The 43,980-nt window shown below is 65.0% G+C and carries 46 protein-coding genes; 28 read left to right on the forward strand and 18 right to left on the reverse strand.

The window, feature by feature from the left end; all coding sequences use genetic code 11:
* The first annotated feature begins 68 nt into the window (after positions 1–68).
* The 5 genes from AB4074_RS05295 (at position 69) to AB4074_RS05315 (ending at position 6,589) form a co-directional block, all read left to right on the forward strand.
* The gene (locus AB4074_RS05295; RefSeq protein ID WP_441412416.1) at positions 69–1,460 is read left to right on the forward strand and encodes a flavin monoamine oxidase family protein; all 1,392 of its coding nucleotides are present in this window, start codon (positions 69–71) and stop codon (positions 1,458–1,460) included.
* A 161-nt stretch (positions 1,461–1,621) separates the two neighbouring features.
* Positions 1,622–2,380, forward strand: coding sequence for a LamB/YcsF family protein (locus tag AB4074_RS05300; protein WP_441412417.1), 759 nt, complete (start codon positions 1,622–1,624; stop codon positions 2,378–2,380).
* A complete protein-coding gene (locus AB4074_RS05305) occupies positions 2,377–4,023 on the forward strand; it encodes a 5-oxoprolinase/urea amidolyase family protein (RefSeq protein WP_441412418.1) in 1,647 nt (548 codons plus the stop codon). The genes AB4074_RS05300 and AB4074_RS05305 overlap by 4 nt, the downstream gene beginning before the upstream one ends.
* Positions 4,020–5,753 carry an acetyl/propionyl/methylcrotonyl-CoA carboxylase subunit alpha gene (locus AB4074_RS05310; RefSeq protein ID WP_441412419.1) on the forward strand — a complete coding sequence of 578 codons (1,734 nt, stop codon included), beginning with the start codon at positions 4,020–4,022 and terminating at the stop codon, positions 5,751–5,753. Before AB4074_RS05305 ends, AB4074_RS05310 begins: the two co-directional genes overlap by 4 nt.
* Positions 5,754–5,902: 149 nt before the next feature.
* Positions 5,903–6,589, forward strand: coding sequence for a GntR family transcriptional regulator (locus AB4074_RS05315; RefSeq protein ID WP_441412420.1), 687 nt, complete (start codon positions 5,903–5,905; stop codon positions 6,587–6,589).
* Positions 6,590–6,623: 34 nt separating this feature from the next.
* Here AB4074_RS05315 and AB4074_RS05320 read toward each other — a convergent pair whose 3' ends face one another.
* Both AB4074_RS05320 and AB4074_RS05325 read right to left on the reverse strand, forming a co-directional pair.
* Positions 6,624–7,241 carry a hypothetical protein gene (locus AB4074_RS05320; protein ID WP_441412421.1) on the reverse strand — a complete coding sequence of 206 codons (618 nt, stop codon included), beginning with the start codon at positions 7,239–7,241 and terminating at the stop codon, positions 6,624–6,626.
* Between the two features lie 150 nt (positions 7,242–7,391).
* Positions 7,392–7,841 (reverse strand): DUF5997 family protein, encoded by a 450-nt coding sequence (locus AB4074_RS05325; RefSeq protein ID WP_441412422.1) that lies wholly within the window; start codon positions 7,839–7,841, stop codon positions 7,392–7,394.
* A 133-nt stretch (positions 7,842–7,974) separates the two neighbouring features.
* Here AB4074_RS05325 and AB4074_RS05330 point away from each other — a divergent pair, with 133 nt between their 5' ends.
* The 4 genes from AB4074_RS05330 to AB4074_RS05345 all read left to right on the forward strand — a co-directional run bounded on the left by AB4074_RS05330 (position 7,975) and on the right by AB4074_RS05345 (position 11,267).
* The gene (locus tag AB4074_RS05330; protein ID WP_441412423.1) at positions 7,975–8,778 is read left to right on the forward strand and encodes an ABC transporter permease; all 804 of its coding nucleotides are present in this window, start codon (positions 7,975–7,977) and stop codon (positions 8,776–8,778) included.
* Positions 8,775–9,839: a sulfate/molybdate ABC transporter ATP-binding protein gene (locus tag AB4074_RS05335; protein ID WP_441412424.1), complete on the forward strand. Its 1,065-nt coding sequence runs from the start codon at positions 8,775–8,777 to the stop codon at positions 9,837–9,839. Before AB4074_RS05330 ends, AB4074_RS05335 begins: the two co-directional genes overlap by 4 nt.
* Before the next feature lie 69 nt (positions 9,840–9,908).
* Positions 9,909–10,643, forward strand: coding sequence for a LysR family transcriptional regulator substrate-binding protein (locus tag AB4074_RS05340; protein WP_441412463.1), 735 nt, complete (start codon positions 9,909–9,911; stop codon positions 10,641–10,643).
* Between the two features lie 3 nt (positions 10,644–10,646).
* A complete protein-coding gene (locus AB4074_RS05345; protein ID WP_441412425.1) occupies positions 10,647–11,267 on the forward strand; it encodes a LacI family DNA-binding transcriptional regulator in 621 nt (206 codons plus the stop codon).
* A 3-nt stretch (positions 11,268–11,270) separates the two neighbouring features.
* Here the strand turns inward: AB4074_RS05345 and AB4074_RS05350 are convergent, their stop codons facing one another.
* The 4 genes from AB4074_RS05350 to AB4074_RS05365 all read right to left on the reverse strand — a co-directional run bounded on the left by AB4074_RS05350 (position 11,271) and on the right by AB4074_RS05365 (position 15,369).
* Positions 11,271–12,257, reverse strand: coding sequence for a bile acid:sodium symporter family protein (locus tag AB4074_RS05350; RefSeq protein ID WP_441412426.1), 987 nt, complete (start codon positions 12,255–12,257; stop codon positions 11,271–11,273).
* A gap of 163 nt (positions 12,258–12,420) precedes the next feature.
* Positions 12,421–13,920 (reverse strand): SulP family inorganic anion transporter, encoded by a 1,500-nt coding sequence (locus tag AB4074_RS05355; protein ID WP_441412427.1) that lies wholly within the window; start codon positions 13,918–13,920, stop codon positions 12,421–12,423.
* 6 nt (positions 13,921–13,926) lie between these two features.
* Entirely contained in the window at positions 13,927–15,030 is a 1,104-nt protein-coding gene (locus AB4074_RS05360; protein ID WP_441412428.1) for a GTP pyrophosphokinase, read from the reverse strand.
* A gap of 54 nt (positions 15,031–15,084) precedes the next feature.
* Entirely contained in the window at positions 15,085–15,369 is a 285-nt protein-coding gene (locus AB4074_RS05365) for a hypothetical protein (protein ID WP_441412429.1), read from the reverse strand.
* A 171-nt stretch (positions 15,370–15,540) separates the two neighbouring features.
* Here AB4074_RS05365 and AB4074_RS05370 point away from each other — a divergent pair, with 171 nt between their 5' ends.
* The 4 genes from AB4074_RS05370 (at position 15,541) to AB4074_RS05385 (ending at position 18,763) form a co-directional block, all read left to right on the forward strand.
* Entirely contained in the window at positions 15,541–16,350 is an 810-nt protein-coding gene (locus tag AB4074_RS05370) for an alpha/beta hydrolase (RefSeq protein WP_284982821.1), read from the forward strand.
* A gap of 68 nt (positions 16,351–16,418) precedes the next feature.
* Positions 16,419–17,387, forward strand: coding sequence for a carbohydrate kinase family protein (locus AB4074_RS05375; RefSeq protein WP_441412430.1), 969 nt, complete (start codon positions 16,419–16,421; stop codon positions 17,385–17,387).
* A complete protein-coding gene (locus AB4074_RS05380; protein ID WP_441412431.1) occupies positions 17,384–17,908 on the forward strand; it encodes a YbhB/YbcL family Raf kinase inhibitor-like protein in 525 nt (174 codons plus the stop codon). Before AB4074_RS05375 ends, AB4074_RS05380 begins: the two co-directional genes overlap by 4 nt.
* A gap of 45 nt (positions 17,909–17,953) precedes the next feature.
* Positions 17,954–18,763 carry an HAD family hydrolase gene (locus AB4074_RS05385; protein ID WP_441412432.1) on the forward strand — a complete coding sequence of 270 codons (810 nt, stop codon included), beginning with the start codon at positions 17,954–17,956 and terminating at the stop codon, positions 18,761–18,763.
* A 48-nt stretch (positions 18,764–18,811) separates the two neighbouring features.
* Here AB4074_RS05385 and AB4074_RS05390 read toward each other — a convergent pair whose 3' ends face one another.
* Complete coding sequence (locus AB4074_RS05390) at positions 18,812–20,086, reverse strand: LuxR C-terminal-related transcriptional regulator (protein WP_441412433.1); 1,275 nt, start codon at positions 20,084–20,086, stop codon at positions 18,812–18,814.
* Positions 20,087–20,225: 139 nt separating this feature from the next.
* On the opposite strand from AB4074_RS05390, the gene hxlB reads away from it, so the two are divergent.
* The 4 genes from hxlB (at position 20,226) to AB4074_RS05410 (ending at position 22,846) form a co-directional block, all read left to right on the forward strand.
* On the forward strand, positions 20,226–20,861 hold the full coding sequence (gene hxlB, locus AB4074_RS05395) for a 6-phospho-3-hexuloisomerase (RefSeq protein WP_441412434.1): 636 nt from the start codon (positions 20,226–20,228) through the stop codon (positions 20,859–20,861).
* Positions 20,862–20,911: 50 nt separating this feature from the next.
* Complete coding sequence (gene hxlA / locus AB4074_RS05400) at positions 20,912–21,535, forward strand: 3-hexulose-6-phosphate synthase (RefSeq protein ID WP_078107016.1); 624 nt, start codon at positions 20,912–20,914, stop codon at positions 21,533–21,535.
* Between the two features lie 217 nt (positions 21,536–21,752).
* Positions 21,753–22,022 carry a hypothetical protein gene (locus AB4074_RS05405; protein WP_441412435.1) on the forward strand — a complete coding sequence of 90 codons (270 nt, stop codon included), beginning with the start codon at positions 21,753–21,755 and terminating at the stop codon, positions 22,020–22,022.
* Positions 22,023–22,060: 38 nt separating this feature from the next.
* The gene (locus AB4074_RS05410) at positions 22,061–22,846 is read left to right on the forward strand and encodes a glycerophosphodiester phosphodiesterase family protein (RefSeq protein ID WP_441412436.1); all 786 of its coding nucleotides are present in this window, start codon (positions 22,061–22,063) and stop codon (positions 22,844–22,846) included.
* Here the strand turns inward: AB4074_RS05410 and AB4074_RS05415 are convergent.
* Positions 22,788–24,077, reverse strand: a complete 1,290-nt coding sequence (locus AB4074_RS05415; RefSeq protein WP_441412437.1) for an RNA polymerase sigma factor — start codon at positions 24,075–24,077, stop codon at positions 22,788–22,790. The genes AB4074_RS05410 and AB4074_RS05415 overlap by 59 nt on opposite strands.
* 7 nt (positions 24,078–24,084) lie before the next feature.
* Positions 24,085–24,435 carry a YciI family protein gene (locus tag AB4074_RS05420; protein WP_441412438.1) on the reverse strand — a complete coding sequence of 117 codons (351 nt, stop codon included), beginning with the start codon at positions 24,433–24,435 and terminating at the stop codon, positions 24,085–24,087.
* Positions 24,436–24,567: 132 nt separating this feature from the next.
* Here AB4074_RS05420 and AB4074_RS05425 point away from each other — a divergent pair, with 132 nt between their 5' ends.
* Together AB4074_RS05425 and AB4074_RS05430 are read left to right on the forward strand one after the other, a co-directional pair.
* Complete coding sequence (locus tag AB4074_RS05425) at positions 24,568–25,710, forward strand: glycerate kinase (RefSeq protein ID WP_437772007.1); 1,143 nt, start codon at positions 24,568–24,570, stop codon at positions 25,708–25,710.
* A 150-nt stretch (positions 25,711–25,860) separates the two neighbouring features.
* Positions 25,861–26,439, forward strand: coding sequence for a GatB/YqeY domain-containing protein (locus AB4074_RS05430; RefSeq protein ID WP_441412439.1), 579 nt, complete (start codon positions 25,861–25,863; stop codon positions 26,437–26,439).
* A 77-nt stretch (positions 26,440–26,516) separates the two neighbouring features.
* Here AB4074_RS05430 and AB4074_RS05435 read toward each other — a convergent pair whose 3' ends face one another.
* Entirely contained in the window at positions 26,517–27,803 is a 1,287-nt protein-coding gene (locus AB4074_RS05435; protein WP_441412440.1) for a uracil-xanthine permease family protein, read from the reverse strand.
* Between the two features lie 188 nt (positions 27,804–27,991).
* Here AB4074_RS05435 and AB4074_RS05440 point away from each other — a divergent pair, with 188 nt between their 5' ends.
* Positions 27,992–28,597 carry a malonic semialdehyde reductase gene (locus AB4074_RS05440; protein WP_236814036.1) on the forward strand — a complete coding sequence of 202 codons (606 nt, stop codon included), beginning with the start codon at positions 27,992–27,994 and terminating at the stop codon, positions 28,595–28,597.
* Between the two features lie 168 nt (positions 28,598–28,765).
* Positions 28,766–29,266 (forward strand): 2'-5' RNA ligase family protein, encoded by a 501-nt coding sequence (locus AB4074_RS05445; protein ID WP_441412441.1) that lies wholly within the window; start codon positions 28,766–28,768, stop codon positions 29,264–29,266.
* A gap of 6 nt (positions 29,267–29,272) precedes the next feature.
* Here AB4074_RS05445 and pgm read toward each other — a convergent pair whose 3' ends face one another.
* Complete coding sequence (gene pgm, locus AB4074_RS05450; RefSeq protein ID WP_441412442.1) at positions 29,273–30,937, reverse strand: phosphoglucomutase (alpha-D-glucose-1,6-bisphosphate-dependent); 1,665 nt, start codon at positions 30,935–30,937, stop codon at positions 29,273–29,275.
* A 205-nt stretch (positions 30,938–31,142) separates the two neighbouring features.
* Here pgm and AB4074_RS05455 point away from each other — a divergent pair, with 205 nt between their 5' ends.
* Positions 31,143–31,763 carry a DUF4190 domain-containing protein gene (locus AB4074_RS05455; protein WP_441412443.1) on the forward strand — a complete coding sequence of 207 codons (621 nt, stop codon included), beginning with the start codon at positions 31,143–31,145 and terminating at the stop codon, positions 31,761–31,763.
* A gap of 82 nt (positions 31,764–31,845) precedes the next feature.
* On the opposite strand, the gene AB4074_RS05460 is transcribed toward AB4074_RS05455, so the two are convergent.
* From AB4074_RS05460 to AB4074_RS05470, 3 genes are read right to left on the reverse strand one after another with little or no spacing between them, the layout of a single operon-like run.
* A complete protein-coding gene (locus tag AB4074_RS05460; RefSeq protein ID WP_441412444.1) occupies positions 31,846–33,315 on the reverse strand; it encodes a peptide MFS transporter in 1,470 nt (489 codons plus the stop codon).
* 58 nt (positions 33,316–33,373) lie between these two features.
* Positions 33,374–34,831: an amidase gene (locus AB4074_RS05465; RefSeq protein ID WP_441412445.1), complete on the reverse strand. Its 1,458-nt coding sequence runs from the start codon at positions 34,829–34,831 to the stop codon at positions 33,374–33,376.
* Complete coding sequence (locus tag AB4074_RS05470) at positions 34,824–35,573, reverse strand: Type 1 glutamine amidotransferase-like domain-containing protein (RefSeq protein ID WP_441412446.1); 750 nt, start codon at positions 35,571–35,573, stop codon at positions 34,824–34,826. Before AB4074_RS05470 ends, AB4074_RS05465 begins: the two co-directional genes overlap by 8 nt.
* Before the next feature lie 235 nt (positions 35,574–35,808).
* Between AB4074_RS05470 and AB4074_RS05475 the strand changes: the two genes are divergently transcribed.
* The 3 genes from AB4074_RS05475 to AB4074_RS05485 all read left to right on the forward strand — a co-directional run bounded on the left by AB4074_RS05475 (position 35,809) and on the right by AB4074_RS05485 (position 37,491).
* Positions 35,809–36,135 carry a rhodanese-like domain-containing protein gene (locus AB4074_RS05475; RefSeq protein WP_441412447.1) on the forward strand — a complete coding sequence of 109 codons (327 nt, stop codon included), beginning with the start codon at positions 35,809–35,811 and terminating at the stop codon, positions 36,133–36,135.
* Between the two features lie 30 nt (positions 36,136–36,165).
* Complete coding sequence (pheA, locus tag AB4074_RS05480) at positions 36,166–37,113, forward strand: prephenate dehydratase (RefSeq protein WP_441412448.1); 948 nt, start codon at positions 36,166–36,168, stop codon at positions 37,111–37,113.
* Between the two features lie 129 nt (positions 37,114–37,242).
* Entirely contained in the window at positions 37,243–37,491 is a 249-nt protein-coding gene (locus tag AB4074_RS05485) for a hypothetical protein (protein ID WP_269998394.1), read from the forward strand.
* 27 nt (positions 37,492–37,518) lie between these two features.
* Here the strand turns inward: AB4074_RS05485 and AB4074_RS05490 are convergent, their stop codons facing one another.
* Positions 37,519–38,565, reverse strand: a complete 1,047-nt coding sequence (locus AB4074_RS05490; RefSeq protein ID WP_441412449.1) for a diacylglycerol/lipid kinase family protein — start codon at positions 38,563–38,565, stop codon at positions 37,519–37,521.
* Positions 38,566–38,676: 111 nt separating this feature from the next.
* Between AB4074_RS05490 and serS the strand changes: the two genes are divergently transcribed.
* From serS to AB4074_RS05505, 3 genes are all read left to right on the forward strand, one after another.
* Positions 38,677–39,957, forward strand: coding sequence for a serine--tRNA ligase (gene serS, locus AB4074_RS05495; protein WP_345448329.1), 1,281 nt, complete (start codon positions 38,677–38,679; stop codon positions 39,955–39,957).
* A 98-nt stretch (positions 39,958–40,055) separates the two neighbouring features.
* Entirely contained in the window at positions 40,056–41,075 is a 1,020-nt protein-coding gene (locus AB4074_RS05500; RefSeq protein WP_441412450.1) for a hypothetical protein, read from the forward strand.
* A 102-nt stretch (positions 41,076–41,177) separates the two neighbouring features.
* A complete protein-coding gene (locus tag AB4074_RS05505) occupies positions 41,178–42,023 on the forward strand; it encodes an HAD family hydrolase (RefSeq protein WP_441412451.1) in 846 nt (281 codons plus the stop codon).
* A 42-nt stretch (positions 42,024–42,065) separates the two neighbouring features.
* Here the strand turns inward: AB4074_RS05505 and AB4074_RS05510 are convergent, their stop codons facing one another.
* The 3 genes from AB4074_RS05510 to AB4074_RS05520 form a co-directional block, all read right to left on the reverse strand.
* Positions 42,066–42,398 carry a hypothetical protein gene (locus AB4074_RS05510; RefSeq protein WP_441412452.1) on the reverse strand — a complete coding sequence of 111 codons (333 nt, stop codon included), beginning with the start codon at positions 42,396–42,398 and terminating at the stop codon, positions 42,066–42,068.
* On the reverse strand, positions 42,377–43,147 hold the full coding sequence (locus AB4074_RS05515) for an FUSC family protein (RefSeq protein WP_441412453.1): 771 nt from the start codon (positions 43,145–43,147) through the stop codon (positions 42,377–42,379). Before AB4074_RS05515 ends, AB4074_RS05510 begins: the two co-directional genes overlap by 22 nt.
* A 67-nt stretch (positions 43,148–43,214) precedes the next feature.
* Positions 43,215–43,814, reverse strand: coding sequence for a hypothetical protein (locus AB4074_RS05520; protein ID WP_441412454.1), 600 nt, complete (start codon positions 43,812–43,814; stop codon positions 43,215–43,217).
* Positions 43,815–43,980 lie beyond the last annotated feature (166 nt).

Here is a 43,980-nt window from a genome sequence, read left to right on the forward strand (position 1 = left end):
ACAGTTGAGATAAATGAACGTCATTCATTTAGTGGTCAGCCAACGGGGACGGCCACAGAAAGGACATCATGTTGAATCTTGATCGCGACGTTGTAATTGTCGGTGCCGGTCCGTCGGGGTTGACGGCCGCCCGCGAATTGAAAAAGGCCGGACTCAGCGTTGCCGTGCTCGAAGCACGCGACCGCGTCGGTGGGCGCACATGGACCGACACCATTGACGGGGCCATGCTGGAAATCGGCGGACAATGGGTGTCCCCGGACCAGACCGCCCTCATGGGGCTCCTGGACGAACTGGGCCTCAAGATGTACTCCCGCTACCGCGACGGCGAATCTGTCTATCTCGCGCCGGACGGCAGCCGCACCCGCTACACCGGGGCTTCCTTCCCGGTCAGCGAAACCACTGCAACCGAGATGGACAGGCTCATTGCCATCCTGGACGGCCTCGCTGCCGAGATCGGCCCGGAGGAGCCCTGGGCCCACCCGAAGGCCCGCGAACTGGACACCATCTCCTTCCACCACTGGCTCCGCCGGAACTCCACGGACGAGGAAGCCTGCAACAACATCGGCCTCTTCATCGCCGGCGGCATGCTGACCAAGCCGGCCCATGCTTTCTCCGCCCTGCAAGCAGTGCTGATGGCAGCTTCGGCAGGTTCCTTCTCCAACCTGACGGATGAAGACTTCATCCTGGACAAGCGGGTTATCGGCGGCATGCAGCAGGTCTCCGTGTTGATCGCCGCGGAACTGGGTGACGACGTCGTACTTAACAGCCCGGTCCGCACCATCAATTGGGAGCCGGCCGGCGAAGGCCGCCGCGTCACCGTCGAGTCCGAGCGTGCAACCGTCAACGCGCGATTCGTCATCATGGCTGTCCCGCCGAACCTGTACTCCCGCGTGTCCTACAACCCGCCGCTGCCGCGCCGCCAGCACCAGATGCACCAGCACCAGTCCCTGGGCCTCGTCATCAAGGTCCACGCTGTCTACAGCACGCCGTTCTGGCGCGAAGACGGACTGTCCGGCACGGGCTTCGGCGCCGACGCCCTGGTCCAGGAGGTCTACGACAACACCAACCACGGGGACACGCGCGGCACCTTGGTGGGCTTCATTTCGGACGAAAAGGCAGACGCCGTCTTCGAGCTCAGCGCCGAGGACCGCAAGAAGAAGGTCCTTGAGTCCATCGCGAGCTTCCTGGGCGAGAAGGCCCTGGATGCCGAGGTCTACTACGAATCCGACTGGGGTTCCGAGGAATGGACCCGCGGAGCCTATGCGGCCAGCTATGACCTGGGTGGTCTGCACCGCTACGGCAAGGACCAGCATGCCAACGTCGGACCCATCTACTGGTCCTCCTCCGATCTGGCTGCGGAAGGCTACCAGCACGTTGACGGAGCAGTCCGGATGGGCCAGGCAACGGCCGCCAGGATCGTCACCGCCAACAACCTCGTCGCTGCGGTACCGGTGGCGTAGTCGATCCAATCCAAACGTGAGGTCTCGGCTCCTTCGCTCGTTGAAAGGGACGAGACCTCACTCTTGGAATCAGGGCAACTGGGCCCCGTGAGCAAGATTGTTGAACAATCTTGACGTTTCAGGCATGATGGTGAGGTATTCAACCTGAGACGGGGATCACAATGCCTTTTATTGACCTCAACAGCGACGTCGGAGAATCGTTCGGCAACTGGACTATGGGCGATGACGCTGCCGTCTTCCGTTACGTGTCGAGTGCCAATGTCGCCTGCGGATTCCACGCCGGAGATCCCAGCACCATCGCCAGCACCTGCCGCGAGGCCGTCGCTGCCGGGGTGACCATCGGTGCCCACGTGGGTTATCGGGACCTCGCGGGTTTCGGCCGCCGATTCCTGGACTGCTCCGCCACGGAACTGGCCGACGACGTTCTGTACCAACTCGGCGCACTCCAAGCTTTGGCCCACGCGGCCGGTTCCGAGATCAAGTACGTCAAACCACACGGCGCCCTCTACAACGCGATCGTCCACCACGAAGTCCATGCCCAGGCAGTGGCCGACGCCGTCCATGCCTTCAGTCCCGGACTCCCGCTGCTTCTCCTGCCGGGCTCCGTCGCACTCGCCAAAGCCGAAGCGAAGGGGCTCCGCGGAGTAGCCGAGGCATTCGCCGACCGCGCCTACAACGCGGACGGCACCCTCGTATCGCGCCGCGAAGAAGGCGCGGTGCTCCACGATCACGCCGCCATCACCGAGAACATGGTCCGCCTGGCAACTCAGGGCAAAATCGTGGCCCGCGACGGTTCTGTGCTTAACGTCCACGCCGAAAGCATCTGCGTACACGGAGACACTTCCGGCGCCGTGGCCATGGCAGCCGCCGTCCGCGAAGGACTCGAAGCAGCGGGCGTCACCGTACGGAGCTTCGCGTGAGCCTCACGGGAATACGATGGGCGGGCCCGCGCGCCCTGCTGGTGGAACTTTCCGACCTCCCTTCCGTGCTGGCGTTTCATTCCAGCTTGCTTGCCGAGCCCCTGCCCGGCCAGCTCGATGCGGTGGCCGCGGCAGCCACCGTACTTCTCAAGTTCGGCACGCATGCCGAGGCACTCGCGGCACGCACCGTCGTCGGGCATGTTGACCTGGGAACTGTGCCACGCGACAGTTCCCGCGACGTCACGATCGAAGTGGTGTACGACGGCAAGGACGTCGCCGAGGTGGGCATCCTCACCGGTCTGGGCCGGGACGGCGTCGTGGCCGCGCACACCGGACAGCTTTGGACCGCGGCTTTCGGCGGTTTCGCCCCGGGCTTCACGTATTTGCTCGGCGAGAACCACACCCTCGACGTTCCGCGCCGGAGCTCGCCACGCACCGCCGTTCCGGCCGGTTCCGTGGCGCTCGGCGGAACGTTTTCCGCCGTTTACCCGCGGCAATCCCCGGGCGGCTGGCAGCTGATCGGACGCACGACGGCGGTCCTCTGGGACCTCGAACGGGAGTCGCCGGCGCTGGTTCGACCGGGAGACAGGGTCCGGTATGTGGCCGTCCGCGAGGCCGTTGCGCTGACTCCCGCCGGGCGCGCGGTCCGCGAAGTGACCGGACCGGCAAGCGAAGTCATCGGTCCCGCCTTGGTAGTGGACTCACCCGGACTGCAATCGCTGGTCCAGGACCTCGGCCGCCCCGGACTGGGAGATCTGGGAGTTTCAGCCGCGGGCGCCGTGGATCAACAATCGACGCGCCAAGCCAACCGCTTGGTGGGCAACGAACCCGGTGCGGCGGTTGTGGAAACGGTGCTGGGCGGACTCTCGGTCCGGGCGGTCGGTGACCAGGTAGTCGCGGTTACCGGAGCGGTGGTGCCCTTGGAAACCCGCGATGCGTCAGGGACTCCGGCCCGCCGCGCCGCGATGTGCGCGCCCTTCGCTCTCCTCGACGGCGAAACCCTCAGCCTGGGAGAGCCGACGCTCGGGGCCCGCAGTTATCTTGCTGTCCGCGGCGGGATTGATGTGCATCCGGTGCTCGGAAGCCGCTCGAGCGACTCGATGTCCGGAATCGGTCCCGCGCCGTTGTCCGCCGGGACCCGCCTCCCCGTGGGAAAGGCGCCGCTCTACCAGATGGTCGGCGCGCCCGAGGAATCCACGCTGCGGCTAGGAGCGGTCTCTTCGGAGCTGCGCATCACCTTGGGCCCGCGGGATGACTGGTTTGATTCCCGGGCCCTGGAGGCGCTCACGGGGGAGGACTGGATCACCACCGAGCAGTCGAACAGGATCGGTGTCCGGCTCAGGCCCGGAAGCAACCGTGCGCTCGAACGAAACCCCGACCGCGGCGCCGGCGAGCTCCCCAGCGAAGGGGCCGTTGCCGGCGCACTCCAAGTGCCACCCAGCGGACACCCGGTCCTGTTCCTGGCCGACCACCCGGTGACCGGCGGGTATCCGGTGATTGCCGTCGTCGTACCCGAAGACCTGCCGACGGCGGCGCAATTGCCGCCCGGCCACAGCGTGCGGTTCACGATCGTGGACCCCGCAACCCTTGAACCACTTGAATCTGCCGCTACCGGCGCTGTCACCGAAGGAAACCAGCCATGAAGAAGGTCCTGATCGCCAACCGCGGCGAGATCGCCGTGCGGATTGCCCGTGCCTGCTCGGACGAGGGCTTGGAGTCTGTCGCCGTGTATTCGGATCCCGACGCCGATTCCCTCCACGTGCGGTTTGCCGACGAGGCCTACGCACTGGGCGGTTCCACCGGCGCGGAGACATACCTGGACATCGCCAAGCTGATCGACGTCGCGCGCCGCTCCGGTGCCGACGCCGTGCACCCCGGATACGGCTTCCTCTCGGAGAACGCGGATTTCGCGCAAGCCGTGATCGACGCCGGCCTCACCTGGATCGGCCCGGCACCGCAGTCCATACGGGAGCTGGGAAACAAGGTGGTCGCCCGCGAGATTGCCGTCCGCGCCGGGGCTCCGCTCGTTCCTGGCAGCGACGGTCCGGTGGCCAACGCCGCTGAAGTACTTGCGTTCGCCTTGGAATACGGCATGCCGGTGGCGATCAAGGCTGCTTTCGGCGGGGGAGGCCGCGGGCTCAAGATTGCGCGGCGCCTGGAGGACATCGAGGACGCGTTCGAATCGGCCGTTCGTGAATCCAAAGCGGCCTTCGGACGCGACGAATGCTTCGTGGAGCGCTTCCTGGACCGGCCTCGGCACGTCGAGGCCCAGATCCTGGCGGATATGCACGGCAACGTGGTGGTCCTGGGAACCCGCGATTGCTCGCTGCAGCGTCGCAACCAGAAGCTTGTGGAGGAGGCCCCCGCACCCTTCCTGAGCCCTGAACAGCGCATGCTCATCCACGAATCGGCCAAGGCCATTTGCCGCGAGGCCGGATACTACGGTGCCGGAACCGTGGAATACCTCGTGGCCGTGGATGGCACCATCTCCTTCCTGGAGGTCAACACGCGCCTGCAGGTAGAGCATCCCGTCACCGAAGAAACGTCCGGGGTGGACCTGGTCCGCGAACAATTCCGGATTGCCGCAGGCGGCAGGCTTTCCCTGACGGAAGACCCTGAGCCCCAAGGACACGCCTTCGAGTTCCGTCTCAACGCCGAGGATCCCGCGCGCGGCTTCCTGCCGGGCCCCGGCACGGTGGACGTCTTCGAAGCGCCCACGGGTCCGGGTATCCGCGTGGACTCCGGGGTTCGCTCCGGCTCGGTGGTTCCCGGAGAATATGATTCCCTCCTGGCCAAGCTGATCGTCCGGGGCGAGGACCGGCAGCAGGCCCTGCGCCGCGCCCGGGCCGCCCTGGACGAGATGCAGATCAAGGGTTTGCCCACCGTGCTTCCCTTCCACCGGGCGGTGGTCCGCCACGAGGCCTTCACCTCGGAGGACAAGCTCGGCGTGTACACCACGTGGATCGAGACCGAGTTCGCCGAGGAGCTGGCCGTGTCTCCCGAGATCGCCCGCGTGGCCCCCGGCTCCGAACGCAGCACGTTCACGGTGGAACTGGACGGCAAGGCGGTGCAGCTTGGGCTCCCCCTTCGCTTGTTCGAAGCGCTGATGAGCGGAGGTGGCGGTTCGGTCGCTGCTGTTTCGGCTCCGGTGGTGGCCGACGACTCCGGTCTGGCATCGCCGATGTCCGGCTCGCTGGTGAAGTGGCTGGTTGAGGACGGTGCGGTCGTCGAAGTCGGACAGCCCGTGGCCGTGTTGGAGGCGATGAAGATGGAAACCACCGTCCCTGCACACCGTTCCGGCACCGTGGCGCGTGGTCCGCACGGGCCGGGCACCGCCGTCGGGCGCGGAGAGGTGCTCGCGAGCATCGGCTGAGGTCCGTGCGCATCGGGGCGCCGGCACATTCTGCTGGATCACTCAAGGGGGCACCGCCTCTTTCCGCGGATTTCCGGGCCGCGTCCGAGGCTTGGACGGAGTGATCCAGCAAAACCCCTCCGGGCATCGCCGTTCGGTAGATTTGGGGCATGCCCATGAACGCTGCGCTTCAAGGAATCGCCGACGCCGGCCACGCAACCCACGCCCACACTGGAGCGTGGGTTGCCGCCCAGCTTCGCCAGCGCATCTCCGATGGCTTGTTGCCGCCCGGCACGAAGCTCTCCGAGCAGGCCTTGTCCGAAGCGCTCGGCGTTTCCCGGAACACCCTGCGGGAGGCCTTTACAGTGCTTGCGGGTGAATCCGTGGTCCAGCGGATTCCCAACCGCGGCGTGTTCGTGGCCGCCCCCGGAGCCGACGATGTCCGCGAAATCTACCGGGTGCGCCGCCTGATCGAGCCGGCTGCGGTGTTGTGGGGCGATGTCCCGGTTGGAGCCCTGGACGCGATGGACGTCATCGTCGACAAAGCCCGGGCTGCCCTCGCCGAGGGATCGGTGGCCGGCATGGCGGATGCCAACCAGGAGCTGCACAAGGCCTTGGTGTCGTTGTCCGGAAGTGCCTCCCTGGACGCATTGATGGAGAAAGTGCTGGCCGAGATGCGATTGGTTTTCCACGCCATGGCCACCACTCCCGACTTCCACAGCCACTACGTGGAACGCAACGCCGCCTTGGTTGCCCAGATCCGTAGCGGACAGCGTGAAGAGGCTGCTGCCGAATTGCGCCGCTACCTCGACGGTGCCGAGCACGAACTCCTGGTGCACATCGGGGCCGTTCCGTAAAGCGGCCTGCGCCACCACCGAGGGCACGAGCCGGCTACGGAGCAGAAATGCCCGCCGCTGCTTCGGCTTCGGCCATCGCAATATCCAACTGCTCGACGGCGCGGTCATAGTCAGCCCCTGCGGTGACGCGGCAGCGCTGGGCTTCCTGCAGAGCGCGGACCAGGGCGGCGGTCTGCGGAACGTTGACGTCGCTCATGCCGGGGAAATCGATGCCCTTGGCGGGATCCAGTTCATACTTTTGCCAGCGGGCCAGGAGGGCGTCGTGACGGGCCGCCACCTCCGTGAAACCACTGCGGCTTTGTCGCTTTTGCTCCAGTTTCCGGCCGACGGCAAATGCGGCAACAGCCGAACCTATGCCAAGGAAAAGCATCAAGAGCCCGACGGCGGGCGAGGCCAAGGCGGGAATGACGACTGCGGGGACAATCACCACGAGTCCAGCGAAGATGTTCCAGAAGGTGGCGTCCGGCTCATTGACCAAGTCCCGATCGCGGTGGCCGGGGGGCCCCTGCAAGGCGAGGCGGCCGCCGTCGGGGGCTCCGTGGATGACCCCTTTGCGGACGGCGTTGACGGTGAAGGCCACCGCGCACATGAGCAAAATTGCCCACAGCCCGATCTCCCAGACCGTCAGCTGGATTCCAGTTGTGGCGGGCAATCGGACCACCTCCACGCGAATGCGCACCCCTTTGAAATCAGTATGCGCCGAGGAAGACGTGGAGGCGAGAGCCCGAATCGCGCTTAAAAGCAGCAAGGCAGGACACCCTGTCCGGGGTGTCCTGCCTTGCTCGGCAAGTCCGGTTGGAGCTTAAGCGTGGTCCCGCTTGGAGGCCTTGGGCGCGTCCCGCTTGGCAGTGGCGTTGGTTTTGGCTTCCTTCGTAGCTTCCTTTTTGGCAGCTTCTTCCTTGATGCGCTTTGCCTCGGAGCGTACGGCTGCGTGCGTGGCGCGCTCGACGACGAGCCACTGCGGAGGAGCTTCCAGCAGTTCGGTGATTTCCGTCGTCGTCAGGGGCTCGGTGATTCCGCCGCGGGCGAGGCCGCTGATGGAGATATTCAGCTTCTGTGCCACCACTGGACGCGGGTGCGGACCCGTCCGGCGGAGCTCGGCGAGCCACTCCGGGGCATTGGCCTGGAGCTCGGCGAAATCGGCGCGGGTGATTTCCGAATCCTGGAACTCCTGGGGTGTTGCGGGCAGGTAGATGCCAAGTTTCTTGGCAACGGTGGCCGGCTTCATGGACTGGGAGTTTGCAGAGGTCATGGTTCAAGGGTATCCGCCACCGCAGCGAAGTGGCACAGCCGCTGTTCTAGGATGAATCCATGCCGCACATAAGAGTCGCCCGGGCCGCCCGGAAAGTCCTGGTGACGCAAGCCTCGGCGTACCGCAGGCGTTGATGAACTTCAGCGGGATTCCACGGTGGGTCTATGGCCTTGCGGTAGTGGGCGGCTTGTTCGTCCTGCTACCGCTGGCTGCCATGGTCGCAAAGGTCAATTGGACGCAATTCATCCCGCTGGTGACCTCCGAGTCCTCGATTACAGCGTTGGGGCTCAGCCTTCGTACCTCTGCCGCTAGTACCGCGCTCTGCGTTGTCCTGGGCATCCCCTTGGCGCTTGTCCTTGCCCGCCGGCCCTTCCGAGGGCAGCGGCTACTCCGCGCCTTCGTCCTCCTGCCCCTGGTGTTGCCGCCGGTGGTGGGCGGCATCGCGCTGCTCTACACGTTCGGGCGGCAGGGGCTTCTGGGTAAGAGCCTTGAACTCGCGGGCATTCAGATCGCCTTTTCGACGACGGCGGTGGTCTTGGCTCAGACGTTCGTCGCCCTGCCGTTCTTGGTGGTCAGCCTCGAAGGTGCCTTGAGGACGGCCGGCAACCGCTACGAAGCTGTTGCCGCGACGCTCGGCGCCCGCCCCACCACCATCCTGCGGCGCGTGACCGTACCTATGGTCCTCCCGGGACTCGCGTCTGGTGCGGTGCTTTCCTTTGCCCGCAGCCTGGGCGAGTTCGGGGCCACGCTGACTTTCGCAGGGAGCTTGCAAGGTGTTACTCGGACCCTGCCGCTGGAAATCTACCTCCAGCGCGAGACCGACGCAGACGCTGCCGTCGCCCTTTCACTCGTGCTCGTCGCCGTGGCCGTGATCGTCGTCGGGCTGTCTTACCGGCGTCCGCACCGCGCGGACATTCCCGCGGAAGCAGCCGCATGAGTTTCCACATCGACGCCACCGTCCGCGCCCGCAACCTGGACGTGTCCTTGAGCCTCGGGCAGGCGGAGACCGTGGCGATCCTCGGACCCAACGGTGCCGGAAAGTCGACGCTTCTTTCCGTTGCGGCGGGGCTCTTGCGGCCCGACGCCGGCGCTGCCCGCCTAGGGGATCAGGTTCTTTTTAACCTCGACGGCGGCAGCCGGGTATGGACCCCTCCGCACCTTCGCGGTACGGCGCTGTTGGCCCAGGAACCGTTGCTTTTCCCGCACCTGAGCGTCCTCGACAACGTGGCTTTCGGCCCGCGCAGCGCAGGCGCCTCCCGGGCGGAATCACGCGAGACTGCGCGGCACTGGCTTGCCGAAGTCGACGTCATGGAGTTTGCCGGGCGGAAGCCCGGGCAGTTGTCCGGGGGACAAGCCCAGCGTGTTGCAGTGGCCCGCGCGCTGGCGGCCAGTCCCGAGTTGTTGCTCCTCGACGAGCCGATGTCCGCGCTGGACATCCACGCCGCTCCGCACTTGCGTCGGCTCCTCAAACGCGTTCTGTCCGGACGTCGCGCCCTGATCATCACCCACGACGTCCTGGATGCCCTCATGCTCGCGGACCGCGTAATCGTCATGGAAAAGGGCAGGATTGTGGAAGAAGGCGCCACCCGTGAGGTGTTGCGGCGTCCGCGTAGCCAGTTCGCGGCCGGCCTGGCCGGGGTGAACCTCATGGCGGGCACCGTCACGGAGGACGGACTCAGTACGTTCGCCACCGACGAGCTTCCCGGACTGCACGTCGCGGGACATCTCGATGACGAAGCGGAACCGGGCCAGCCCGGCGTCGCGGCCTTCCCGCCGTCGGCCGTTTCCATCTTTCTGGACGCCGCCCACGGTAGCCCGCGCAACTCGTTCCCGGTTGCAATCACGGATCTTGAACCGCACGGGGACCACATCAGGGTCCGGGCCGGCGATTTGGCAGCGGACATTACGCCCTCAGCCTCCGCCGAGCTGGGACTCGAACCCGGCTCGCGCATCTACTTCGTGGTCAAGGCCACGGCGGTCCAGGTCTACGCGGCGTAGCCTGGACCGGCGCTGCGTTGGCTACCGCCCGCGCGGTACTGTGAACTGGTGCCATCCGATCAAGAATCCCTGCCCGCCGTCGGTGCCCCCGACGCCTCCGAAGCTGAAACAAGCGCTCCCGAGGGGCTGACTTTCGCTTACGTTGCCGGCGTGACGCCCGGGAAATGGATCCGGCGCTGGGAAGAGCGCATGCCCGATGTTCCGCTGCACTCGTTCATGTCCGACGACGGTGCGCAGCTGGAGGTTCTGCGCGATGGTTCCGCGGATCTCAGCTTTGTGCGCTTGCCCGTTGATCGCGATGGGCTCCACGTCATTCCGCTCTACGAAGAGCAGCCAGTGGTGGTGGCCCCGAAGGGTCACGAAATCTCAGTGTTCGAAGAGGTGGCGCTGGAGGACCTCGTGGAGGAGAACTTCCTGGATGTCGCCGGGATGGGCGGGCCGGAGATGGCCATGCAGGTGGTGGCCTCGGGTGCCGGTCTCGTGATCCTGCCGATGTCCGTGGCCCGGCATTTCAACGTCAAGGACACGGTGGCGCGGCGCCTGACCGGGGCCGAGGGGACGCAGATCGCCCTTGCCTGGCCGAGCGACTCCACCAGCGAGGTCATCGAGGAATTCATTGGCATTGTCCGTGGCCGGACCGCGCAGAGCTCGCGGCAGCCTTCGGCCCAGCAAGAGAAGCCCAAGAAGGCACCGAAGCCGGACCGGCGCGGCACCGGCGCCAAAAAGCCGGCGGTGGCTCAGCGCTATGCGCCGAACCCCGACAAGGGCCGGGGCAAGGGCTCCCGCAAGAAAGGAAAGCGGTAGGCGATGGGACTTGGAGCGAAGCCGACCATCCGGGACGTCGCCAAGAGCGCAGGCGTTTCCCTCACCACGGTGTCCTACGTCTTGTCCGGACGGCTTGGTGGGACCACCCGGATCAGCGAAGCAACACAAGAGCGTGTCCAGGCCGCGGCCAAGGAACTGGGTTACGTACCGAACCAGGCGGCCCGCGGAATGCGCCGCGGCAAGACCGACCTCGTGGCGATTGCCATCGGCGACCTGGAATGGCCGTGGGACCGGGCCTTGGCGACGGCCGCTGCACGCATTTTGCCCCAGCACGGCTACCAGCCCGTGATCCTCATCGGCGAAGGGTGGCGGCGGTTCATGCTCTCCGGCGGTGCCGACGGCGTCATCATCGGGGCTCTTCAGCCCGGGACCGTTCTTGACCTCACGGTGGGCGAGCTGGCCCGGCGCGGAGTAGCTCAAGTCATCATTTCGGACACCATGCAGCCTGCCGGATTCGATGTCCTGGCACCGGGATCCGCGGGTGGGACTCCGGAACCGGAAGCCCTCGAAGGCGCCATCACCCTGCTTCTGGATCGGCTCGCCGGCCGCACCATTGGCGCGGGAACCATCAAGGCCGCGCCTTGGGAGTTCAAGACTCCGTAGCCGTCAGTTCTCCGTGAGCGGCTTCCGGGCCAGCCAGGCAGCGACGATGGCGCCGGAAACGTTGTGCCACAGCGAGAACACGGCCGACGGCAACGCTGCCAGCGGCGTGAAGTGCGCGGTCGCGAGAGTGGCGGCAAGACCGGAATTCTGCATGCCTACCTCGAAGGCAAGGGCCCGGCGTGCCTTGTCATCGAGGCGGCCCAGCTTGCCCGCCAGATACCCGAGGCCAAGGCCGAAGCCATTGTGGAGCACCACGGCGAGGAACACGATGCCGCCTGCGGCAGCGATCTTGCTGGCGCTGCCCGCCACCACCACGGCGACGATCACTGAGATCACGACGGCGGATGCCCAGGGGAGTGCCGGCAGTACCTTGCCGACGAGCTTCTTGAGGAAGAGGCGAGCCGCCAGGCCCCCGATGACCGGGAGGAGGACTGTCTTGAGGATGTCCAGGACCATGGAGCCGGCATCGATGTTCAGGAATGATCCCGCGAGAAAGAACACCAACAGAGGGGTCACGATCGGGGCAATGAGGGTGGAAACCGAGGCGACGGCCACGGACAGGGCAACGTCGCCCTTGGCCAGGAAAGCCATCACGTTGGAGGCCGTGCCTGACGGAGCACAGCCCACCAGGATCAGGCCCACGGCCAGCTGGGGTTCCAGGTTGAGCGCGACGGCGATCAGCCAACCGGCACCCGGCATGATGACGTAGTGGGCCACGATGCCCAAAACTACGGCCCAAGGGCGCTTGGCCACCGAGGCGAAATCCGGAGGCGTCAGGGTGAGGCCCATGCAGAACATGATGATGCCCAGCAGGAATGGCACGCTTGGGGCCAGCGGCTTGAAGGCATCAGGAAGCAGGAAACCGGCCACGCCGGCAAGTACTACGAGGAGGGGAAAGACCGTGACCGCGATCCTGGCGATTTTGGCTTCCGCGGCCAGTGCCGGATTCAGGACAGGGGTTTCGACGGGGTTGGTTGTTGCCTCAAGCATCTGTCTATCGTGGCATCGTGATCGGACATGCGCCCAATCCGTGACCCGGATCGGGCGAATATGTCAGATGACCGTCGTTTCGCGGCCCAACTACCTCGCAGTTGTTGTCGTTTTGGCGGCTCAAAACGACAACAAATGCGAGCCAGTTGGGGGTGCGGGGACGTTAGTTTGCGTTGAGCTTGCCTGCCAGCCGTTCGCGCATCCGGATGCTCGCCGCGTTGAGGCCAATCAGCTCCACCTCCCGGCCGTGCTTGCGGTATTTCTCGGTAACGGAATCAAGTACGGCAACCGTGGAGGCATCCCAAATGTGCGAAGCGTGCAGGTCGATGACCACGTGGTCGATTCCCTCCGAGGAATCCTTCGCGTAGTCGAACTGTGTGTAGAGGTCGTTGGAGGAAGCGAAGAACAACTCGCCATCCACCGCGTAGCTCGCCACGGTCCGGCCGTTGAGCTCGAGTTCGCTCCGCTCGACCGTGGCGAAGTGGGCCACTCGGCGGGCAAACAGCACCATGGCCGTGAGCACGCCGGCCCCAACTCCGATGGCCAGGTTGTGCGTCGCCACCACCACAGCCACGGTCACGAGCATGACGCCGGTCTCGGACTTCGGGAGTCGCTTGAGCGTTGCCGGCCGGATCGAATGCCAGTCAAAGGTGATGAGGGAAACGAAGATCATCACGGCCACCAAAGCGGCCATGGGAATCATGCCCACTACGTCCCCGAGGACTACCACCAGCACCAGAAGGAACGCGCCGGCCAAGAACGTCGACAGCCGGCTGCGGGCACCCGAACCCTTCACGTTGATCATGGTCTGGCCAATCACGGCGCAGCCGCCCAAGCCACCCAGGAAACCGGTGACGATGTTGGCAATGCCTTGGCCCCATGAGACCCGGGTCTTGTTGGAGCGGGTATCCGTGATGTCATCCACGAGCTTGGCCGTCAAGAGAGACTCCAGGAGGCCCACCAGCGCCATGGACAAAGCGAACGGGGCAATGGTCTGGAAGGTTTCCCAGGTCAAAGGCACATTGGGCAGGAAGAATCCGGGAAGGCTGTTGGGGAGTTCGCCCTTGTCCTGGACAGTGGGGACGCGGATTCCGGCCAGCCCCGTGACGATGGTGAGGGCGACGACCGCCACCAATGGCGCGGGCACCGCCGTCGTGATTCTGGGCAAACCGAAGACGATCAGCAACCCCACGGCCACAATCGGGTAGACCATCCAGGGAACGCCGATCAGCTCGGGCAACTGGGCCATAAACACCAGAATGGCCAAGGCATTCACGAATCCGATCATCACCGAACGAGGAATGAAGCGCATGAGTCGAGTGACACCCAGAACCGCCAGGACGATTTGGAAGACCCCGGCCAGGATGACCGTGGCAATCAAGTAGTTGAGCCCGTGATCCTTCATGACCGGGGCAATGACGAGTGCGACGGCGCCGGTGGCCGCGGAAATCATGGCCGGACGGCCACCCACGATCGCGGTGGTGACACCCATCGTGAAGGACGCGAAGAGCCCGATCCGTGGATCCACGCCGGCGATTACGGAGAATGCGATGGCCTCTGGAATGAGCGCGAGCGCCACCACCAAGCCGGCCAATGCTTCCGTCTTGAGCCTGCGGGGCGAGCGCAGGGTGAAACGGAGGGACTGGAGCTGCTCGGGTGTCATGGGTCCTTAGCTGTTGGTCAGGCGGTACCGCTCAATCTGCTTGAGACGCCGCTGGAGGCTGTCCCTCCGGGGGTGGGGGACGACGTCGGTCGCCTCAGCGGTGAGGTCGATGTGTTCAGTGCCGTACTGCCACAGCAGGAGGTCATCCAGGAGGCGGTCCGGTCCGGGGGAGTAACGGTGGTCCAGGGCTTTGCGGACCTCGGTGATCCGGTTGGCGCTGAGGAGCCCGGCGAGTTCCACGGTCTTGTTCAGTCCGTGGGCCGCAAGAAGCTCCGCGGCCCAACCCCAGTCGTCATCAACTTTACGGTCAACATGCGGAAGCAGCGTCCGCCAAACGTCCCGCACACGGTTGGGCGTGAGGGGCATGGAACCTTCACCATCGAGATCCCAATAGCCGCGGACTTCCTCGTAGCGTTCGTGGAGGTCGGCGAAGGCGCTCTCGACGGTTTCCAGCATTGCCGCTGTGGCGGTGAACTGGCGGTCGAAATGCGGCGTCCAAGCGCGCGGATCCTCGGCCTTGAAGCGGATGTCGTGTTCTATTTCGCTCCAGGCGTGCGCAAAGACCGTACGGATCTGACATTCGAAGAAGTAGCTGCCGTTCGGCGGAATGTCCGGATTGAAGACCTGCTGGTACGCCTTCACGGACTCGTTCTGGATGGTACGGAGGATAAGGTGTCGGCTCGAATATCCGTAGGTGCCGGACTCGATGGAGCCGATGTCCTTCTCAAGGTCGCCGCGGCAATCGAAAAGCTGGCGCTGGCGCTTGATCAAGTTGGCAACCGCGGCGTTCTCGGCCGGAAGCTTGGTGATGACGCGCAGCCCCACCATGTCGTTCAGGGTCCGGAACGGGTCCGGGAACTTCAGCACCCGTGGCCCCCCCTCCAGGGGCACCTCGGTGCGGGAAATCTTCTCCCGGAAAGATTCGACCGTCTTGGTGCGTCCCGTGACGAAGAGGGGCACGGACTCACTGTTCTTGAGCATGTCCCGCAGGGTCAACAGGACGTCGCGGGTGACGAGTTTCAGGGCAGGACGGACGCGTTCGTAAAGCTCCACGTTCGCCTGTACTGATTCGCGCAGCTGAGGATCCAAGCTGTCCCAATTGCTAGCCATGCCTCCAGCTTACGGTGGAGGGACGACAGTGAAGCGGAGCCGGACCCGCTGGCGTTACCGGTGCGACACCTGGAAGCAGGCGACGTCGTATTGGGAAGTGGGGGAGTAATGCTGTCCTCCCACGCCGCCGTTGATGCTGTTGATACCCGGCTCGTTGAAGGGCGAGCCGAGGCTATTGGCGGCGTTGCCGGGCGTGTTCGGTTCGAGCGATTGACAGGACTGATTGGGCTTTCCAGTTCCAGGCGGGTTTGCCGCCGAAGCCCGCGAAGCCACAGCCAGCACGCTCAAAATCAATGCCACATGAACCGACGCGGAGATACGACGGATTATTGAAATCACCTCCGGGTAAAGAAGCGTTCCCGAAAGATACGGGAATGGAGCGAGGGTAGCGCTCCACCCCTGAGGGTGCGCTCGGGCAGTGGCTTCAGGAAGGCTCCGCGTTGACCCTCAGACCATTGCTCCCCCTCCGCGGCGCTCCTCCGCGATAGGCTCGGCACAAAGGAGGACACGATGAAGCGGCACAAGTACTACTACGGTCAGCACTCCAGCCAATGGGGCGAGCTGTTCGTACCAGATTCGCTGCAGCCACACCGCACTCGACCCGACGGAGTGGTAGTGGTGATCCACGGAGGCTATTGGCGCTCCCAGTACGGCGCGGAACTCGGTGAGCCGATTGCCAGGGACCTCGCTGCGCATGGAATAGCCGCCTGGAACCTTGAATACCGGAGGGCAGGAAACGGTGGCGGCTGGCCGCATACCTTCGAAGATGTCCTCGACGGGATCGACCATCTGGGCGAGATCGCCGGCAAGCATGAACTCAATCTGAACAAAGTGGTGGCGCTGGGACACTCCGCAGGCGGCCATCTCGCGGTCTGGGCAGCCGGGCGGGAAAAGCTCTCCAAGATCGGCGCCCCGGACGCCGACCGGCAGCTCCACCGGCATGACAACGGCGCGGCAGTGCGGCTGACCGGCGTCGTGAGTCAATCCGGTCTGCTGAACCTTGCCGACGCCGAGCGGCTCAACCTGAGCAACGGCGCCGTCGACAACCTCATGGGTGGCGACTCGGTGAGATACCCCAAACGGCATATCTATGCCGACCCCATGAGGTCGCTGCCTATCGCCGTTCCGGTCTTCGCGGTCCACGCCGCATCGGACGAGGATGTCCCGTGCAGCCAGTCCGAGGCTTATGTTGCCGCAGCCACGGCTTCCGGGGGCGCGGCCCAGTTCCTCAAAGTGCCCGGCGACCATTTCGACCTGATCGACCCCAGGGCCGTTGCGTACAAGAAGTGCCGGGAGTTGGTGCAGCGGCTGCTGGTGTGACCGTTTGCGACAAAGTCACCGGCTGTCATCGCGAGACGCGCACCACATCCGCGTGGCAGAGTTGTCCCATGCTGACAGTCATAGGTGAAGCGCTGGTTGATGTCGTCCAGCGTTCCTCGGGAGTCGACGCCCACGTGGGCGGAAGTCCGCTCAACGTCGCCGTGGGCCTGGCCAGGCTGGACCACGCAGTCCAGTTCATTGGCCGCTTCGGCAAAGACGCCTACGGGGAATCGATCGCGGCCCATCTTCGCTCCAGTTCCGTCATGGTTCCGCTGCCGCCCGACGATAGTCCCACCAGCGTGGCCACCGCCCTGATCGACGACGACGGCGCTGCCAGCTACACCTTCGACCTCGCCTGGGAGCTTCCCGGAATCGCCGCGCGCCTCCCCTTCATGCTTCAAGGGACATCGCTCCTGCACACGGGCTCCATTGCCACCATGTTGGAGCCGGGCGCAGCGGAAGTCCTTGCCGCCGTCGAGCATGCCCATCCGAACGCGACCGTCAGCTTCGATCCCAACTGCCGGCCCAGCATCATCAAGGATCGCGACTATGCGCGGGCCCAAGTGGAGCGTTTCGTGGCGCTTGCAGACGTGGTCAAGGCATCCGACGAGGACCTCGAGTGGCTCTACCCCGGCGTCGACGTCTTGGAATCTGCCCGGCGCTGGCTCCGCCTCGGCGGCAGTGGGGGACCTGCCGTCGTGGTCGTCACGCGAGGCGCAGATGGCCCGTGGGGCGTCACGGCCGCGGGCGAGGCCCAGGTGGACGCCCCGAAGGTAGAGGTCGCGGATACCGTGGGCGCGGGCGATTCCTTCATGGCCGCGCTGCTCTCGGGGATCGTTGACCGCGGACTGGCAGGGGCCCAAAACCGGGAAGAGCTGCACGCCATGCCCGCCGAAGTGCTTGAAGGGATCCTCAACCATGCGGCCCGCGCCGCGGCAATCACGGTTTCCAGGCCGGGCGCGAACCCGCCGACCCGTGCCGAACTCAACGTCCTAGGCGTCCCGGAGCCGAAGGCAAGCGTCGAAAGGCAGCCATGAGCTACGCCGACCTTCCACATGTCCCATCCTTCGATGTCACCAGCGGCTCGCTGAAGGACGGCGACGCACTCAGTCCGGCCCAGACCAGCAAGCGCTTCGGCGTGGCGGGCGGCAAGGACGAATCCCCGCAGTTGAGCTGGAGCGGAGCCCCTGAGGGCACCAAGGGTTACGTCGTCACCGTCTTCGACCCCGACGCCCCCAGGGCGGGCGGCTACTGGCACTGGGCCATGGTCAACATCCCCGCCAGGACGAACTCCTTGCCGGCAGGCGCCGGCGTTCAGGGCAGTTCACACTTGCCCGCGGGCGCGTTTCAACTAAAGAACGATGCCGGGTTCCCCGGTTACCTGGGTGCGGCGCCTCCGCCTGGGCATGGCCCACACCGGTACATCGTGGCCGTGCACGCCGTCGACGTCGAAGGGCTGGGCCTCGACGCCGGTGCCTCCACGGAAGCGCTCGTCCGCAAGCTGGCAGCCCACACGCTGGGCCGGGCCGTCATCACGGGCAACTTCGAGCGGCGCTAGCTTTGGGGCAAACTCGCCGTCGACCGTCCCACGTAGACTGACATAATGCGGCTCGTAGCAAGTGACATTGACGGCACCATCCTCGGCCATGACGGCAAGATCAGCAGCCGCACCATCCGCGCATTCCATGCCTGCCGCGACGCGGGCATCGAGGTGGTGTTCGTGACAGGGCGGCCGCCGCGCTGGCTCTACCCCCTCCGCGAGCAAATCGGGCACAGCGGCATCGTTATCTGTTCGAACGGGGCCGTGGTGTGGGACCTTGAGGCGGACAAGCTGTTATCGGCCAATGCCTTGAGCATCGAGTCCGTGCTGGAGGCCCGCCGGATCATCAAGCAGCTCCGGCCCGACGCACTGTTCGCGGCCGAAACACTCACGGGATTCCATCTCGAGCCCGGGTTCATCGAAAACGAGACCAGCGAGCTCCTGGCCGAGTTCACCCCCGCATGGTTGGACGAAACGCTCTCCGCGGACGACGCGGTGGTCAAGTTCCTTGCCGTGACGCGCAGCGGTACCCCGGATGATTTCCTCGCAAAGGTGCAGCCCGCCGTCGCGCATCTCGTGGAAACCACCCACTCGGCGCCGCGGACCGCGCTCCTGGAAATGTCGGCGCCCGGTATCAACAAAGCCGTCACACTCGCCGAATATGCGGCATCCCGGGGCATCGAGGCCGCTGAAGTGGTGGCTTTCGGTGACATGCCCAACGACGTGGAGATGCTGCGCTGGGCGGGCGACGGTTACGCCATGGCGAGCGGCCATCCTGAGGCGATCAGCGCTGCAGGCCAGCAAGCCCCCCATTTCGACGACGACGGCGTGGCCCAGATCCTCGAAGCAAAGCTCGCTTCCCTCCGGGTATAGTCAGCCCTGTATCGGGCCGCCCTGTATCGGGCCGCCCTGTACCGGCCGTTAGTTCGGCGCCCGTAGCCCGTGGCTGTGCGCCAGGGCAATGGCCTCTGTTCGTGAGCCCACTCCGAGTTTCCTGAAGATATTCCTGGCATGGAATTTAACCGTGTTTTCGCTGATGTGCAGCTTGGCGGAGATGCCCCGGTTGCGCTGTCCGGCCGCCAACAGTTGAAGAACTTCTATTTCGCGCTCGCCCAAGCCCCATCCACCAATATCGCCCACGGGGGCTGATGGTGGGTCCAGGGGCAGGGTCACCTGCATGTCTGCTCCCCAGCCGGCCATGACCTCGATGTTCATGCGGCCGTCCAGTGCTGCCACCCTGTTGTTGAGCCGGGCGATGTTGGGCGAATCCGCAGTCAGTTCACCCAGGCCGTCATCGCGCACATTGATCAGGAGGTTCACGCCGTCGCAGTCCCACTGCACCCGGACACGCCTCACGGCGGGCTGCTCCACGATGGCCAGTACCAGACCCCGCACGACCGCGCGGGCAGCGTGCGCGACTTCGCCGGGCAAGGCGCGGCCGTTGGCCGGCGGCTCGATGAACTGGATGTCGAGCCCGCTGAAGTGCATGAGTGGCCGCAGGTCCTCCCGTAGCCTTTCAAACGCGGTGGCCACAGGCTCTTCCACAAGATCCGATGTGCGGTCGCTCAAGGTCCGCAGATTGACGAGCGAGGTCGCGGCCAGGTCCGTGACGGCCTTGCGGGCCGCGGCGTCGTCGAGGGAGCTTGAGCGTAGCGCCGCCAACATCGTCTCCAGCGTGGTCGAATGCCTGTCCACGAGTTCGGCAGTGACGCGGAGCCGCTCGGCGGACGCCGCCCGGGATTCCAAGAGGTACGAGGGCGGCGCGTCCGCAACCTTCTCCTGGATGCGCCGCGCCGTCAGTTGCCATAGGTAGCCAAGCATCCGCAGCGCCGACTCACGGTCCAAAGGTTCTTCGGGCAGGACGGGCTCAGTCAGGGTCAGCAATGCTTTGGTCTCCGACGTGAGTGCAAGAACTGGCCGCTGGCCTCCCGCGATCGTCGCCTCTCCCTGCCACGCCTCACCTTCCGTGACCCGGGCCCGCAATTGATCCAGCTCCGGAATGGAGACGCGGCTGATGATCCTCTCCGCCCCGGCCTTCTTCTGGGGGCGGCCGGTGCAATCCTCGGTGAAGATGACCAGCGCGCTGCTGCCCACGTACGGAAGTGTTGCTTCACGGAGCCGCTCGGCGATGCTCGTGAGCGGTGCGTTGGCCAGCTCAGCGACCGCCTCCAGGAGCGTCCACGTGCTTGGAGTCATCCCGCCACTGTAGCGCCTCTCGTCTCGCGCCTACTACCCATACGGATAGCTAAGACTGCCCAAGCTCAGCGTTACGCCTATCCGTTCAATCCTGAACGATTGATTCAAACGGAGCATTCACCTGAGCAGGAGGTACCGCATGACCACCACCGCAGAGACGTTCCACGCCGCTTCGGAGCAAGATCGCGTCCCGGCTCGAGGCGCGCAGGACATCGACATGAGCTTGGCCCTCGTGGGCAGCGAGATCGCGGAAACAGCCGCTGAAGTGGACCTGGGGCAGCTGTCCCGCCTCGCCACGGAAGTCCAGGCCGCCGGGAACTCGGCCGCCGGCCGGATCTTTGTTGCAGGGGCCGGCCGCAGCGGCCTTGTCCTACGCATGGCTGCGATGCGTCTGATGCACCTCGGATTCGACGTGCACATCGCGGGGGACACCACGACGCCGGCCATCCGCTCGGGTGACCTCCTCCTGCTCGCGTCGGGCTCCGGGACGACCTCCGGCGTCGTGCGAGCTGCCGAGACGGCCTCGAAAGCCGGCGCCAGGATCGCCGTTTACACCACGAACGCGACGTCCCCGCTCGCGGAAGTGGCCGACGTCGTCGTCATCATTCCGGCGGCGCAGAAGACTGACCACGGCTCCACGCTCTCGCGTCAGTACTCCGGCAGCCTGTTCGAGCAGGTCCTCTTCCTCGTTTCCGAAGCCGTCTTCCAGGCCCTGTGGGACAACGACGCAACCCCGGCCGAGGAACTCTGGCTCCGCCACGCCAACCTCGAATAGACCCTGATTTCCCCCACCGACACCACAACAAACCACGGAAAGAGATCCCCATGAAGCTGCAAGTCGCCATCGACGTCCTCACCACCGAAGCCGCCCTCGAGATCGCGGGCAAAGTGGCCGAATACGTGGACATCATCGAACTCGGCACCCCGCTCGTGAAAAGCGAGGGCCTGTCCGCCGTGACCGCCATCAAGGAAGCCCACCCGGACAAGATCGTGTTCGCCGACCTCAAGACCATGGATGCCGGTGAACTCGAAGCCGACATCGCCTTCAAGGCTGGCGCAGACCTCGTCTCCGTGCTTGGCGGCGCGGACGACTCCACTATCGCGGGTGCAGTCAAGGCCGCCAAGGCCCACAACAAGGGCATCGTGGTGGATCTGATTGGCGTGGCGGACAAAGTAAGCCGTGCCAAGGAAGCCCGGGCACTCGGCGCCAAGTTCATCGAGTTCCACGCCGGCTTGGACGAGCAGGCAAAGCCGGGCTACAACCTGGATGTCCTGCTGAGCGCCGGGGAGGAAGCCCGCGTGCCGTTCTCCGTGGCTGGTGGCGTGAACCTGTCCACCATCGGAGCCGTCCAGCGCGCCGGAGCGGATGTCGCCGTCGTCGGTGGTTCCATCTACGGCGCAGACGACCCCGCGCTGGCCGCGAAGCAACTCCGCGCCGCCATCATCTAAGGCCCACTTTCCGGCCGGGCGCTCCCAACTAGCTAACAGTTAATGTCGTTTTCAGGCCTCTAAACGACAACAAATGCGTGGGCCCACGCCGCCAGGGTTCCCTGGCCGAGCTTGCGAGGCGAGGGCGGCGGTGGGGACTAGTTGGGAGCGCTCACCCATTACACAGCTTCAGTCCAACTGCCGTTCAACTACTCCCCGTAGTCTCTTGTCGTATTCGATGCCGATCACAGGGGACATGATGGCCAAGAGAAAGACGACGGGGTGGCCCGAGGCCCCAGTTCGCCGCGCAGTGCCGGCCGAACATTGGAAGCAGTTGCGCCGCGGAGACCGCGTGAGGGTCAAGCTTGCGCCGGGGTTTGAGAACCCGGGCCAGGTGGACGCCGTGTCGAGCGACCACAGCGTGGTCTGGGTAACCCTCGACGGCGGCCGCGGCCGTACGCTGGTGCACTGCGGCGACGGCGTGGAGATCGTTCCGCAGGAATCCTGACGGGCTCGCGGGAGGCACCGCAGGGTTACGCTACCCGTGTGAGCCCGCATTTGCCCTTCTTCAGCCGCCCGGACGGACTATCCGCTCCGCTTGCCTTCGCGCACCGCGGATTTTCACCGGACGGCCTTGAGAACTCGGGCGCGGCATTCACGACCGCGCTTGAGCTTGGCTTCACGCACCTTGAAACCGATGCCCGCACCACCGCCGACGGTGTGGTGCTCCTTTTCCACGACGACACCTTGGACCGCGTCACAGACTCCCACGGCCCCATCTCCAGTCTTAGCGCTGCGGAGATTGCCAAGGCCCGGATTGGCGGCCGCGAAGCAATTCCCCAATTGGCAGACGTCCTGACGGAATTCCCCGAGGCGCGGCTGAACGTCGACGTCAAGGATTGGCACACCGTCAAACCCCTCGCCGCAGTCATCGACCAACTCAATGCCCATGACCGGGTGCTGATCGCGAGCTTCTCCGATCGACGTCGTCGGACGGTCCTGCGGCTGCTCCGCCGCCGCACGGCGTCTTCAGCTGGAATCGCCTGCAACGCCGCCTTTACTCTTTTGGGACCGCTTCTTCCGGAGCGCTGGCTGCGGAAGATCCTGCACGACGTCGATGCCCTCCAGGTGCCGGTCCGCTACGGCCCCCTGACGGTAGTGACGCCCGGTTTCCTGCGGCGCGCGCATCGGCTTGGCCTGCAGGTTCACGTGTGGACAGTCAACGATTCCGCCGAGATGGCCAGGCTGCTGGAGATGGGCGTGGACGGCCTGGTCACCGACCGTGCGGATCGTCTGAAGTCGGTCCTGCAGCGCCGGGGCCAGTGGTGGTGAGCGCCCGGGCGCGTGCCGCCAGGAAGTCCCGCTCGGCGTCGTTATCGGTGCGCTCCCGCGCTGCCCGGTAGGCGGCGACAGCTTCATCATCACGGCCCAAGCGCCTCAGGAGATCCGCCCGCACGGCGTGGAACAGGTAGTAGTTGCCTAGTTCAAGGACGTCGACGGCGGCAAGCCCCGCGGCGGATCCTTCCACCTCCGCGAGGGCAATGGCCCTGTTCAAGGCGACCACCGGCGTCGGCTCCATGGCCAGGAGTTGTTCGTAGAGCGTGAGGATTTGGCGCCAGTCCGTTTCCGCTGGCTCTGAGGCATCGCTGTGCACCGCGTTGATGGCAGCTTGCAATTGGTACGGTCCGGGCTGGTTCCTCTTCAGGCATTGCCGCACCAACAACAGCCCTTCGGCTATTAAATCGGAGTCCCAGTGGCTGCGGTCCTGGTCCGCGAGGAGCACCAGGCCGCCGTCGGGAGTCGTCCGGGCCGCGCGGCGGGCATTAAGAAGAAGCATGAGGGCCAGGAGCCCTTTGGCTTCGGGCTCATCAGGCATGAGTTCCATGATGAGCCGGCCGAGGCGTATGGCCTCGTGGCAGAGGCCTTCGCGCACCAGCCCCGCGCCCGAGCTCGCGGTGTAACCCTCGTTGAAGACAAGGTAGACCACGGTAAGCACCGACTTCAGCCGTTCCGGGAGCTCGGCGCCACTCGGTACCCGGTAGGGGATATGGGCGTCGCGGATCTTTCCTTTTGCCCGCACCAGCCGCTGGGCCATGGTTGGCTCGGGGACCAGGAAAGCGTGGGCGATTTCGGCGGTGCTGAGCCCGCCCAGGAGCTTGAGCGTCAGGGCCACTTGCGCGGTCCGGTTGATGGCGGGGTGGCAACACGTAAAGATCAGGCGAAGCTGGTCGTCTTGCACGGCGTCCACCTCGATTCCTTCGGGTTCATCGCTGCTTTCATCGCGGGGTTCATCGTCGTGCAGGAGGGCAGCCTGGGCGAGTTTCTCCCTGCCGGAGGCCTCGCGGCGGAGCCGGTCGATGGCGCGGTTGCGGGCGGTGGTGATGATCCAGCCGGCCGGGCTTGGCGGCAGCCCGGCGTCGGGCCAGCGCGCTACGGCCTCGGCGAAGGCGTCCTGGACAGCGTCTTCGGCGGCGTCGATGCTGCCCAAAACGCGGACCAGGACAGCCACGGAGCGTCCATACTCTTCGCGGAATATTTGTCCGATCTCCTGAATATGGACCATGGGGAAACTATTCCCGGTAGCCCGCGAACGGCCGGACCTCGATAGGCAGCGTAGTGGCTTGGGCGGCTTTTCGTCCCCAGCCAAGTGCCACGTCCAGGTCCGGGGCTTCGATCACCCACAGGCCGCCCACGTGTTCCTTGGCCTCTGCGAAGGGGCCGTCCGTGGTGAGTACTTCGCCGTCGTTCACACGCACCACCGTGGAGGTGCTGGCCGGGTGCAGGCCACCCGTGAAAACCCAGGCGCCGGCGTCGCGCATCTCCTGGTTCAGGACGTCAAGATCGGCCATGATTCTGTTGAGGACTTCGGGCTCCGGGGCGGGGCCATCGGGCTGGTAGATGCTGAGCAGATAGCGTGACATGACTGTTCCTCCTTCGGATGTGGCGCCGGCACCTTGCCTGCGTCTCACCCTCTATACGAACGGTGTGGGCCGTTTTCGACATCTCCGCACACGAATCTGCGAAAAGCTTAGCCCCGCTGGCAGGATGGGAGCATGCGCATCCTGATTGCCCCGGACAAGTTCAAAGGTTCCCTCACCGCCGCCGAAGCGGCTTCGGCGATGGCCGAAGGGGCACTGCGCGTCTATCCGGATGCCGTGGTGACGCAGTTTCCCATCGCCGACGGTGGCGAAGGAACGCTGGAGGCAGCCGTGGCGGCAGGCTACGAAGAGCGGATCAATGCCGTCGTCGGCCCCATTCTCAAGCCGGTGGGCGCCGCGTGGGCCATCCGGCAAAATGCATTCGGCGGAGCCACTGCGGTGATCGAAACTGCGCAAGCGTCCGGACTGGCACACATGGAGCCGACGCCGGAAAACGCCTTGCGTGCCCACAGCTACGGTTGCGGCCAGCTCATCGCCGCCGCCCTCGACGCCGGAGCCACCGAGATTGTGCTTGGCGTGGGCGGTTCCGCGATGTCCGACGGCGGCAGCGGCGCGCTGCGTGCGCTCGGACTCAAGCCCCTGGACGCGGCCGGAAACGTGGTTCCGCTCGGCGGTGGCTCGCTCGCCGAGGTCGTGTCCCTCGACGTCTCGGGGCTGGATCCGCGCCTGACCGCGGTGAGGTTCCGGATCGCCGTCGACGTCCAGAATCCCCTCTTTGGCAGCGACGGTGCCGCGCATGTTTTCGGCCCGCAGAAGGGCGCGGACCAGGACGCGGTGGAACTGCTCGACGCCGGCCTGCGCAACTGGGCGTCCCTGCTGCGTGACGCGGGCGGACAGGACGTCAACGTTCCCGGAGCCGGGGCGGCCGGCGGATTCCCGGCGTCGTTCCTGGCCTTCACCCAAGCGACGCTGGAAGGCGGGTTCGCACTCGTGGCGGGACTGACGGGGCTGCCCGAGCAGCTCGACGGCGCGGACCTGGTGATCACCGGCGAAGGATCCATGGACTCGCAGTCGCTGACAGGCAAGGCACCCATCGCTCTCGCGGATTCGGCGCACGGTCAAGGCATTCCGGTGATTGTGGTGGCCGGCAGGATCCTGGTGACCCCAGAGGAACTAGCCGGCCACGGAGTGGTGGCCGCGGCGCAGCTGCTCGACGTCGCGCAGCGTCGGGATGGCGTGCCCGATGCCGCGGACGCCGTAGCGAATGCCGCCAAGTACCTGGCATGGGCTACGAGCCAGGTTCTGGAAGGGGCCTAAGCTCCCCGTCCACCAAGGGACATGCCCCGTTGGATGCGAGGAGTGGACATATTGCGAATATGTCCACTCGTGAGCGCCAAGAGGGGGCATGCTCAGAGTTTGATTGCGGGGCTGCTCGGCGTCGTCGGGCAGATAATTAACGTACAAAGCATGGCTCTGACCTCTGCCATGCACCTACGATGCGACGACCCCGCCCGGGACGCCGTCACCGCCCGCCGGGCTGGCAGCCGGCCAGCGCGGCACCATCGAATCGAGGAGCACACCATGTCCACCTTGAAAGAGCGGCTGCACGCAGACGTCGTCAGCCACATGAAGGATGGCAACCGCATCGCCCTGAACGCCACGCGCAACGTCCTCAGCGAGATTGACACCCGTGAGAAAGCCGGCCAGACGCCGATCCACCTGGACGACGCCCAGATCACCACCATGTTGCAGAAGGAGGCTTCGCAGTATCACGAGGTCGCCCGCCTTTACGAGGAGGCCGGAGAGTCCGAGCGCGCAGCCACGGAGATCGCGGACGCCGAGGTAATCGAGGCCTACCTGCCGGAACCACTGGCCGTAGGGGAAGTTGAGTCCATCGTTGACGAGGTCATCGCCTCGCTCAAGGCCGACGGCGTGGAGTTGTCCCTTATGCACATGGGTTATGTCATGAAGCCGGTCACCGAAAAGGTCGGCGGCCGCTTCGACGGCAAGGCGCTCAGCGAGATTGTCCGCACGCGCCTCTCATAGCCGGCAATGGAGTCTGTACAGATCGTGTCCTCTAAACGTGCGCTTAGGGGACACGATCCGTACACAAACTCGAGAGGCTAGTGTTCCATCTCCGGCTCGGCAACCGTCCCGCGCCAACGGGCGAGACCCTTCATGCCGTGGTAGACCACCAAGGCAGCGGCCGAGCCCAGTGCGATGCCCGTGAACTTGAGTTCGCCGATGGTCCACGTGTAATCCGCGATCCCGATAATCAAAGCAACCGCGGCCGTGGTCAGGTTGATGGGGTTCGAGAAGTTGACCTTGTTCTGCACCCAGATCTTCACGCCCAGGACGCCGATCATGCCGTAGAGCATCGTCGCGGCGCCGCCCAGGACGCCGGGCGGAACGGTGGCAATCAGTTCGCCGAACTTAGGCGAGAAGCTCAGCAGGATGGCAAAGGCACCGGCAACCCAGTAGGCCGCCGTCGAGTAGACCTTCGTGGCTGCCATGACGCCGATGTTCTCGGCATACGTCGTGGTGCCGGAGCCGCCGCCGAATCCGGCGAGGACAGTCGCGACGCCGTCGGCCATCAACGCGCGGCCGGAGACGTCGTCGAGGTTGCGCCCGGTCATCGCCGCCACGGACTTCACGTGCCCCACGTTCTCGGCCACGAGCACCAGGACAACCGGCACGAACAAGCCCACGACGCCGAGGTGGAACTCGGGAGTCTGGAAGTGCGGCAGGTCGATCCACGACGCCGCGTCCATCTTGGAGTAGTCCACCTCGCCGCGCGTCATGGCGGTGAGGTAGCCCACCACCACGCCCACGAGGATGCTCAGACGGCCCAGAATACCGCGGAAGAGGACGCTCACCAGGATGATCGTCACCAGCGTCACGAGGGCGGTGACAGGGGCCTTGTCGAAGTTCGCCTTTGCGGCTGGCGCCAAGTTCAGGCCGATCAGGGCGACGATTGCGCCCGTGACAATAGGAGGCATGGTCCGGTTGATCCACTCAGCGCCGAACTTCTGCACCACCGCGCCGACAAGCGCCAGTACGACGCCGGCAAGCACCACGCCGCCCAGCGCGCCGGGAACGCCGAACTGCTGCTGGGACGCCAGGATGGGGGCGATGAAGGCAAAGCTCGAACCAAGGTAGCTGGGTACGCGGCCCTTCGTGATGACCAGGAACAATAGCGTGCCGATGCCGGAAAAGAGCAGTGTGGTGGCCGGTGGCATGCCCGTGATGATGGGCACCAGGAAGGTGGCTCCGAACATTGCGACGACGTGCTGCATGCCGACGCCGATGGTCAACGGCCACGCCAGCCGCTCCTCGGGTGCCACCACGTGTCCCGGCCGGATCGTCTTGCCGTTGCCGTGCAGCTTCCATTTGGTTCCGAGCATGCTCATCTACGGGAGCCTTCCCTGAAAGTTGTGATTGTCCGGGTGCAACCTTACCGCCCGGACGGCCTGCCGATTCCGCTGTGTGGAACGTCACGTGCCTTCACGGGAAGAGGCGCGGCGAAGTTGAAGTTGCAACCATGGAAAGCATAAGCGCCCGGCCGTCCATGGCTGCGGGCACAGCGAAAGGTACGCGAATGACGATCGCACACGAAGAAGCAGTGATTGACGCCGCAGCAGTAGACGCCATCTTTGCCGAAGCCCGCACCGCCAACTCCTTTGCCGGCGAGGTCTCCGAGGAACAGGCACAGGCCATCTACGAACTGACCAAGTTCGGCCCGACGGCTTTCAACTCCCAGCCGCTGCGCGTCACCTACGTCCGTTCGGACGAGGCCCGCGCCAAGCTCGTCGAGACCCTCTCTCCGGGCAACAAGGCCAAGACGGCCTCCGCTCCGTTGGTCGCCGTGCTTTCCTACGACACCGCCTGGCACGAGCAGTGGGACAAGTTCCTCCCCGTCTACTCCGCCCCGAAGGCCATGTACGACGCCAACCCCGAGTTCACCGCAACCACGGGCAACAACAACGCCCACCTGCAGGCCGGCTACTTCATCCTCGCCGTCCGCTCCCTCGGCTTCGCCGCCGGCCCCATGACCGGGGCCGACTTCGCTGCGATCGACGCCGAGTTCTTCCCGGCCGGCGACCAGAAGAGTTTCCTCGTGGTCAACATCGGCCATCCGGGTCCGGACGCCTTCGGCGAAGCCAAGCCGAAGTTCGCGTACGAGGACGTCGTCCGCACCGTCTAACCCTCGTTCGCGCTTAAGGCGGTATATCTGAGCGAGCGTCGGCGTTTGAGGCGGTATATCCGAGCGAGGGTTTTCCTTGACCAACGCTCGCTCACTTTTAGGGCCTTTTTCACCAACGCCCGCTCACCACTGTGATTGGGAGCGGCGTCACGGTGGCAAAATTTCCTTATGCGGAACCTGATTCTGGTGGCGTTCGTCGAAGCCGTGGCTGACGGGCTGGTCTTCCCGCGCAGTGACTGGCCGTTGCACATCACCTTGTTGAGGTTCGACGTCGAGCCCTCCGATGACAACGACGTCGCCGCGCGCCTCAGTGAGCTGGTTACGGCTCCCGCGATGGGCGCCCTGGGGGCGGATCTCACCGTAGGGCCCGACGCCGGATTCGGTCACCAAGGCTCCACCCCGGTCAGCCTCGTGGAACACCATCCCATCTTGCAGGGCCTCCACGAGGAATTGTTCGACGCCGTGGCACGCGTCGGAGGCCGCGTGGCAACCCCGCACTACGTCATGGAGCATTACCGCCCGCATATTTCGCATCACGACGGCAAGCGCCCCAATCCGGGTGACGCCGTCGTGCTCGACCAGATCGCTCTGGTGGACATGGCGCCGGAAGGCAACCACACGATCCGGCGGATCCTGAAAGTGTGGCGCCTCCCGGCGGAATCAAGCTAGCGAAGGCTAGGAAATCACGCCGTCCACGAGCGCCTTGGCCTCCTCCTGGACCTGCTTGAGGTGGTCGGCACCCTTGAAGGACTCGGCGTAGATCTTGTACACGTCCTCGGTTCCCGACGGGCGGGCCGCGAACCAGGCGTTCTCCGTGACAACCTTGAGGCCGCCGATCGAGGCGCCGTTGCCGGGGGCCTCGGTCAGCTTGGCAGTGATGTCCTCGCCCGCCAGCGTGGTGGCCGTGACATCCGCGGCGGAGAGCTTGCCAAGCTTGGCCTTCTGCTCACGCGTGGCCGCGGCGTCGATCCGGGCATAGACGGGCGCACCGAACTGGTCCGTGAGGCCCTTGTAGAGCTGGGACGGCGACTTGCCGGTGACCGACGTGATCTCCGACGCGAGAAGGGCCAACAAGATGCCGTCCTTGTCGGTGGTCCAGACGCTTCCGTCGCGCTTGTTGAAGGAGGCGCCCGCGGATTCTTCGCCACCGAAGGCACCCTCGCCGGAAAGCAGCCCGGGGACGAACCACTTGAAGCCCACGGGAACTTCCACGAGCTTGCGGCCCAGTCCAGCCGCTACGCGGTCAATGATGGACGAGGAGACGAGGGTCTTGCCGACCACGGAATCCGGGTTCCAGCCTGTGCGGTTGCGGTACAGGTAGTCGATCGCGACGGCGAGGTAGTGGTTGGGGTTCATCAAGCCGCCGTCCGGCGTCACGATGCCGTGGCGGTCGGCGTCGGCGTCGTTCCCGGTAGCGACATCGAACGCACCCGTGCCGGCCGAAGCACTGTCGGACATGCGCTTGATGAGCGAGGCCATGGCCGACGGCGAGGAGCAGTCCATGCGGATCTTCTCATCCCAGTCGAGGGTCATGAATGCCCACTGCGGGTCCACGGTGGGGTTGACCACGGTCAGATCGAGCTGATGACGCTCGCCGATCTCACCCCAGTAGTCCACTGAGGCGCCGCCCATAGGGTCCGCGCCGATGCGCACGCCAGCGGTGCGGATCGCATCGAGGTCCAGGACGGACGGGAGGTCGTCCACGTAGCTGCTCAGGAAATCGAACTTGCCCGTGCCATCCGCCTTGAGGGCGTCGTTCAACGGAATCCGCTTGACGCCGCGCAGCCCGTTTTCCAGAAGCTCGTTGGCGCGGTTGGCGATCCAGCCGGTGGCGTCTGTGTCGGCAGGGCCGCCATGCGGGGGGTTGTACTTGAAACCGCCGTCGGCCGGAGGGTTGTGGCTCGGGGTGACCACGATGCCGTCCGCTTGGGGCTGCCCAGGGCCGGCTTCGTTGTTGTACTTGAGGATCGCATGGCTCAGTGCCGGGGTGGGCGTGTAGCCGTGGCGCGCGTCGATCAGCACATTGACGCCGTTGGCGGCGAGCACTTCGAGGGCGGAGTTCTGCGCTGGTTCACTGAGCCCGTGGGTGTCCTTGGCCAGGAAAAGAGGGCCGGTAATGCCCTGCCCGGCGCGGTATTCCACAATCGCCTGGGTGATCGCGAGGATATGCCCTTCATTAAAGGAGGCCTTGAGGCTCGACCCCCGATGCCCGGAGGTGCCGAAGGCAACGCGCTGGGCGGGATCACTCAGATCCGGCGTCACGTCGTAGTACGCGTCAAGAAGAGCGGTGATGTCTACAAGGTCCTGGGGAAGGGCAACAGTGCCCGCACGGCTAGCCATTGACCCAGCATGCCAGACCGTCCGGTGCGCATGAAGAGAAAACCCACTATTGCGGTGCCTGTGACTTCGTATTTCCGCTTGACCGACGAAGATTCACTGCCCGTTTACCGGAGTGCGGCATGGGCTTGGGGAGCTCGGCGCCGGAGCTTATGTGCGCCTTCGCTCGGCGGTAGGCTGGGCACAAGACTCGCAAGGGGGATTTACCATGACCGACCAGCCAGCCAAACCCGAGAACGCTCCCGAGGGCGACGAGCCGCCCAAGGGCTACGAACCACCGTCGTACATTCCTCCCGCACCCCAACCCGGCGAAAGCCCGTACGGCGAGCAGCCTTTTGCCTCGCCGGCGGCTTCTGGCCCCTACGGCCAGCCCCAGCCGCAAGCGCAGCAGCCGCAGGAACCATACGGCCAGCCCCAGGGCGGTCCGGCTCAATTCGGCCAGCCCGCCTACGGACAGCAGCCGCCCAGCCCCTACGGACAGCCCGCTTCGCCGTATGGGCAACCTCCCCAGGGTCCGCCCGCGTACGGGCAGCCGGCCAGCCCCTACGGCCAGCCCGCCTACTATGGCATGCCCGTCGAGCCCAAGGGCTTGAGCATTGCGAGCATGTGCTGCGGGATCGCGGTCTTCGTGGGCTTGGGCATCTTCGTCCTGCCCCAGATTGCCGCCGTGATCCTCGGCCACATGGCCCTCAAGAAGGAACCGGCCGGCAAAGGCATGGCCATTGCGGGCCTTGTCATGGGGTACCTGGGCATTGTTGGCGTGATCATATTCTGGGTCTTTATCGCGATTTTTGCTGCGACCGCTTCGCGTTACAACTACAACTACTAGCAACAACGACGGCGGCCGGTGCGGCTGGCGGGAAACCCACCAGACGCACCGGCCGCCGTCGCGGTTTAAGCCGGTTACGTGACTAGCGCACGCCGCCCATCAATTTCTTGATGGCGGGCGAGCCGGCTGCCAAGGCCACAGCGATCACCACGGCCGTGCCGCCGACGCCCAGGAAGTACGGCAGTTCGTTGTCAGGGTTGTACAGTCCGGCCAGGATGCCGGCCAACGCGGTGCCGAGGGACACCGAGAGGAAGAACAAGGCCACCATCTGGGTGTGGAAAGCCTTGGGGGCCAGTTTGGTGCTGACGGACAGGCCGATGGGGGACAGGAACAACTCCGCCAGGGTGAAGAGGAACAGGATTCCCACGAGCACCAGCAGCGGGGTCTTTCCGGCCCCGGTCAGCGGGATGAAGGCTAGGAACGCCAGGCCCATGACGAAGAGTCCCGCAGCGAACTTGATGGGGGATCCCGGCTGCTTCGGACCAAGTTTTGTCCACAGGGCAGCCATGACGCCTGCGAAGACGATGATGAATACAGGGTTGATGGACTGCACCCAGGCTGCCGGCATTTCCCAGCCGAACAGGTTGCGGTCCAGTTTTTCCTCCGAGTACACGGCAATGAACGTGAACTGCTGCTGGAAGAGTGCCCAGAACGCTGCCGACGCGATGTACAGCGGAATGAACGCGACAACACGTTTGCGCTCAAACGGCGTGACCTTCTTGCTTCTGAAGATCAGCGTGAAGTAGATGACCGAGGCGACAATGGCGGCGTAAGCCATGCTGCGGGCCAGGTTGCCGGGGTTCACCACACCGGTCATCAGCAGCACTGCGATCACGACGGCGATGCCCAGGAAGATGAGCCCGTAGCGGCTCCGCTGTGCGGAGGGAAGGGGGTTCGGGACGCGGTGGGCTTCTTCCGGGAGCTTGTTTCGGCCGAGTGCGTAGATGGCGAGGCCGATGGCCATGCCGATTGCGGCTGCGCCGAAGCCCCAGTGGAAGCCGTTGCTTTCCTGCAGCCAGCCGGTGACGAGCGGTCCAATAAGGGCGCCGAGGTTGATGCCCATGTAGAAGATGGAGAAGCCGGCGTCACGCCGTTCGTCCTTCTCCCCATAAAGGGTGCCGACCAGTGCGGTCGCGTTCGCCTTGAGGCCACCGGAGCCGATGCCCACCAGCACCAAGCCTGCCACCAGGCCCGGGATCCCGGGCAGGAGGGCAAGGGCGATGTGGCCGGCCATGATCATGATGGCGGAACCGAAAAGTACCCGTTCGGATCCGAAAAGCCGGTCCGCCAACCATGCGCCCAGGATCGTGGAGAGGTATACGCCTCCGCCGTACGCGCCAACCAGTCCGGCGGCGAGCGATTTGTCGATCGAGAGTCCGCCGTGGTCCGCGGTGAAGTACATGTAGTAAAGCAGGATGCCCTGCATGCCGTAGAAGGAGAATCGTTCCCACATTTCTACGGAGAAGAGGCTGGCCAGCATCTTTGGGTGGCCGAAAAATGACGTATCGCCCGCGTTTTTGGCGGGCGTCCGCGTGTCAAGAGTTGTGCTCATCTAATCCATGGTGACATTGACTGAGCGCATTGTCACATCATTTAGATGCCTAAGGCAACTATTCGCCGTGGTGGAGCGTCGGTTTTTGCTGCCCCTCAAGCTGCCTTGCGAGCCGCAGGAGAAGGAGCTCGGATCCCTGTTTTCCGATGAGCTGGATGCCCATCGGAAACCCCGTTCCAGGCGTTGGGCCGCTCCAATGAACTGGTACGGTGATCGCCGGCAGTCCGCACACGTTCACCATGGAGGACCATGGCGCAAACTCGCATTGCTTGCGATAGTCGTCGTCTGCGTCGCCCGGCCAGTCGGGGGCCGGCCATTGTTCGCCTCCGGGAATTGTCCCGGTGAACCAGCCCACGGGCCGTGGCGTCTGTGCCAGTGACGGCGTCAGGACGAGGTCCCACTGCGCGTACTGGGTGACGGTGTCGTGGGTGAACTGCCGCAGGAAGCTGAGCGCCTCGTTGACCTTGCCTGCGCTCCGCTGTTGCGCCCGACGCCGGAAGGTCCGGGTCAGCGGCGTCAGCAGGGCTTCACGCTGGGGCAGGATCCGGGCGCTCCCGACGCCGGCGGTCCAGGCGGTCGTGAACGCTTCCGGATAGCGGTTGTCGTAGCGGATCTCGGCCTCGAGCACTGTATGGCCCGCTTCCGTCAGTAATTCGATGCCCTTGGCGAGGGCATCCAGGGCCTCCCGCTCTGGGGCGAAGGGAAAGGCGGTGGACCACGGGCTGTCGAGGCTCACGCCGATGCGCAAGGCCGTGGGCGCTTCCTCGAGGCCCGCGAGGTAGCCCCCTTCCGGCCGGATTCCGTGCGGGACGAGGGCATCCATCATGAGAGCGGCGTCGGCGGCGGAGCGCGCCAGAGGCCCGGCCACCACGAGTCGTGCCGCGTCTCCGACGCTTTCCCCGGCCGGCACCAAGCCCCGGCCCGGCTTCAGGCCCAGCAGTCCACATGCCGCAGCGGGAATACGTATGGACCCGCCGCCGTCGCTCCCGGGCGCGAACGGAACCAAGCCCGCGGCAACCGCGGCAGCGCTGCCTCCCGAAGACCCGCCGGAGCTGCGGCTCAGTGCGTGGGGATTGCGCGACGGCGGTGCGATGCGGTTTTCGCTGTAGGCCGTGAGTCCGAACTCCGGAACCTGAGTCTTGCCCAGTGAGATGGCACCGACGCCTCTAAGCGTCGCGGCAAGGGCTCCGTCCTCCGGAGCGGGCTTACGGTCCAGGGCTCCACTGCCGTGAGTGGTCACGACTCCCGCAACATCGGTGAGGTCTTTGAAAACCAACGGCACGCCGTGCAGGAGGGGAAGTTCGGGACCTGCGTTGCGCCGGCGAACGTACGCTGCGTCCGCGGCCCGGGCGTCGAGCAGGGCCTGTTCTGCCGTCACCGTGACGAAGGCCCCCAGCGTATGGTTCAGCTGGCCGATCCTCGCAAGGAAGTGCCCCGTCGCCTCAGTTGCAGAGAGCTGACCGGCGGCCAATGCTTGGCGCAACTCGACCGCGCCGAGTTCGTGGATGTCAGCCAAGGAAGCGGGACTCCAAGCGCTCCTCCACGGCGACGGAAACGGCGTCGGCCGAATCGCCGGGTGCAGCGGTGACGCGATAAGCAGCCTTGCCCCTGACTTCGGCAACCACGTCCACAAGTTCCGTGCCTCTGTAAACGAGCCCGACGCCGTCGTCGGTGCAGTGCGTTTCCCCCAGTGCGCCCTCGGCCACCAGTTGGTGGACAAGCGGGCGGCGGCCCGGCTCGGAGTCATAGTGGACACCGTTGGCGTAAGGGAGGAACCCCAGTCCGTTGGTCACGGCGCGCAATTCAGGGCCGTAGGAATCCGTGGTGCCGCCCTGGTACCAACAAATCGAGCCCGCGGACACTCCGGCGAGGACTACACCGTGTTCCCAGACGCGCCTCAAAATGCCGTCCAGTCCGTGCGCACGCCATACGGCCAGCAGATTGACCACGGAACCACCGTTGACCCACACCACGTCCTGTTCCAAAAGGTACGCCTCGGGATCGCCGTAGTTGGGCATCGTGAAAAGGTTCAGGTGACTGAAATCGAAGCCCGAAACTCTCGCGGCTTGGTCCAATTCCGCGGCGAACCAACGCTGGTCTCCGGAGGCAGTGCCGATATGCGCCACTCGCGGCGCTCGTCCGCTCACCCCGGAGAGTTCGACGGCGTGGTGAACCAGGAAGTCGAACTCCAGCCTGGTGCGATGACCGGACTTATAGCCACCGGAGGTTGCCAGGATGGTGGGCTCGCCAGCAGCCATGGTGCCTCCTTTCTGCCCGTGGTCGGTCTCGATCGCCACAACGGCGAACATTTAGCGCCAACACTAGTGCCGCAGCGGCGGAGTGAGGAAGTACCGTGACCTGCCGCGAGGGTTGCAGCAATGATGGTCCCGTAGCGGGCTGGGCCCACGCCGCGAGGGTTCCAGCAATGATGGTCCCGTAGCGGGCTGGGACTAGGCTTGATTTGGAGATCTGAATCAACTGGAAGGGACCCACGTGAGCGATTTCGAGACCGTGCCTGTCGGCGATGTTCCGGCGGACGCGAAAATCCTGGACGTCCGGGAGGACTACGAATGGGTAGCGGGCCACGCCGAGGGTGCGCTGCATATTCCGCTTGACCAGATCCCGGGCCGCCTCGACGAACTTGACCCCGACGATGACCTTTATGTCATCTGCCGTACGGGCGGACGGTCCTACCGGGCCGTTCAATGGCTGGTGGGGCAGGGCTACACCGCCACCAACATCGCCGGAGGCATGGACATGTGGTTCGAGTCCGGTCGGCCGATGGTTTCGGAGAACGGCCTCAAGCCGGTTGTCCTCTAGCCCCTACGCATAACCCTTAAGGAATATTCAATGTCGGCATCCGCGCTCACCTACACCTTCCTCGGTCCGGAAGGCACCTTCACTGAGGCTGCCCTCCTGCAGGTCCCCGGCGCGGCCGATGCCAACAGGGTGCCCTGCACCAATGTGAACACGGCTTTGGAGAGGGTTCGCCAGGGCGAAGCGGATGCGGCCATGGTGCCGATCGAGAACTCGGTGGAAGGCGGCGTGACCGCCACCCTGGATGCCATTGCCACCGGAACCGAACTGCGGATCATCCGTGAAGCCCTTGTTCCCATCACGTTCGTGCTGGTTGCCCGCCCGGGCGTGAAGATCTCGGACGTCCGCCGGATCTCCACCCATGGCCATGCCTGGGCCCAGTGCCGGCTATGGGTCGATGAAAATATCCCGAATGCGGAATACGTGCCGGGATCCTCCACGGCGGCAGCCGCCGTCGGACTTCTCGAAGGCGAGGCGCACTACGACGCCGCCATCTGCGCCCCCCTTGTCGCGGCCGAACGGCCGGGCCTGAACGTCCTTGCCGAGAACATCGGCGACAACCCCGGCGCAGTTACCCGCTTCGTCCTGGTCAGCCGTCCCGGTGCACTGACAGAACGCACCGGCGCCGACAAGACCACCGTCGTCGTGCCCCTTCCCGAAGACCGCCCCGGCGCCCTGATGGAAATCCTGGACCAGTTTGCCACGCGCGGAGTCAACCTCAGCCGCATCGAGTCCCGGCCCACCGGCCAGTATCTGGGTCACTACTTCTTCAGTATCGACGCCGACGGCCACGCCTCCGACGCCCGGGTAGCCGATGCCCTGGCAGGCCTGCACCGGATCAGCCCGGCCACCCGCTTCCTCGGTTCCTACGCCCGGGCGGACGAGCAGAAAGCCTTGGTGGCCCCGCATACCTCCGACGCCGCGTTCGCGTCCGCACATGCCTGGGTTCGGGGCATTCTGGGCGGCGAACCGGGCGCTTGACCGGCCCGAATCCGCTCCGCAAAGCGTTGGATAATTGACTCTTCAACCCCTATCGCGTGGATAAAACTGTGCGTATGCTTGCTTGATCCACAATTGATGGACGCATGCCCCTAACGGAGGGAGCGGGCCATGTCAGGAAATAGCAATGACACCAGCGGCCAGGGAATGATCGTCAACCCCAAGCCCAAGGCGGACAACCAGGACTGGGACGGCGACGACGCCGACCGGGCCGATCGGCTGCGCTTTGAGGAAGAACAGGCCATGATTCGCGAGCAATCGGAAGCGCGCGCAGCCGCCAAGGCATTGGCAGAACACAAATTGGCCGAAAACAAACTGGCAGAACACAAAGCAACGGAAGCGGCGAAGAACGCCAAGTAGGGCGCCGCGCTATTGCACGGGCACCGCTTATTGCACGCGCACGAGGAGCGAACGCGGCTCCACCTTGACGGTGACCTTTGTGGCCTCGCCCGAGGGATCACCGTCAAGTTGCGTGGCCATAGGTTCGCTGCTGCTGATGACCACTTTGCCCGAGCGGTAAAAATTCATGACCGGCAGGTTCCGGTTGTGCTTGAACAGGATCTTTGTGTATACGGCGATCCAGCCGATGGTGCTGCGCGGGCTCATGACCACAACGTCCAGGACACCGTCGTCGATCATCGCACCGGGGATGAAGTCGATGCCCCCTGGAATCAGGCCACAATTGGCGAACAAGACGCTTCGGATTTTCCGGGACTGCTCGGGCTCGTCGTCCATGGCAATGGTGACCTTTTTGCGCCGTCCGGGCAGGTGGCGAACGCCCGCCTCGGTGTAGGCCAGCCAGCCGACTGCCTTCTTGAGGCCGTCGTTGGTATCGCCCACAACCTCGGCGTCCAGGCCCATGCCGGCGATCACCAGGAAAGCATGCTCGGAAGAGGCGCCTGTCCGCTCGTTGTGGATCGCTATCCGGGCGGTGTCGATGTAGCGCTGGTGGCCGAAGAGCGCCGTGTGGACGTTGCCACGCAGATCGTTGACATCCAGATTCACGTTGCGTGCCAGCAGGTTTCCGGTTCCCAGGGGAATCAAGCCCATCGCGACGTCGGTGTGCGCGAGGGTCTCTGCGACCACGCGCACGGTACCGTCGCCGCCGCCGACGAGTACGACGTCGGGCTTATACGCGAGTGCCGCCTTGGTCTGCGAATGGCCGGGGTCCTCCGCGGTGGTGTCGAAGAAACGGGGTTCGTCCCAGCCCGCAAGACGGCAGGCATCCCGGATGATCCTCCGCGCGTCCTCGGCCTTCGCCTTCACCGGGTTGAGGATCACGGCCACCCTTTGCAGGCCGGCCTCGGGCTTGTGAGCGTCTTCGTGCACAGCGCTGCGGGTATGCCTGGCCCTGAGCCGGCGCACGCCCCACCAACTGGAGACGGCGAAGACCACGCCCCCAGCCAGAATCACGTACAGGATCCAGTTGCTCATGGTGCTTCAACCCTATCCCGCTGCAGGTGCGGCCGTGCACGGCCGCAGGGGGTGCCTGCCGCCGTCGGGGGCTGGCCGCGGAGCTGCTCGCTCATTCGATACTCTTGTCTGGTGATCGACGTAAAAGACCTCAGCGAAAACCCGGACAAGTTCCGTGCCAGCCAGCGCGCCCGCGGCGCCGACGAGTCCGTCGTGGACGCGATCATTTCCGCCGACGCAGACCGCCGCGCGGCCCTGATCCGCTACGAAAACCTCCGTGCCGAGCAGAACGCCTTCGGCAAGAAGGTGGCACAGGCCAAGGGCGAGGAAAAGCAAGCGCTGCTGGCCGAGGTCAAGGAACTGGCCAACTCGGTCAAGGCTGCCTCTGCCGAAGCCGACGCCGCCCAGGCCAAGCAGGAAGAGCTGCTCCGCGTCATCCCCAACCTGATTGAGGACGGCGTGCCGGAGGGTGGCGAGGACGACTTTGTGGTGGTCAAGACGGTTGGCACCCCGCGCGAATTTACTGACTTCGAACCGAAGGACCACCTGGAAATCGGTGAACTCATCGGCGCGATCGACATGGAACGCGGCGCCAAGGTCTCCGGTGCGCGCTTCTACTTCCTCCGCGGCGTCGGTGCCCGGCTGGAGATGGCACTGTTGCAGATGGCCATGGACCAAGCCATCGAGGCCGGCTTCGTACCGATGATCACCCCTACGTTGGTGCGTCCGGAGATCATGCAGGGCACCGGTTTCGATGTAAAGCACGACGCCGAGATCTACCGTCTCGCCGAAGACGACCTTTACCTTGTGGGAACCTCGGAAGTGGCCCTCGCCGGCTACCACTCGGACGAGATCCTCGACCTTTCCGCAGGCCCCATCCGCTACGCCGGGCAGAGCTCCTGCTACCGGCGCGAAGCCGGTTCGCACGGCAAGGACACCCGCGGGATCATCCGCGTCCACCAGTTCAACAAGGTGGAAATGTTCATCTACACCACGGTTGAAGAGGCCGCTGCCGAGCACGAGCGACTCCTGGCCTGGGAAGAGGAAATGCTAGCCAAGGTCGAGCTCCCGTACCGCGTGATCGACACCGCGGCGGGAGATCTCGGCATGTCCGCGGCCCGGAAGTTCGACTGCGAAGCCTGGGTTCCCACCCAGAACGCTTACCGAGAGCTCACGTCGACGTCCAACTGCACCACCTTCCAAGCCCGCCGCCTCAACATCCGCGAGCGTGCGGTCAACGAAGACGGCGTAGCGAAGGGCACCCGCGCCGTCGCCACCCTCAACGGCACGCTGGCCACCACCCGCTGGATCGTTGCCATCCTCGAGCACCACCAGAACCCGGATGGCTCGGTCAACGTCCCTAAGGCACTCCAGAAGTACATCGGCGGCCTCGAGGTCCTCCCCGTTCTGTAGCCGGCCTACCGGTGCACACCTGTCCTCCACAGCCGGGCTTGTCCACATAGAGCCAAAGCGCGGCTGACGCTGCGGAACGATCCATGGATAGTAATTCCATGGACATCCCTCCGCAGCTCATTGTCTCCGCCGAGCGGCTGGCTCTCACCGGCTCCACGGCCGTGATTCACCGGCCGTTCAGGGCAGGACGCCTCGTCCGGCTGAGGCGCGGGTTCTACGTGAAAACCTCCACTTGGGTGGAAGCGACGCCTGCCCAGAGGTTCGAGTGGTCCGCAGCAGCGGTCGGGCTGGCATTCGACCGGCCCGTCTTTTGCGGTGAGTCCGCAGCTGTCGTGCTCGGCGTCCCTACACTTCGCCCCCCGGAGTTCGTCGATCTAGCCACTTCTTCGGAGCGAATCACAGGACGGCGGCCAGCAACGTTTGCGGTCCACGGAAACAGCGCGCTTGCCGAAAAGGCCCGGAATGCAGGCAACCATCCCATGCGCTACGTCCTTCGACGCGACGCGCAGCCCGTAGTTTCCGGCCAGTTTTCCTGCACAGGTCCGGTGCAGACGGCCATGGATGTCATGTGTTCCTCGTCCTTCAGCCGCGCGCTCGTTGTAGCGGACGGAATCGCACGAATGCTCTGGGAACAGGGTTTGCTGGGGCAGGATGCATGCTTGATCGAACACCCTGGGATCGCCTTGGCGCTGGAAGGGATCGTGGCTGATGCCACCAAGCACCGGGCAGTCCGGATCGCGAGCTTGGCTAACGCGAAGGCCGAATCGGCAGGGGAGTCGTTCAGCAGGGCTGTCATCGAGTTGCTGGGCTTTGAGCAACCGCTCCAACAGCACATGATTGTTGACTCCGGCCAGTTCGTTGCCCGGACCGATTTCTGGTGGCCAGAGGAATTGATCGCGGGCGAATTCGATGGCAAGCAAAAGTACTCGGACGAGGACGTGCGGGGGGATTGGAGCGCGGAAGAGGTCGTGCATCGGGAGAAGCTGCGTGAGGACAGCATCCGTGCACTGGGGTTCACCGTCGTCAGGTGGGATTGGGCGGATTTGGAGCAGCCAGGCCGTCTTCGGCAGAAGCTCGTGCACGCCGGACTGCGGCCTCGCGCCAGGGCTTCAGGTTAACACTCACACTGTGGACAAACGTGGGAGTATTCACCGCGTGTTAATCCGTTGCTGTGGTCTGCGTCCTAGCTGGTGTCGTGTGGGGTCTGCTTCACTGGAGGCATGACTATTTTGACTGGTACCTCAGTCGCTGGCATCGATGACCAGCGGAATTTGAATCACAAACTCATGATCGCGTTGGACGTCGACGGAACCCTCGTCGATCATGATGGCCACATGTCGCCAAGCGTCCGCGACGCCGCACGGGCGGTCGTCGCCCACGGACACGACGTCCTGATCGCGACCGGCCGCTCGTTGAACGCCACCTTGCCCATCATTGAGCAGATCGGACTGGAAAGCGGTTATGCCGTGTGCTGCAACGGCGGCGTCACGTTGCGGCTCGACCCCCAGCTGGACACAGGCTACGAGATCATTCACAAAGCCACTTTCGATCCCGCTCCGGCATTGATGGCACTTCGCGAGCAGCTTCCGTCCGCCAAGTACGCGCTCGAGGACGAAGACGGGAACTTCCTCTCCACCGAGCGGTTCCAGGACGCCAGCTTCGGCGTTGAGGCAATCGGCGTCGACTTCCAGACGATGCTCGATGCCACCGCGGTGCGCGTCGTGGTGTTCAGCAGCGAGAACACGGCCGAAGAATTTTCCACAGCCATTCGCAAGATCGGACTGTCCGGGGTCACTTATTCAGTGGGCTGGACGGCCTGGCTGGATATCGCCGCCGCCGGGGTCACCAAGGCCAGCGCCTTGGAGCAGTTGCGCCAGAGGCTCGGCACGCACCCCCGCCACACGGTGGCAGTAGGGGACGGGCGCAATGACATCGAAATGCTCAGCTGGGCCGGGCGCGGTGTCGCCATGGGCCAAGCGCCTGAAGAAGTCATCGCCGTCGCGGATGAGGTTACCGCTTCGGTGTACGACGACGGTGCAGCCCTCATCCTGCGACGCTTGCTGTAACCGCCCCGCGCCGCCGGCTGGCCGGCGGGCAGTCGCCTGTGCTCAGGCGGCGTCGGAGACCACCGTGATGATGCGCCGAAGGCTCATAGCGACCGATGCGGTGGCGTTCACGGACTCCTGGCCGGCGGCTGCTTCCGTGACGGTATCTGTTAGTGCTGCCACACTGTTCCGGGCTTCGTCCAGGGCATTCCTGAAGTCTTCGGAGTTTCCATGCCTCCATTGCCGAATCGCGGTTGCAACCTCCTCCAGGGCCTCAGCCATATTTGGCGGGACTCCCGCCGGAATGACTGTTCCCGCGTCCTCTTCCCAGATGACGCTTGCCAGGACGTCCGTGATGTCCTGGACGTGAAAGGTCAGCCGTTCCAGCGCGCGCAACCGGCCAGGTCGGCGGGCAGGCGCCCAGCCCGACGGCGGGATCGTGGGTTCGCCTTGGCGCTCAATTTCGCCGCCTGGACAGTTGTCCGCACGTCGGTCGTAGTACGTGCGAGCTCGCCGCTGCGGCTCGCCCATTCTTCGTGGTCCGGTGGCCAGGATTCCGTCATGGCGCTGGCCATGTCCCTGAGTTGTTTTGACAGTGCCCGCTGGTGTCGGTCGATGGCGGGATCGATGCCTTCAAGATGCAGGGGAGGAAAGACCAGCCAGTTCACCGCGAAACCGACCGCCACCCCCATAGCCATTTGCAGGACGTACGCGAAAGAGAATCCCTGCGCATTCGAATAACCCAGGACCAAGACGAACAGCGCCGCCATGGGAACCCATTCGGAGGCGCTTCCAAGCCTGGGTAGGCCACCGATAACCACGCCCAGGCCGACGACGACGGCCACCGCTAGTGCGTTCGGGGCGGTGACTGTGGTCACGGCGAAGGCCATGGCAATGCCCAATCCGAGTCCCAGCAGGCTTTGCAGCCCGTGCTTGGCGGAAGCCGCGACGGTGGGGTGCATGCTGACCAAGACACCCAAGGGCGCGTAGTAAGGATAGGAGGCGGCTGTCCCGGGCATCAGCGGTGCAAGGTACCAAGCCAGCCCGGCCGCGGCGGCCGTCTTTGCGGCAAACAAGAGGCGGTGGCCTGTGACGGCCTGCCTGAGAGCGGGAAGAAGCCGCCCAAGCTTTGGCTTGGAGATCATGGACTCAAGGTAGGCGGGGAGGAATAGGTGTGTCGAGGACAATATGGCTGAAGGCGGGTCGACGCAATCAGTAAACCTCGAGGATCAACTGCAGCAAGCGCGCTGCGGCCGGCCGGGCTGCATGCTCCTCCACCCATTGGGCGCGGGCCAGGGCCTTGCTCACGGCCTGGGTGCTGATCCCCAGTTCCTGGGCCACGGCCTTCTGTTGTCCACGCACGCCCGGCGTCAGCAGGTCCAGGACGCGCCACTCGGCTATGCTCCGATGCTGCACAATGTGCCCAAGGAGCCGCAGTACAGCCTCCGATTCGGCAGCGAGGGCAGCGATCGGCCCCTCGACGGCCACAGGGACGCGCTCTTTGCCATTCCGCAAGCGGTCCACTGCGCGGCGTGCGTAGACCAGGCCGTGACCGGAGGCGTCTTTGATTTGCCTGGGCAGCGGTTCGTTGACCGGTCCGGCGCCGATTCCCACGTACCATTGTCCGCTCCGCAAGGCGATGAGCGCCGAATCCACGGCTTGATGCGGGAATTCCACGATGCCCTGGACTTCGTCCTCTACCGAGCGGTCAAAGTCCAAGCACGCCGGGATGTGGCGCAGGTCTTTGAGCAGCTGCGGTACGAGGTCTCCGTTGCCGCGGCTGTCGCGTTGGTTGATGGTCAGCGTGAACATGGTGGATCAAACATTACCGGCAGGTAGCTGACTTTCAAGCGGTTAATCCAGAGCCAACTTCTCGTTACGACGCCGGGTGCCCGGCGATTGTGAGCCGGACCGTTGCGCGTCGGGGACCTACCCGTTAACGACGACGGCGGCGGGTGCGGTTCGCATGGAACCGCAC

This window comes from Arthrobacter sp. 2MCAF14, assembly GCF_052115645.1.
GTDB lineage: Bacteria > Actinomycetota > Actinomycetes > Actinomycetales > Micrococcaceae > Arthrobacter.

What these genes read in the sequence shown, in the direction of transcription:
- AB4074_RS05370 (WP_284982821.1), top strand. Translation starts at nt 15,541, where the DNA reads ATGAAGCGGCACAAGTACTACTACGGTCAGCACTCCAGCCAATGGGGC.
- AB4074_RS05385 (WP_441412432.1), top strand. Translation starts at nt 17,954, where the DNA reads ATGCGGCTCGTAGCAAGTGACATTGACGGCACCATCCTCGGCCATGAC.
- AB4074_RS05355 (WP_441412427.1), bottom strand. Translation starts at nt 13,920, where the DNA reads ATGACACCCGAGCAGCTCCAGTCCCTCCGTTTCACCCTGCGCTCGCCC.
- AB4074_RS05335 (WP_441412424.1), top strand. Translation starts at nt 8,775, where the DNA reads ATGAGTTTCCACATCGACGCCACCGTCCGCGCCCGCAACCTGGACGTG.
- AB4074_RS05500 (WP_441412450.1), top strand. Translation starts at nt 40,056, where the DNA reads ATGGACATCCCTCCGCAGCTCATTGTCTCCGCCGAGCGGCTGGCTCTC.
- AB4074_RS05325 (WP_441412422.1), bottom strand. Translation starts at nt 7,841, where the DNA reads ATGACCTCTGCAAACTCCCAGTCCATGAAGCCGGCCACCGTTGCCAAG.
- AB4074_RS05415 (WP_441412437.1), bottom strand. Translation starts at nt 24,077, where the DNA reads ATGGTCCATATTCAGGAGATCGGACAAATATTCCGCGAAGAGTATGGA.
- AB4074_RS05380 (WP_441412431.1), top strand. Translation starts at nt 17,384, where the DNA reads ATGAGCTACGCCGACCTTCCACATGTCCCATCCTTCGATGTCACCAGC.
- AB4074_RS05505 (WP_441412451.1), top strand. Translation starts at nt 41,178, where the DNA reads ATGACTATTTTGACTGGTACCTCAGTCGCTGGCATCGATGACCAGCGG.
- AB4074_RS05490 (WP_441412449.1), bottom strand. Translation starts at nt 38,565, where the DNA reads ATGAGCAACTGGATCCTGTACGTGATTCTGGCTGGGGGCGTGGTCTTC.
- AB4074_RS05520 (WP_441412454.1), bottom strand. Translation starts at nt 43,814, where the DNA reads ATGTTCACGCTGACCATCAACCAACGCGACAGCCGCGGCAACGGAGAC.
- AB4074_RS05330 (WP_441412423.1), top strand. Translation starts at nt 7,975, where the DNA reads ATGAACTTCAGCGGGATTCCACGGTGGGTCTATGGCCTTGCGGTAGTG.
- AB4074_RS05445 (WP_441412441.1), top strand. Translation starts at nt 28,766, where the DNA reads ATGCGGAACCTGATTCTGGTGGCGTTCGTCGAAGCCGTGGCTGACGGG.
- pheA (WP_441412448.1), top strand. Translation starts at nt 36,166, where the DNA reads ATGTCGGCATCCGCGCTCACCTACACCTTCCTCGGTCCGGAAGGCACC.
- AB4074_RS05515 (WP_441412453.1), bottom strand. Translation starts at nt 43,147, where the DNA reads ATGATCTCCAAGCCAAAGCTTGGGCGGCTTCTTCCCGCTCTCAGGCAG.
- AB4074_RS05295 (WP_441412416.1), top strand. Translation starts at nt 69, where the DNA reads ATGTTGAATCTTGATCGCGACGTTGTAATTGTCGGTGCCGGTCCGTCG.
- AB4074_RS05455 (WP_441412443.1), top strand. Translation starts at nt 31,143, where the DNA reads ATGACCGACCAGCCAGCCAAACCCGAGAACGCTCCCGAGGGCGACGAG.
- AB4074_RS05470 (WP_441412446.1), bottom strand. Translation starts at nt 35,573, where the DNA reads ATGGCTGCTGGCGAGCCCACCATCCTGGCAACCTCCGGTGGCTATAAG.
- AB4074_RS05360 (WP_441412428.1), bottom strand. Translation starts at nt 15,030, where the DNA reads ATGGCTAGCAATTGGGACAGCTTGGATCCTCAGCTGCGCGAATCAGTA.
- AB4074_RS05350 (WP_441412426.1), bottom strand. Translation starts at nt 12,257, where the DNA reads ATGCTTGAGGCAACAACCAACCCCGTCGAAACCCCTGTCCTGAATCCG.
- pgm (WP_441412442.1), bottom strand. Translation starts at nt 30,937, where the DNA reads ATGGCTAGCCGTGCGGGCACTGTTGCCCTTCCCCAGGACCTTGTAGAC.
- AB4074_RS05425 (WP_437772007.1), top strand. Translation starts at nt 24,568, where the DNA reads ATGCGCATCCTGATTGCCCCGGACAAGTTCAAAGGTTCCCTCACCGCC.
- AB4074_RS05435 (WP_441412440.1), bottom strand. Translation starts at nt 27,803, where the DNA reads ATGAGCATGCTCGGAACCAAATGGAAGCTGCACGGCAACGGCAAGACG.
- AB4074_RS05300 (WP_441412417.1), top strand. Translation starts at nt 1,622, where the DNA reads ATGCCTTTTATTGACCTCAACAGCGACGTCGGAGAATCGTTCGGCAAC.
- AB4074_RS05315 (WP_441412420.1), top strand. Translation starts at nt 5,903, where the DNA reads ATGCCCATGAACGCTGCGCTTCAAGGAATCGCCGACGCCGGCCACGCA.
- AB4074_RS05390 (WP_441412433.1), bottom strand. Translation starts at nt 20,086, where the DNA reads ATGACTCCAAGCACGTGGACGCTCCTGGAGGCGGTCGCTGAGCTGGCC.
- AB4074_RS05345 (WP_441412425.1), top strand. Translation starts at nt 10,647, where the DNA reads ATGGGACTTGGAGCGAAGCCGACCATCCGGGACGTCGCCAAGAGCGCA.
- AB4074_RS05485 (WP_269998394.1), top strand. Translation starts at nt 37,243, where the DNA reads ATGTCAGGAAATAGCAATGACACCAGCGGCCAGGGAATGATCGTCAAC.
- hxlA (WP_078107016.1), top strand. Translation starts at nt 20,912, where the DNA reads ATGAAGCTGCAAGTCGCCATCGACGTCCTCACCACCGAAGCCGCCCTC.
- AB4074_RS05310 (WP_441412419.1), top strand. Translation starts at nt 4,020, where the DNA reads ATGAAGAAGGTCCTGATCGCCAACCGCGGCGAGATCGCCGTGCGGATT.
- hxlB (WP_441412434.1), top strand. Translation starts at nt 20,226, where the DNA reads ATGACCACCACCGCAGAGACGTTCCACGCCGCTTCGGAGCAAGATCGC.
- AB4074_RS05405 (WP_441412435.1), top strand. Translation starts at nt 21,753, where the DNA reads ATGCCGATCACAGGGGACATGATGGCCAAGAGAAAGACGACGGGGTGG.
- AB4074_RS05420 (WP_441412438.1), bottom strand. Translation starts at nt 24,435, where the DNA reads ATGTCACGCTATCTGCTCAGCATCTACCAGCCCGATGGCCCCGCCCCG.
- AB4074_RS05440 (WP_236814036.1), top strand. Translation starts at nt 27,992, where the DNA reads ATGACGATCGCACACGAAGAAGCAGTGATTGACGCCGCAGCAGTAGAC.
- AB4074_RS05430 (WP_441412439.1), top strand. Translation starts at nt 25,861, where the DNA reads ATGGCTCTGACCTCTGCCATGCACCTACGATGCGACGACCCCGCCCGG.
- AB4074_RS05375 (WP_441412430.1), top strand. Translation starts at nt 16,419, where the DNA reads ATGCTGACAGTCATAGGTGAAGCGCTGGTTGATGTCGTCCAGCGTTCC.
- AB4074_RS05460 (WP_441412444.1), bottom strand. Translation starts at nt 33,315, where the DNA reads ATGAGCACAACTCTTGACACGCGGACGCCCGCCAAAAACGCGGGCGAT.